The organism is Cohnella sp. SGD-V74 (genome assembly GCF_003001675.1).
In the GTDB taxonomy this organism is placed as follows: domain Bacteria; phylum Bacillota; class Bacilli; order Paenibacillales; family Paenibacillaceae; genus Cohnella.
On sequence record NZ_PVYW01000005.1, the window covers coordinates 227,905 to 285,575 of the forward strand.

At 58.0% G+C, this 57,671-nt stretch carries 54 protein-coding genes (2 of these 54 only partly in view); 41 read left to right on the top strand and 13 right to left on the bottom strand.

Features of this window, described 5'->3' with window-relative positions:
* On the top strand, positions 1–471 hold the 3' end of the coding sequence (locus B0G52_RS10190; protein WP_094043777.1) for a DUF445 domain-containing protein. It extends 783 nt beyond the left edge of the window; only the last 471 of its 1,254 coding nucleotides appear in the window; its start codon lies beyond the left edge, outside the window; its stop codon occupies positions 469–471.
* On the opposite strand, the gene B0G52_RS10195 is transcribed toward B0G52_RS10190, so the two are convergent.
* Positions 431–1,333, bottom strand: a complete 903-nt coding sequence (locus B0G52_RS10195; protein ID WP_094043779.1) for an alpha/beta hydrolase — start codon at positions 1,331–1,333, stop codon at positions 431–433. The two genes, B0G52_RS10190 and B0G52_RS10195, sit on opposite strands and share 41 nt — an antisense overlap.
* A gap of 175 nt (positions 1,334–1,508) precedes the next feature.
* Between B0G52_RS10195 and B0G52_RS10200 the strand changes: the two genes are divergently transcribed.
* The 11 genes from B0G52_RS10200 (at position 1,509) to B0G52_RS35565 (ending at position 11,620) form a co-directional block, all read left to right on the top strand.
* Entirely contained in the window at positions 1,509–2,462 is a 954-nt protein-coding gene (locus B0G52_RS10200) for a helix-turn-helix transcriptional regulator (RefSeq protein WP_094043781.1), read from the top strand.
* Between the two features lie 123 nt (positions 2,463–2,585).
* Positions 2,586–3,794 (top strand): MFS transporter, encoded by a 1,209-nt coding sequence (locus B0G52_RS10205; protein WP_094044054.1) that lies wholly within the window; start codon positions 2,586–2,588, stop codon positions 3,792–3,794.
* A gap of 65 nt (positions 3,795–3,859) precedes the next feature.
* Positions 3,860–4,888, top strand: coding sequence for an ABC transporter ATP-binding protein (locus tag B0G52_RS10210; RefSeq protein WP_094043783.1), 1,029 nt, complete (start codon positions 3,860–3,862; stop codon positions 4,886–4,888).
* A 1-nt stretch (position 4,889) separates the two neighbouring features.
* On the top strand, positions 4,890–5,780 hold the full coding sequence (locus tag B0G52_RS10215) for a carbohydrate ABC transporter permease (RefSeq protein ID WP_094043785.1): 891 nt from the start codon (positions 4,890–4,892) through the stop codon (positions 5,778–5,780).
* Positions 5,777–6,649, top strand: a complete 873-nt coding sequence (locus B0G52_RS10220) for a carbohydrate ABC transporter permease (RefSeq protein ID WP_094043787.1) — start codon at positions 5,777–5,779, stop codon at positions 6,647–6,649. Before B0G52_RS10215 ends, B0G52_RS10220 begins: the two co-directional genes overlap by 4 nt.
* 20 nt (positions 6,650–6,669) lie before the next feature.
* Positions 6,670–7,983 carry an ABC transporter substrate-binding protein gene (locus B0G52_RS10225; RefSeq protein WP_094043789.1) on the top strand — a complete coding sequence of 438 codons (1,314 nt, stop codon included), beginning with the start codon at positions 6,670–6,672 and terminating at the stop codon, positions 7,981–7,983.
* Positions 7,984–7,996: 13 nt separating this feature from the next.
* On the top strand, positions 7,997–8,971 hold the full coding sequence (locus tag B0G52_RS10230) for a helix-turn-helix transcriptional regulator (protein WP_094043791.1): 975 nt from the start codon (positions 7,997–7,999) through the stop codon (positions 8,969–8,971).
* 279 nt (positions 8,972–9,250) lie between these two features.
* Positions 9,251–9,451, top strand: a complete 201-nt coding sequence (locus tag B0G52_RS10235; RefSeq protein ID WP_094043793.1) for a hypothetical protein — start codon at positions 9,251–9,253, stop codon at positions 9,449–9,451.
* Between the two features lie 94 nt (positions 9,452–9,545).
* Complete coding sequence (locus B0G52_RS10240) at positions 9,546–9,971, top strand: type II toxin-antitoxin system PemK/MazF family toxin (protein WP_143762549.1); 426 nt, start codon at positions 9,546–9,548, stop codon at positions 9,969–9,971.
* A gap of 248 nt (positions 9,972–10,219) precedes the next feature.
* A complete protein-coding gene (locus tag B0G52_RS10245; protein ID WP_094043797.1) occupies positions 10,220–11,428 on the top strand; it encodes a hypothetical protein in 1,209 nt (402 codons plus the stop codon).
* Between the two features lie 21 nt (positions 11,429–11,449).
* The gene (locus B0G52_RS35565) at positions 11,450–11,620 is read left to right on the top strand and encodes a hypothetical protein (RefSeq protein WP_158223655.1); all 171 of its coding nucleotides are present in this window, start codon (positions 11,450–11,452) and stop codon (positions 11,618–11,620) included.
* 34 nt (positions 11,621–11,654) lie between these two features.
* Here B0G52_RS35565 and B0G52_RS10250 read toward each other — a convergent pair whose 3' ends face one another.
* Complete coding sequence (locus tag B0G52_RS10250) at positions 11,655–12,512, bottom strand: AraC family transcriptional regulator (RefSeq protein ID WP_094043799.1); 858 nt, start codon at positions 12,510–12,512, stop codon at positions 11,655–11,657.
* A 176-nt stretch (positions 12,513–12,688) separates the two neighbouring features.
* On the opposite strand from B0G52_RS10250, the gene B0G52_RS10255 reads away from it, so the two are divergent.
* From B0G52_RS10255 to B0G52_RS10280, 6 genes are all read left to right on the top strand, one after another.
* Positions 12,689–13,519, top strand: a complete 831-nt coding sequence (locus B0G52_RS10255; RefSeq protein ID WP_094043801.1) for an amidohydrolase family protein — start codon at positions 12,689–12,691, stop codon at positions 13,517–13,519.
* Positions 13,516–15,048 (top strand): tagaturonate reductase, encoded by a 1,533-nt coding sequence (locus B0G52_RS10260; RefSeq protein WP_094043803.1) that lies wholly within the window; start codon positions 13,516–13,518, stop codon positions 15,046–15,048. The genes B0G52_RS10255 and B0G52_RS10260 overlap by 4 nt, the downstream gene beginning before the upstream one ends.
* Positions 15,045–16,538 (top strand): UxaA family hydrolase, encoded by a 1,494-nt coding sequence (locus tag B0G52_RS10265; protein ID WP_094043805.1) that lies wholly within the window; start codon positions 15,045–15,047, stop codon positions 16,536–16,538. Before B0G52_RS10260 ends, B0G52_RS10265 begins: the two co-directional genes overlap by 4 nt.
* Entirely contained in the window at positions 16,538–17,482 is a 945-nt protein-coding gene (locus B0G52_RS10270) for an aldo/keto reductase (protein ID WP_094043807.1), read from the top strand. Before B0G52_RS10265 ends, B0G52_RS10270 begins: the two co-directional genes overlap by 1 nt.
* A gap of 14 nt (positions 17,483–17,496) precedes the next feature.
* Positions 17,497–18,510, top strand: coding sequence for a zinc-binding alcohol dehydrogenase family protein (locus tag B0G52_RS10275; RefSeq protein ID WP_094043809.1), 1,014 nt, complete (start codon positions 17,497–17,499; stop codon positions 18,508–18,510).
* 174 nt (positions 18,511–18,684) lie between these two features.
* Positions 18,685–19,842, top strand: a complete 1,158-nt coding sequence (locus tag B0G52_RS10280; RefSeq protein ID WP_094043811.1) for a cation:proton antiporter — start codon at positions 18,685–18,687, stop codon at positions 19,840–19,842.
* A gap of 59 nt (positions 19,843–19,901) precedes the next feature.
* On the opposite strand, the gene B0G52_RS10285 is transcribed toward B0G52_RS10280, so the two are convergent.
* Positions 19,902–20,819: a DMT family transporter gene (locus B0G52_RS10285; protein WP_094043813.1), complete on the bottom strand. Its 918-nt coding sequence runs from the start codon at positions 20,817–20,819 to the stop codon at positions 19,902–19,904.
* 170 nt (positions 20,820–20,989) lie between these two features.
* On the opposite strand from B0G52_RS10285, the gene B0G52_RS10290 reads away from it, so the two are divergent.
* Positions 20,990–22,213 (top strand): MFS transporter, encoded by a 1,224-nt coding sequence (locus tag B0G52_RS10290; protein WP_094043815.1) that lies wholly within the window; start codon positions 20,990–20,992, stop codon positions 22,211–22,213.
* Here the strand turns inward: B0G52_RS10290 and B0G52_RS10295 are convergent.
* On the bottom strand, positions 22,192–22,797 hold the full coding sequence (locus tag B0G52_RS10295) for a hypothetical protein (RefSeq protein WP_094043817.1): 606 nt from the start codon (positions 22,795–22,797) through the stop codon (positions 22,192–22,194). The genes B0G52_RS10290 and B0G52_RS10295 overlap by 22 nt on opposite strands.
* A 135-nt stretch (positions 22,798–22,932) precedes the next feature.
* On the bottom strand, positions 22,933–23,658 hold the full coding sequence (locus B0G52_RS10300; protein ID WP_369827035.1) for a C40 family peptidase: 726 nt from the start codon (positions 23,656–23,658) through the stop codon (positions 22,933–22,935).
* Between the two features lie 332 nt (positions 23,659–23,990).
* On the opposite strand from B0G52_RS10300, the gene B0G52_RS10305 reads away from it, so the two are divergent.
* The 7 genes from B0G52_RS10305 to B0G52_RS10335 all read left to right on the top strand — a co-directional run bounded on the left by B0G52_RS10305 (position 23,991) and on the right by B0G52_RS10335 (position 30,890).
* Entirely contained in the window at positions 23,991–25,937 is a 1,947-nt protein-coding gene (locus B0G52_RS10305; protein WP_094043819.1) for an ATP-dependent DNA helicase, read from the top strand.
* Between the two features lie 100 nt (positions 25,938–26,037).
* Positions 26,038–26,580, top strand: a complete 543-nt coding sequence (locus B0G52_RS10310) for an NADPH-dependent FMN reductase (protein WP_094044058.1) — start codon at positions 26,038–26,040, stop codon at positions 26,578–26,580.
* Between the two features lie 260 nt (positions 26,581–26,840).
* Positions 26,841–27,302 carry a MarR family winged helix-turn-helix transcriptional regulator gene (locus B0G52_RS10315; protein WP_094043821.1) on the top strand — a complete coding sequence of 154 codons (462 nt, stop codon included), beginning with the start codon at positions 26,841–26,843 and terminating at the stop codon, positions 27,300–27,302.
* The gene (locus B0G52_RS10320) at positions 27,289–28,767 is read left to right on the top strand and encodes a DHA2 family efflux MFS transporter permease subunit (protein WP_094043823.1); all 1,479 of its coding nucleotides are present in this window, start codon (positions 27,289–27,291) and stop codon (positions 28,765–28,767) included. Before B0G52_RS10315 ends, B0G52_RS10320 begins: the two co-directional genes overlap by 14 nt.
* A 125-nt stretch (positions 28,768–28,892) precedes the next feature.
* Positions 28,893–29,810 (top strand): glycerophosphodiester phosphodiesterase, encoded by a 918-nt coding sequence (locus B0G52_RS10325; protein ID WP_233162538.1) that lies wholly within the window; start codon positions 28,893–28,895, stop codon positions 29,808–29,810.
* 23 nt (positions 29,811–29,833) lie between these two features.
* Positions 29,834–30,580 (top strand): SDR family NAD(P)-dependent oxidoreductase, encoded by a 747-nt coding sequence (locus B0G52_RS10330; protein WP_369827043.1) that lies wholly within the window; start codon positions 29,834–29,836, stop codon positions 30,578–30,580.
* A 22-nt stretch (positions 30,581–30,602) separates the two neighbouring features.
* Complete coding sequence (locus B0G52_RS10335; RefSeq protein ID WP_094043827.1) at positions 30,603–30,890, top strand: YqkE family protein; 288 nt, start codon at positions 30,603–30,605, stop codon at positions 30,888–30,890.
* 10 nt (positions 30,891–30,900) lie between these two features.
* Here the strand turns inward: B0G52_RS10335 and B0G52_RS10340 are convergent, their stop codons facing one another.
* Complete coding sequence (locus B0G52_RS10340) at positions 30,901–31,095, bottom strand: uracil-DNA glycosylase (RefSeq protein ID WP_094043829.1); 195 nt, start codon at positions 31,093–31,095, stop codon at positions 30,901–30,903.
* Between the two features lie 77 nt (positions 31,096–31,172).
* On the opposite strand from B0G52_RS10340, the gene B0G52_RS10345 reads away from it, so the two are divergent.
* The 4 genes from B0G52_RS10345 (at position 31,173) to B0G52_RS10360 (ending at position 37,812) form a co-directional block, all read left to right on the top strand.
* Positions 31,173–32,075: a M15 family metallopeptidase gene (locus B0G52_RS10345; RefSeq protein ID WP_198960620.1), complete on the top strand. Its 903-nt coding sequence runs from the start codon at positions 31,173–31,175 to the stop codon at positions 32,073–32,075.
* A gap of 72 nt (positions 32,076–32,147) precedes the next feature.
* Positions 32,148–32,666, top strand: a complete 519-nt coding sequence (locus tag B0G52_RS10350; RefSeq protein ID WP_094043831.1) for a GNAT family N-acetyltransferase — start codon at positions 32,148–32,150, stop codon at positions 32,664–32,666.
* Between the two features lie 69 nt (positions 32,667–32,735).
* Positions 32,736–37,364, top strand: a complete 4,629-nt coding sequence (locus B0G52_RS10355; RefSeq protein ID WP_233162540.1) for a DEAD/DEAH box helicase — start codon at positions 32,736–32,738, stop codon at positions 37,362–37,364.
* 19 nt (positions 37,365–37,383) lie between these two features.
* Positions 37,384–37,812: a PH domain-containing protein gene (locus B0G52_RS10360; RefSeq protein WP_094043833.1), complete on the top strand. Its 429-nt coding sequence runs from the start codon at positions 37,384–37,386 to the stop codon at positions 37,810–37,812.
* 658 nt (positions 37,813–38,470) lie between these two features.
* Here the strand turns inward: B0G52_RS10360 and B0G52_RS10365 are convergent.
* The 4 genes from B0G52_RS10365 to B0G52_RS10380 all read right to left on the bottom strand — a co-directional run bounded on the left by B0G52_RS10365 (position 38,471) and on the right by B0G52_RS10380 (position 43,258).
* Complete coding sequence (locus B0G52_RS10365) at positions 38,471–39,112, bottom strand: metal-dependent hydrolase (protein ID WP_094043835.1); 642 nt, start codon at positions 39,110–39,112, stop codon at positions 38,471–38,473.
* Positions 39,113–39,543: 431 nt separating this feature from the next.
* The gene (locus tag B0G52_RS10370) at positions 39,544–40,692 is read right to left on the bottom strand and encodes a Ger(x)C family spore germination protein (RefSeq protein ID WP_094043837.1); all 1,149 of its coding nucleotides are present in this window, start codon (positions 40,690–40,692) and stop codon (positions 39,544–39,546) included.
* Positions 40,689–42,167 (bottom strand): spore germination protein, encoded by a 1,479-nt coding sequence (locus tag B0G52_RS10375; protein WP_094043839.1) that lies wholly within the window; start codon positions 42,165–42,167, stop codon positions 40,689–40,691. The genes B0G52_RS10370 and B0G52_RS10375 overlap by 4 nt, the downstream gene beginning before the upstream one ends.
* Positions 42,164–43,258, bottom strand: a complete 1,095-nt coding sequence (locus B0G52_RS10380; protein WP_233162542.1) for an endospore germination permease — start codon at positions 43,256–43,258, stop codon at positions 42,164–42,166. The genes B0G52_RS10375 and B0G52_RS10380 overlap by 4 nt, the downstream gene beginning before the upstream one ends.
* Positions 43,259–43,512: 254 nt before the next feature.
* On the opposite strand from B0G52_RS10380, the gene B0G52_RS10385 reads away from it, so the two are divergent.
* A complete protein-coding gene (locus B0G52_RS10385) occupies positions 43,513–44,691 on the top strand; it encodes a glucosaminidase domain-containing protein (protein ID WP_094043841.1) in 1,179 nt (392 codons plus the stop codon).
* Here the strand turns inward: B0G52_RS10385 and B0G52_RS10390 are convergent.
* The 3 genes from B0G52_RS10390 to desA form a co-directional block, all read right to left on the bottom strand.
* A complete protein-coding gene (locus B0G52_RS10390; RefSeq protein WP_094043843.1) occupies positions 44,684–45,289 on the bottom strand; it encodes a response regulator transcription factor in 606 nt (201 codons plus the stop codon). The genes B0G52_RS10385 and B0G52_RS10390 overlap by 8 nt on opposite strands.
* Positions 45,286–46,431 (bottom strand): sensor histidine kinase, encoded by a 1,146-nt coding sequence (locus B0G52_RS10395; protein ID WP_094043845.1) that lies wholly within the window; start codon positions 46,429–46,431, stop codon positions 45,286–45,288. Before B0G52_RS10395 ends, B0G52_RS10390 begins: the two co-directional genes overlap by 4 nt.
* Before the next feature lie 71 nt (positions 46,432–46,502).
* Positions 46,503–47,567, bottom strand: coding sequence for a Delta(5) desaturase DesA (gene desA / locus B0G52_RS10400; RefSeq protein ID WP_094043847.1), 1,065 nt, complete (start codon positions 47,565–47,567; stop codon positions 46,503–46,505).
* A 184-nt stretch (positions 47,568–47,751) separates the two neighbouring features.
* On the opposite strand from desA, the gene B0G52_RS10405 reads away from it, so the two are divergent.
* The 10 genes from B0G52_RS10405 to B0G52_RS10450 all read left to right on the top strand — a co-directional run.
* Positions 47,752–50,031, top strand: coding sequence for an ATP-binding protein (locus B0G52_RS10405; RefSeq protein WP_233162544.1), 2,280 nt, complete (start codon positions 47,752–47,754; stop codon positions 50,029–50,031).
* A gap of 78 nt (positions 50,032–50,109) precedes the next feature.
* Positions 50,110–51,291, top strand: a complete 1,182-nt coding sequence (locus tag B0G52_RS10410; protein WP_094043849.1) for an MFS transporter — start codon at positions 50,110–50,112, stop codon at positions 51,289–51,291.
* A 25-nt stretch (positions 51,292–51,316) separates the two neighbouring features.
* Positions 51,317–52,855, top strand: coding sequence for an AraC family transcriptional regulator (locus B0G52_RS10415; RefSeq protein ID WP_094043851.1), 1,539 nt, complete (start codon positions 51,317–51,319; stop codon positions 52,853–52,855).
* 106 nt (positions 52,856–52,961) lie between these two features.
* The gene (locus B0G52_RS10420; RefSeq protein ID WP_094043853.1) at positions 52,962–53,912 is read left to right on the top strand and encodes an ABC transporter permease; all 951 of its coding nucleotides are present in this window, start codon (positions 52,962–52,964) and stop codon (positions 53,910–53,912) included.
* Complete coding sequence (locus B0G52_RS10425; RefSeq protein WP_094043855.1) at positions 53,905–54,855, top strand: iron chelate uptake ABC transporter family permease subunit; 951 nt, start codon at positions 53,905–53,907, stop codon at positions 54,853–54,855. The genes B0G52_RS10420 and B0G52_RS10425 overlap by 8 nt, the downstream gene beginning before the upstream one ends.
* Positions 54,852–55,610 (top strand): iron ABC transporter ATP-binding protein, encoded by a 759-nt coding sequence (locus B0G52_RS10430; RefSeq protein ID WP_094043857.1) that lies wholly within the window; start codon positions 54,852–54,854, stop codon positions 55,608–55,610. The genes B0G52_RS10425 and B0G52_RS10430 overlap by 4 nt, the downstream gene beginning before the upstream one ends.
* Before the next feature lie 67 nt (positions 55,611–55,677).
* The gene (locus tag B0G52_RS10435) at positions 55,678–56,694 is read left to right on the top strand and encodes a siderophore ABC transporter substrate-binding protein (protein ID WP_233162547.1); all 1,017 of its coding nucleotides are present in this window, start codon (positions 55,678–55,680) and stop codon (positions 56,692–56,694) included.
* Positions 56,695–56,719: 25 nt separating this feature from the next.
* Positions 56,720–57,046: an antibiotic biosynthesis monooxygenase gene (locus B0G52_RS10440; RefSeq protein ID WP_094043859.1), complete on the top strand. Its 327-nt coding sequence runs from the start codon at positions 56,720–56,722 to the stop codon at positions 57,044–57,046.
* A gap of 157 nt (positions 57,047–57,203) precedes the next feature.
* Entirely contained in the window at positions 57,204–57,560 is a 357-nt protein-coding gene (locus tag B0G52_RS10445) for a hypothetical protein (RefSeq protein ID WP_198960621.1), read from the top strand.
* Positions 57,561–57,562: 2 nt separating this feature from the next.
* Positions 57,563–57,671: the beginning of an ABC transporter ATP-binding protein gene (locus B0G52_RS10450; protein ID WP_094043861.1), read on the top strand. Its footprint extends 1,610 nt past the window's final position; the window shows 109 of its 1,719 coding nt (coding positions 1–109); its start codon is at positions 57,563–57,565; the stop codon falls past the right edge of the window.

Consider the following 57,671-nt stretch of genomic DNA (forward strand, 5'->3'; position numbering starts at 1 on the left):
GCGGAGATCCGGCGCCAGTTGAGCTTGGCCGCGGAGAACGAGGAACTGCTGGAGCGGGGCAAAAGCTGGGTCGTGGACAAAATCGAGCATCCGGACAGCGGCCGCTTTCTGCTTGAGCGCATGGAGTCGCTGCGGCAGTCGGTTCTCTCGGCGCTGGAGCGGGAGATGGAGCGTGGCGGACGCCAGGTCGTCTCCGTTCTCCGCTACGTCGTGCGCAGACTTCAAGCCGAGCCCGAGACGATCGAAGGCGTGGAGCGCAGAGTGCTCAACTTCGTCGCGGACACGGTGGAAGCGAATCATTATCGCATCGGGCTGCTGATCAAGGACAACATCGACAAGATGAACGACAAGGAGCTTGTCAACATGCTGGAGGAGAAAATCGGCGGAGATCTCCAATGGATACGCGTCAACGGGGCTTTATGCGGCTTCCTTATCGGCCTTGTGCTGTCCGGAATTCAGCTTCTCGGTTGACCGAGAGCATCCCCATAATCTCCCCGACGATGATGTCGGGTTCGGTAAATATGACCAGGTGAGCGGATTTCGCGGCTTCGACCCAACGGGCGCGCTTTAACGAGGCGACCGTTTTTTTGTGGGCTTGGATGACGCCGAGGCGGATTTTACGATCTTGCCTGCTGACTTTCGTTCCGGAGATGAGGCTCACTTCCAGCTCTCCCAGTTCCGGTGAACGGTTGCGCAGCTCCGCCATGTCGTTCAGGAACGTATTCATCTCGGCTACTACCGTGCGCGCGGCTCTTGGGGTGAAATCTTCTGCGAGATGATCTTTGTAGACGTCGGGCGGCTGACCCTTGCCGAACTTACCTCCGAACATGCGGTACAGACCCAATCGCGCCAGAGGCGGATACAGCCAACGCGACATGGCAAACTGCTTGGCCGTGCCGGGCGTGAAATAATGCTCGAAGTTCTCGTCGCTCGGATCGACCAGCACGATGCCGCGGATTCGCGAAGGGTCGGCAGCCGCCGCCGCGCGAACGATCGGGCCTCCCCAGCTGTGTCCGACCAGAATGAATGGACCCGGACCGAGTTCGTCCAACAGCAACAGCAGATCGTCCACGATTCGCTTCAGCGTTCTCGGGCTTGCGTCGTCGTCGCTGCGTCCGGTGCCTGCGCGATCGTATACGACCGCTCTTGCGTGCTTGGCGATCAGGGGCTGCACGAGTCCCCAAGTCGAACGGGAGAACCCCAGGCCAGATTCGAAGACGACGGTCGGTTCTCCCGTACCGTTCGTCATATAGTGCAGTTTGCGACCATCCGGTAAGGTCAAGTAGTGCGACTCCCCGAAGGAATGGGGCGAGGCGGCGTTCGTAAGCGTCATGTGCTGCAGCTCCTGCTCTATAAATTTGAGAAAAATACTAGGAATTCTCAGTTAAGATTATGAACAAGTAAAGAGAAATTGGCAATAAAGGATTGAAATTTCCATAGTGGATAAAGAGAGGGGAATGAGATACACTCTATTGAGAATAATTCTCATATGATGCGGGGGAATAGCGATGAACGCCTCCTTGGATTCCATTTATCAGCTTTATTTCGACACCGCCCTGTTTTCCCGAATCGGTCCGACGACGTATGCCATCGCGCCGTCCGTGGGAGAGGGGACGATCCATCGTTTGAGCACATACAGCGGAATTGAGATCGTCTATTCCGAGTATCGGCTGCATTCGCGGCAGATGAATCGCTTCGCGACGCGCGAGCGGATGGTTGAGCTGCAATTCGCCTTGTCCGGCTGCCGTTCCGCTTGCGTATCGGGCCGGGAATTCACGCTGAAGAGGGGCCAAGGGGCGCTGCTCCTGATGCAGGACTTCGACGTCCGGTTCGACATTGGCTGCGAGGAGCCGATCCGTTCGTTTGCGCTTGGCATTCCGGTCGAATTGTTCGAGTACGCTCTTCCGGGGCCGGATCGTTCCGGCGGCAGGCATTTCGAACGGCTGACGAAGGGCTGTGCGTTCAGACAGCTTGACTTCGTGCCGGACGAGCGGGGGATGAAGCTGGCGAACCGGCTTATCGAAGAGCTGGAAGGAAGGGCTATGTCTCCCCTCCTGATGGAAGCGGCCGCCTACGAGCTGCTTAATCTGTATTTGACGCAGCTATTCGATCCCGTTCCCGTCTGCGAGGGGCTGTCGCGGGAAGATATGCGCCGGGTGCGGCGGGCGGCGGAAATTCTCCAGGCGGAGATGCGGCAGCCGCCATCGCTGCTCTCGCTGGCCAAGCGGGTCGGAATCAACGATTACAAGCTTAAGAAAGGATTCAAGGCGATATATCGTTCGACCGCGTTCGATTATTTGCGCCAAATTCGGATGGAGCACGCCATGCAGCTGCTGCGCGGCGGGCACTGCAATGTGACGGAAGCGGCGGTCGAGACGGGCTACAGCAATATGAGCGCTTTTTCCGAGCAATTCGGCAAAACGTTCGGCATCAAGCCTTCGGAGGTCAAGCGGTTCTATTAAAGACGGAGCCGGCGCTTGAATAATCCGCGCAGCGGCAAGAAAATCCGTACGGAGGCGGCGAACGTCACCTCCCCTCCTGTATCGTTTGGTTTCGAGACCAGAGAAGGAGAGGAGAAGCTCAATATGCTCAGAATCAAAGCAAGCATCTTTTTCAGCGTATTCGTGGCCATGCTCAGCTTGATGCTGATCTCGCCGATCATGCCGCCGCTTATCCGGGAGCTTGGCCTGACCGAGAGTCATTCCGGCTGGATCATTTCGCTGGGCTCCGTCTCGATGGCGATCATGGCCCCGGTCTGGGGCCGGTGGAGCGACACCAGAGGTCGGAAGCCGATCATTTTAGCGGGCTTCATCGGTATGGGGGCGAGCTGTCTGCTGTTCGCTCTGACGCTGTATTCCGGGTTAAGCGGCTGGATCGGCGGAGGGCTGCTGGTCGCGCTGCTCATCGTGACGCGCAGCATGATCGGACTGTTCATCCCGGCAGTGCTTTCTTCGGCGCAGGCTTATATAGGTGACGTCACCGAAGGACGGGAACGTACGGCCGGCATGGCCCTCATCAGCGCGGCGAACGGAATGGGACTCGTGTTCGGGCCGGCGATCGCAGGGGCGTTCACCGGCATCGGGCTGCTGTGGCCGCTTTATTTCGGCACGGCATTGTCCTTCGCGGCATTCGCCGCGGCGCTGCTGCTCATTCCCCCGGCCAAGCCGATCGTGCGGGAGAAGCCGCCCAAGGTCAATCCGTTCCGGTCCGGGCTGCGCGTTTATTTGCTGGCGGGCTTCGCGACGATGACCGCGATTATCGGCATCCAGGTGGTGGGCGGATTTTATTTTCAGGACATGCTGCATCTGAGCGGACAGGAGACGGCGCGTATGTTGTCCGTCGGGCTGATGCTGGCGGGAATCGCGATGCTGCTCGTACAGGTCGCCCAGGTGAATTGGATGAAGCTTCAGCCCAAGGCGATGATGCTGGCGGGTTCGTTGTTCATTCTGCTCGGCATGCTGGTCTTTCTCTATTCGGGGAGCACGGCTTTCTATTATTTCGCGTTCTTCCTGTTCGGAATCGGCGCGGGCCTGTCGATGCCGGGCTTTATGGCGGCGGCTTCGCTCTCCGTATCGAAGGAGCAGCAGGGCGGCGTGGCCGGCCTGGTCGCCTCCGTGCAGGGCGTGACCGCTATCGTGACGCCGATCGTCGCGACAACACTCTACCAAGCGGGCAGGAGCCTGCCGTTCTGGCTCATTATCGCGCTGACCGCAGCCGTTGCTCCGGTGCTGCTGTCCGTTAAGGGCAAAGCTTCGGCGAAGTCTGCCGCGGAGGAGCGGCTCTCTCGTTCCTAAATCTACCTCTCTATGATATGATCGATATCGTATGAAATAAATCGGCAGCTTAGAGGTGGTCGGCTTTGGAGGTCAGCTTGAACGGGCTGTCCGTCGCCTACGGAGAGAAGACGGCCGTCGCCGATTTGACGGCGACGATCGCAAGCGGCGAGCTGGTCGCTCTGCTCGGGCCAAGCGGCTGCGGGAAGAGCACGACGCTGCTGGCGGTGGCGGGGCTGCTGAACTCTTCGGCCGGCAGCGTCCGGTTCGACGGCCGGATCATGAACGAGATTCCGACTGAACAGCGGGACGTCGGCATGGTTTTTCAACAGTATTCCTTGTATCCTCACATGACGGTGTACGACAATATCGCATTTCCTTTGACGATGAAGAAATGGCCCAAATCCGATATCCGGCGACGAGTCGACGAGTTGGCCGAGCTGCTCCGTATCGGGGAGTTGCTGGCCCGCAGGCCCGATCGACTGTCTGGAGGCCAACAGCAGAGAGCGGCGATCGCTCGGGCGTTGGCCAAGCGTCCCAAGCTGCTGCTGATGGACGAACCGTTCTCCCACCTGGATTCCTCCCTGCGCCTCGAGCTGCGGGAGGAGTTTCGCTTTCTTCAGCAGCGGTTCGGCATCACGACGCTGTTCGTGACCCACGATCAGGAAGAAGCGCTGTCCCTGTCTGATCGGATCATGGTGATGGCGGACGGGAGAATGCTGCAATACGATACGCCGGAGCAGGTGTACCATCGCCCGTCGAGCCGGAGGGCCGCCGAGATCGCGGGGCATCCTCCGATGAATTTTCTCGAAGCGGAAGGGCAGCCTTGGACGCTCGGAGCGCGAGCAGAGGACTGGCTGATGGCGGACGGGGACACAGCGCTCGTTCGGGGCCGAATCGCGGTGATTGAGAAGACGGGCAAGGACACGCTGTTGAAGGTGCGGGCTCCATCCGCGTTGCTGCGCGTCTACGCTTCTGCGGAGTGGCCGGTCGCGGTCGGACAGGAGATCGGGCTTCAGATTCGTCCCGGCCGCGCGCATTGGTTCGATTCCCGAACGGGCAGCCGCCTCGAGGCCGGACCGGAACTATCCGAGCTGAGATGGACGGGGGCATAGGGTGAACGACAAGAAGAGTTGGCGCGGCACGCATCAGGCGTGGCCATATCTCATGCCCGCCATGATGATCGTGGCGGTATTCGGGTTGTATCCGGTCATTCAAGCGTTCGATCTCAGCTTGCACGTCCGCTACGACTACTACCGGAACCTCGTTTTTGAGCGCGGTTGGGACAATTTCTCCTTCGTCTTTCAAGATCCGGAATTCCGTCTGGCGCTACGAAACACGCTGCTGCTGATCGTCTCCGTCGTCCCGGCATCGATGGTCGCCTCCCTGGCCATCGCCTATTTCTTGCATACGAGACGGTTGCTGAGCCGCTGGTTGCAGCCGGCCTTTTTCCTGCCGCTCGTCGCTTCCGTTCTGGCGGCGGCTTTGGCATGGCGCTGGCTGTTCCACACGGAATACGGATTGGCGAACGCGACGTTCGCCGGGCTCGGTCTGCCTGCGGTCGGCTGGCTGACCTCGCCGGAGTGGGCGATGCCGTCTCTCGTTTTGTTCTCCGTCTGGCACAGCTTGGGCTACAACGTTCTTCTTTTTCTGGTCGGATTGCAGGCCATTCCGCCCCAGTACGATAGAGCGGCCAGAATCGACGGCGCGTCGCGGTGGCCGCGATTCAGGCGAATCACGCTGCCGATGCTCCGCCGCGTCCTTTATTACGTGTCCATCGTATCCGTCGTTCACGCATTCATGACGTTCGACGAGGTGTTCGCTCTGTTCGGCGGAGAACGGGCGGGTCCGATGGATCGGGCGCTGACGGTCGTCTACTACGTCTTTCGCAAGTTTTATTCTGAATCGGAGTACGGCATCGCGTCCGCGGCGGCGTATGCGGGATTTCTGCTTGTTTTTGCGCTTACGCTCGTCCAGCTGAAAATGAGCGACAGGCGCGGCGGATGAGAGGAACGAACGAGAATATGTGGATTAAGGGCTTTTCCAAACCAACCGGCCGCTGGGCGGGACTGCTGCTGGACATTTTCGTATGCGCGCTGGGCGCCGCCATGCTGTTTCCGTTTTTGTGGATGGCGGCGATCTCTCTTCGGCCCGGGGACCAAACGATGTCTCCGCAGTTGCTCTCATCCTTTCCCCTCGAATGGAGCAATTACCGCACCGTATGGGAGACGCTGCCGCTGCTGCGTTACTTCGAGAACAGCTTGCTGGTTATGGCGACGAGCGTATTGTTCGGGACGATTGTGACGATCTGCGCGGCGTTCGCGTTTACGCATTTTTCTTTTTACGGACGGAAAATACTGCTCGCCGCGCTGCTCGGGACGCTCATGATTCCCGAACAACTGCTGCTGATTCCGAATTACATGACCGTCGCCGGGCTGGGCTGGACGGATCGGTACGCGGCGCTCGCCGTTCCTTGGATGACGAACGCTTTCGCCGTGTTTTATCTCGTGCAGGTTTTCTCGGCCGTTCCCCGCGAGTATCGGTTCGCCGCGCGCGCAGACGGGGCGAAGCCCTCGGCTTTCTTATGGAAAGTGGTCGTGCCGCTGTGCAAGCCCTCGATCCTGACGCTCGCCCTGCTGAAATCGATCGCCAACTGGAACGCCTACCTGTGGCCTCTCATCGTGACGAACAGCAAGGAGATGCGGACGCTTCCGGTTGGGCTGCTGGCGTTCAGTACCGAGGCGGGCACGTCCTACGAGCTGCTGATGGCCATGTCGGTCATTCTCGTCGTTCCGATGGTTTTTCTTTATTTTATTGTGCAGAAACATCTTGTTCAGGCCGTCCCTTCGGCCGAAAACTTGAAAAACGAATCGTGAAAACAGCAGGAGGACTTCGAGTGAAAGCAAGATGGGCTGCGGTCTTGACGGCGCTGCTCTGCCTGGCGACGGCTTGTTCCGGCAAATCGGACGGTGCGGGAACGGAGAAAGGCGGGGCGGCGGAATTCGAATTTTGGCATGCTATGGGCGGCAGTCTGGAGCAGGCGCTGGAGCGCGTCGCCGCGGATTTTAACGAGCGATTCCCGAGGGTTCGCGTCAAGCTCGTCAACCAAGGCAACTATACTTCCCTTCATGACAAATTGGTCGCCGCAGCGAAAGCGGGACAATCTCCGGTGTTGGCCCAGACGTATTCCGACTGGAATGATGAATTCATTCGGGCGGGACTGATCCGCAAGCTGACTCCCTATCTGTCGGATCCCGAGATCGGATGGGAGAACGATGGGTTGACGGACATTTTCCCCGTATTCCTGGAAGAGAACGAGCGGGACGGAGACTACTATAGCCTGCCTTTCAACAAGAGCGTCCAAGTGTTGTTCTACAACAAGACGCTGCTTGACCGGTACGGAGTCGGCGTGCCGACGACTTGGGAGGAATGGAAGGAGGCTTCAGCCAAGCTGACGATGGCGAAGCCGGAAGGCAAAGGAACGATCGTCGGAACCGGTTTCGAGAACGCCGTGTATCGCGAGGCTTACTATTACGCCTTGCAGGCGGGAGGACGTTTCTTCGACCCAGAGAGCGGGAGAAGCACGTTCAACACGCCGGAAACGAGAGACGGAATCTCCTTCGTTCAGGGAATGCTCCGGGATGGAATCGCGAGATTGGCCGGAGAGGACCAATACATGTCCGTTCCTTTCGGCCGGGGTGACGTGGCGATGTACGTCGGATCTTCGGCCGGAATCGCCTTCGTCAGAGAGGCGGTCGGCGGCAAATTCGAGTGGTCGACGGCCGTCGTTCCGAAGGGCAATCGACAGGTCGCGTTCATTCAGGGCACGAACGTGTCGATGTTCGATACGGGAACGGAGGAGCAGAGGCAAGGGGCTTGGCAGTTCATGACCTATTTGCTCGAAGCGGAGAATAGCGCTTACTGGGCGGAGCAGACGGGATATTTGCCGATTCGGGCCAGCGCGCTCGCGTCTGATCGTTATCGGGATTACGCCAAGTCGCATCCGGAAGTCGAAGCGGCGTCGCTGCAACTGCAGGCGGATGCGCGGCTGTCGACCGTGCCGCTGGCCGACGTGATGGACCCCGTGCTGATCAAGGAGATGGAGGCCATGCTGCTCGGCTTCAAATCGGTCGAAGCCGGGCTGGCGGACGCCGATAAAGCGATTAACGCCAAGCTGGCCGCCTTGGCTGCGCAGGAAAATAAACGATAGGCGGAGAGATCGGATGGACGCTCTAAATTCGTTAAGTCGCGTCGTGCAAATCATGCTTCGGCTGCTGGACGGGGAAGAATTGTCGGTTCAAGAGCTGGTATCGACGTACGGCAAACATGCGGAAACGATTAAAAAGGATATTGCCACGATCCGAGGCGAACTGCTTCACAAGCCGGTGGAGATTCGGTACAGCCGGAGCGAGCGGAGCTACAGACTGGTCGGACTCGGCGAGGGCAGCGCGGACAATAAGTTCGCCAGCGCGCTTGTTCTGCTGATGACGATGTATGGCTGCCGCGGACTGAGCGAGGAAGAGGTCAAGCAGGCGGAGGGTTTCATCGTCGTCGGCTTCTCGCCCCAGGTGCAGCAACGATTAAAGAAATTCGCGGGCAGCTTTCGTTATCATTACAAGCCGATTTTGAAGAAGCCGATTTTCGGATTGGTCGAGACGATTTTCGAATGCATCGTCCGCCAGCAAACGCTTCGCATCCGGTACGTCAACATTTTGAAGGAGACGCAGAGCTTTGACGTGCACCCGTTTACGTTGATTTTTAACGAAGGGTATTATTACATGATTGCGGAGCCGAAGGACGCCCGGCGGGTGGAAGGCAACATTTTCCGGATCGATCAGATCGAACGTTACGAGGCGTTAAGTGAGCCGTTCACCGTCGTCCAGAGCGGCAGCGATTTCTTCAAGCCGGGAGAATTCGCCAACAACAGCTTCTACATGCATTACGGAGAAACGCTGACCGTCATTCGGCTTAGGATGAGACCGTACATCGAATCCTACTTTTTGGCGAAGTTTCCGGTCCATGAATGGATAGCGGGCGACGAGGAGTGGCTGACGTACGAATGCACCGTCGCTCACGCCGAGAGCGCCTTGTTCTGGATCTTCTCCGAGCGCCAGTGGGTGGAGGTGCTGTCTCCGCTCTGGCTCAGGGACAAGGTGAGGGACACGCTGACGGAGATGATCGAGATGTACCGGGATTGAGGCGTACTTTGTTTCTTTCATGTAGTATTTCTCGGTCCTCGAGGTATACTCTGAGGATATACAATTGGAATTATATATGGCATAATATGAACATACGTAATATTAAATTGATACTAGGAAATCCATTTCAAAAATTGCTTTTCTGATATATGATCTATCATTTCAGATCGTGCATGTATTCATTCAATTGATGGGATAGGTAATAATTTTTTTTCATGGGGAATACTGTTAGCTAATTCCCCCCATATTTTATTTACCTCGCCTAAAAGGAGTGGTTTTATGGGCAAAGTATTAAGAATGACTGGTGTAATGCATCGCACAGTTGCAAATGCTCATAAAAAAACTTCACTTTTAAGTGAAGCTTTAAATGAACTAAAAGATGAAACCGGAATTGACTTTTATAAAGTCATTACCGGCGATGAAAAAGAGAATAAACGACTCAAATTCAAGCACTATCAAGAGAAACTTCTAGAAGGCTAATAAATAATTATATGGGGAGAAGATTTTTCTTGAGCAGACCTGCACCCTCTGATTGGAATGATGATAGGGAGTTTGTCCGGGGACAAGTTTTTTTGTGGATTTTCGAAATGAAACCCCAATGACGGGAAGACCATCAAGACTTATTAGAGGGCCGCATAGAGCTGTCGTTTTATTTGAAAGTACTCATCCCCGTAATACTGTTGTGGTTGTTCCCATTTCATCACTATATGATGAAAGTGGAGAAAGAAAGGAAACGATTTCTTCAGATGTTGAACTAAAATCTGCTGAATATCCAGATGCTTTTATAACTGAAGACAGTTTTATTATGACAAATCAAATTACTTCCGTTACTAGAAGTAGATTGGAAAGAAAAGTTGGCGAAATAAAGCCAAAAGACATGATTAAACTTGATATCCAACTGATTTCTACTCTTAGACTCAATGAAACAATTCAAGGCATGATCGAAATGGAAGTCAGCAGGAGACTTGAAAATATAGGTATAGTTCAGGAAGAAGCTTAATAGAAATTTATAAAGTCACTTCATCTCAGAAGTGACTTTTTGATATTTAAAGGGAAAGGTGGGGGGAAAGATACTTGGAACCAGGGGGTCTATTCCAAATGTTCATTCTAAGGGGTGTACTTCAGGCTGCCACTCTATCTATAGAGTGGTTTTTTCTTTTTAAAACAGTGTATTGCACTGCGCTCCGTTGTTAAAATCATAACGTTTATTCGATAGTAATCGACACGAAAGGGGAAAAGGAAACTAACATGTTCAGGCGGCTAGGCAGCATCGTATTAGCGGCGGCGATCATCCTATCGACCGCGGCGTGCGGACAAGACTCGAATTCGAACGGCAGCAATGCCGATCCTGACGAGGAATCGTACCAATACTACATGGACAATGGGCAGGAGCGTTACGACAACAGCTTTTTTGACGATGCCTACTTTTTCTTCGATCTGGCATTGAGCTACAAACCGAACGACAAGGAGGCGGAGCGGTGGCGCGATCGGGCCGCTTCTATGAAAGATTCGGCTTCCAACAAAAACAAAGCGGCAGAGGCCCAAAGCTTGGATACGCCCTCCGCATCGCCGTCGGCGGAAGTGTCCGACTTCCCCGCTGTTGAAGAACAAGCGATATTGGCGGCATTCGGGGAGAAGATGAACGATAATCTCCTGGATACCGACAGCGAATTCCGGGTTCAACAATGGACGCCGTACGGCGATACGGTTCCCTCCGGCTATTTCTCCAAATCCGGTCCTCATTCCGTCGATGTGCATGTCGGAGGGGGAGAGGTAGATTTCATCTCCGTTACAGAGTTGAACGATGCTGCCGTAACGAGCGAATTTGTCGGAATCGCGATGGCGGTCATTGCCGCCGCAGCTCCTTCGCTGAACCCGAAATACGTGTTCGACGAAATTATAGGCCGCTGGGAAGCGGCTGAGAAAGTCAACAATGTGTATGCCGCTCAGTTTACCGTGGAAGGGTGGACGGTTGCGCTAAGCATGATCGACTATAGGGAGATGAAGGTCGGGCCCGATATGAAAAACTTCTCCTACATCTTCGCTTTCGGACGGGGGACGGAGAATATGGAGGAGGTGTCCGGGAAGGGGAGTTCGGCCGGGGACGGAAACGGCGGCGCTGCTGCGAGCGGGGCCGAGAATCCGATCGCGCTGCGCATCGATTACCCCGTCAGCGACGTTGAAGGCGTGGCCGGGCGCTCCGATGCGGCTTCGATAACCGAGCTTAGAATCTATAACGACGTGGAATTCGATGCTACGGGAATTGCCCGGCTAGAGAATATCGAGAGGTTGTATTTCAAGGATATCAACGTCGTCAGTCATATCCCGGAACTGTTCAAGCTGAAGCGTCTGGCCGAGATCGCCGTCGGCAATGCCGACACGGACGTTTTCGTCGAGTATTTCATGCGTCAGGAAGGCGCTTATGGCGGAAGGTTTGTCTACGACGCCGATGAATAATATCGAAGAGGAGAGATTTCAATGGCAACATGCCCAAGCTGCAACCAGAATCCGAACAACGAAAATCCGTTAATGGTGAACGAGTGCACCGATTGCGGCAAGAAGTGGTGCTTCCACTGCGACGGATACGGAACGAACAAGTGCCCGAGGTGCGGGCACGGCGCATCGACTCCCGTCTTTATTCAAGATTAAAGCTCGTATGGGACGATGAGAAAGACGAATTGGACTAGCCCCGCCGATAGCTCGCCGGAGTCGTGCCGGTCAATTTCTTGAACACGCGATGAAAATGGGGCAGGCTCTCGAAGCCGCAGCGTTCGGCGATCAGGCTGACGTTGTCGTCGCTGCCGAGCAACTGCTCTTTGGCGAGTACGATGCGTTTGGCGTTGACGTAGTCGGTGACGTTCATCCCGGTAATCTGCTTGAACACCCGCGAGAAGTGCGCGCCGGTGACGGAAGCGTGCTTCGCCAGCGCGGCGAGGCTGAGATCGGCGCCGGGATGCGCCGCGATATAATGAAGGACGTCTTTCATCCACTGCGGGCCGATGCCGGATTCGTCCGCGTCGTCGGCCGTCGCGCTGTTCACGTGGCGGTTGATCAGCAGCAGCCATTGCTGGAGCAGCAAGCCGACGGCATGGCGGTAGCCGATCGCTTTATTTTCCAACTCCTCGCGCATACGCTCGAGCGCATCTTCCGTAGCTGCTCGAAGCGGCTCGTCGAGCTCCAGCCGGTAGCGCTTGCGCTTGCGGGCGAGGTCGAAGCAGCGCAGGCTGCTGTACGGCTCGCCGATGCCGTCGGCGGAGACGAAGCCCGGGGCGAAGAACACGGCCGTCGACGTTACCGGTTCCTGCGGGTCCTGGAATGAGCGGTGGATCGAATTGCCCGGCACGAGCAGCAGGTCGCCCGCTTTGATGTCGTACAGCTTCTGGTCGATGAAGAACGTCGCCTTGCCCGAGTACACATAGAAAAACTCATACTGATCGTGCAGATGGTCCGGCAGCTCCCGCTCCGGGCTTTTTTGGTCTCTATAGACGAATTCGAACGGGAACAACGGCTCGCTCGAGAACGGTTTGCGGTAGATTTTCATCGGATGCGTCTCCCTCGGATGCAGCATACTTATAAAATATCAAAATAGAGTATAATTTCGCAAGGATTAAGCCTTTTTACAACGATTGCAGCTGATAAAATAAAAGCAATAGGACGACGCCAAGCAGTCCCGGAATCGGGGGACCGCTTTTGCGCGCAAGGGAGAGACGGCACGAGATGAGAATCGACGCGCATCAGCATTTTTGGAAAATAGATCGGGGCGATTACGGCTGGATTACGCCGGAGCTGCCCGCGTTATATCGCGACTTTCTTCCCGAGCATCTGAAGCCCTCGCTCGACAAGCACCGCTTAGACGGCACGATTGCCGTTCAGGCGGCGCCTACGTTGGCGGAGACGGATTATTTGCTGAGTCTTGCCGATGCGGACGATTCGATCGTTGGCGTGGTCGGATGGCTCGACTTGCACGATCCGAATCATCGGGACCATTACCGGACAAGGGCGTCCCATCCGAAATTCGTCGGCTTCCGGATCATGATCCAGGAAATGCCGGACGCTTCGCGCATCCTGGAGCCGGCTTTCGTGGAAGCGCTCCGCTCGTACGCCGACGAGGACGTTCCGGTCGATTTGCTTCTTCGCTCGGATCAGTTGGAACCGCTGACACGCCTATTGGAGCTCGTGCCGAATTTGCGCGGAGTGGTGGACCATCTCGCCAAGCCCGCTATCGCCGCCGGCAGTCTGGAGCCATGGCTTTCTCAGATGAGAGAGATCGCTGGACATCCCGGCATCACCTGCAAGCTGTCGGGCATGATGACGGAAGCCGATCACGCGGCATGGAAGTACGATCAGTTCCAGCCGTACGTTCGCCATGCGAGCGAGCTGTTCGGTTCCGACCGCGTCCTCTTCGGAAGCGATTGGCCGGTCTGCCTGCTGGCGGCGAGCTACGATCAAGTCGTCGAAGCGATCGAGCGCAATCTGCCCGAAGGCTGGGGAGAAGCGGAACGTGCTCGTCTATACGGACTTAATGCGAAGGAGTTCTATAAACTATGAACAAGCTGAATCGACAACAATTGCAAATTGCGGGAGCGGCTTCAGGCCAAAGCCCGTATAAGCATGACGCGGACGCCGCAAACGACCCGAACCAGAACGACGCGCCGGTAACGGTGCTGCAGATCGGGGAAGGCAACTTTCTGCGCGGATTTTTCGACTGGATGGTGCACGAGAGCCGCAAGCAGGGGCTGTTTCGCGGCGGAGTGGCGGTAACGCAGCCTAGGCCGTCCGGCAAGCCGAAGATCGATGCCCTGAACGGGCAGGATCGGCTGTATACGCTAGTTATTCGGGGCCTCGACAACGGGGAGCCGGTGGAGCGCAGAGAGATCGTCTCCGTATTCGCGGAAGCGTTCGATCCGTACGGGGAGTGGGAGAGAATGATCGGGCTTGCGGTCAGCCCGGACCTGAGGTTCGTTGTCTCGAATACGACGGAAGCCGGCATCGTCTATCGTCCGGAGGCGCTGACGGAAGGCGAGCCGATCGTTTCCTTCCCGGGCAAAATCGCCTATCTGCTGTACCGCAGATATTTGGCGTTCGACGGGGCCGCCGATCGCGGTCTGCTGTTCCTTCCGTGCGAGCTGCTGGAGCGCAACGGCGACGCGCTGCAAGAGAGCGTACTGAAATACGCGGCGGATTGGGGACTTCCGGAAGCGTTCCGGGAATGGGTGACGACGGCCAATCGTTTCCTCAATTCGCTCGTGGACCGAATCGTCGCCGGCTATCCGGATCAGGAGCAGGCCGAGGCGTGGTTCACCGAATGGGGCTACCGAGACGATCTGTTATGCGTGGCGGAGCCATACCATCTATGGGCGATCGAGGGAGAACCGGAGCTTGACGAGCTGCTGCCCTTCGCAAGCGCTGGCCTGAACGTCGTCTGGACGGACAGTCTGGAGCCTTATCGGGAGCGCAAGGTGCGCATCCTGAACGGAGCGCACACGTTGATGACGCCGCTCGGCATTTTAAGCGGGGTTGAGCATGTGCGCGAACTGATGGAGCACGAGACGCTCGGAGCGTTCGTCAAGTCGACCGTACGCGATGAGATCATACCATCGCTGCCTTATCCGCAGGAAGAAATGGAGGCGTATGCGAACGAGGTGTTCGACCGGTATTTGAACCCGTTCGTCCGCCATCGGCTGTACGATATCGCGATGAACAGCGTCAGCAAGTTCAAGGTTCGGCTGCTTCCTTCGCTAGAGCATTACGCGCGGAAGGGCGAGCGGATACCGGACGGCTTGGCGAAGGGATTGGCGGCTCTGCTTCGTTACTATCGAGTCAAAAAAGAAGGAACGGAATATAGAGGAACGGCGTTCGACGGACGATCTTATGCGGTTCGCGACGATGCGGAGGCGCTGGAGACGCTTGCCGCCGCATGGGGCGAAGCCGAGCGGACCGGAGAATCGCCGGAGGAGACGGCGCGGAGGTTGTTGGCCAGCGAGAAGCTGTGGGGCCAGGATCTGTCGCAATGGCCGGGACTGGCGGCGCAGGTGGCGCAAGCCTGGGCAGAATGGACGGAGGAGGAACGAACATGAGAGAATGGCTTCGCGTCTCGGAGCGGGACCAGGTGGTAATCGCTTTGAGAGCTTTTACGGCGGGAGAGACGATCGTTCTGGAAGACGGAACGCAGCTTGCGTTAACCGAAGACGTGCCCGCAGGGCACAAAATATTGACGAGACCGGTCGCGGAAGGGGACGACGTGCTCAAGTTCGGCTATTCCATCGGCAAGGCGAAAGCCGCCTTGCAGCCGGGAGTCTGGATTCATACGCACAATTTGCGGACGGGGTTGAAAGGGCTGCTCGACTACCGGTACGAGCCCGTCCAGCAGACGGCAAGCGCCAAGACGCCGCGGAGGCAGACGTTCCAAGGCTATGTCCGGCCCAGCGGCGAAGTCGGCATCCGCAACGAGATTTGGGTCATCAACACGGTCGGCTGCATTAACAAGACGTGCGAGATCATCGCCAATCGGGCGAACGCGATGTATCGCGGCCGCATAGACGGCGTCTATCATTTCTCGCATCCGTTCGGCTGCTCGCAGCTTGGCGACGATCTGCGGTTTACGCAGAAGCTGCTGGCGTCGCTCGCCAATCATCCGAACGCCGCCGGCGTGCTCGTCATCGGGCTCGGCTGCGAGAACAATCAGATCGAGCAGTTCAAGGAAGCGATCGGAGAGGCGGACTCGCGCAGAATCAAGTTCATGAAGTCCCAGGAAGCCGAGGACGAATTGGAGGAAGGGCTGGCGCTCGTCGAACAGCTGGTCGAGTACGCGGAGACGTTCGAACGGGAGACGGTGCCGGTATCGAAGCTGAAGATCGGCCTGAAGTGCGGCGGCTCGGACGGCTTCTCGGGTCTCACGGCCAACCCGCTCGTCGGCTCGCTGTCGGATCGGTTGATCGGACTCGGAGGCACGGCGATCTTGACCGAGGTGCCGGAAATGTTCGGCGCGGAGACGATTCTGATGAACCGCGCCGCCGACGAAGCGGTATTCGGGCAAATCGTGTCGCTTATCAACGATTTCAAACAGTATTTTATCCGTCATAATCAGGAAATCTACGAGAACCCTTCTCCGGGCAACAAGGCCGGCGGCATTACGACGCTGGAGGAGAAGTCGCTCGGCTGCACGCAGAAGGGCGGACATTCCACCGTGACCGACGTCGTGCCTTACGGAGAACGGGTGCGCGGCACGGGCCTGAATCTGCTGGAAGCGCCCGGCAACGATCTCGTGTCCGTCACCGCGCTGACCGCGGGAGGCGCGCACATCGTGTTCTTCACGACTGGCAGGGGAACGCCGTTCGGCGGCCCGGCGCCTACCGTGAAGCTGTCGACGAACAGCGAGCTGGCCCGGCGCAAGAAAAACTGGATCGACTTCGACGCGGGCCGCCTGCTGCAGGACAAGAGCATGGACGAGTTGACCGACGAGCTGTGGGATCGGATGCTGGACATCGCTTCCGGCGAAGCGCGTACCCACAACGAAGAGAACGGCTTCCGCGAGATCGCGATTTTCAAAGACGGGGTGATCCTTTAATGAAGAAGCGCAAGCTGGGCAGAACGGGATTGGATGTGTCGGTGCTGAGCTTCGGGGCTTCCTCGCTCGGCTCCGTGTTCCGCGAGACGGACGACGCCGAAGCGATTCGCGCGGTGCACGCCGCGCTCGACAGCGGCATCAATTATATCGACGTATCGCCGTATTATGGGCTGACGAAAGCCGAGACGGTGCTCGGCCAAGCGCTCAAGGACGTCCCGCGCGACCGTTATCTTCTATCGACCAAGGCGGGCAGATACGGTGCGGACCAGTTCGACTTCAGCGGACGCCGCATTCGGGAGAGTCTTGAAGAGAGCTTCGGCAGGCTGCATACCGACTACGCGGACATTTTGTTTCTGCACGATATCGAATTCGTTCCTGCGGACATCATTCTCGAGGAAGCCGTGCCGACGCTGCGGGAGCTGAAGCGGGAGGGCAAAATCCGCAACTATGGCATATGCGGCCTTCCGCTCCCGTTGTTCGAGAAGCTGCTGCCGCAGATCGACGCGGACGCGATCATTTCTTATTGCCACTATTCGCTTAACGATACGTCGTTGCTCGGCCTGCTGCCGCTGCTGGAGAGCAAGGACGTCGGATTGGTGAACGCCTCTCCGCTGTCGATGGGATTGCTCAGCCTGCGGGGAACGCCGGATTGGCACCCCGCGAGTCAAGAGTTGAAAGCCGTGTGCCGCAAAGCCGCAGAGCATTGCGCAAGCCAAGGGGAGAACATCGCCAAGCTCGCCGTGCAGTTCTCGACGGCCAACGAGCGCGTTCCGACGACGCTCGTCAGCACGGCCAGCCCGGACAATATCCGCGACAACGCGAAATGGGCGGAAGAGCCGATGGACGCGGCGCTGCTGAAGGAAGTTCTGGACATTCTGGAGCCGGTGCGCGACTGGACGTGGACAAGCGGCAGGCCGGAATACAACGAAGGCATTAAAGTATAAGGGGAGCGGAGACTATGCTGGGAATTGTGTGCGCGGAAGTCGGCCGCTTCGAGCGAATCGAGCTTCCGGAACCCGTGCTCGGGGAAGGCGAAGCGATCGTCAGCGTCAAAAGGGTCGGCATCTGCGGTACGGATTTGCATGCGTTCATGGGCAACCAGCCCTTCTTCACCTATCCGCGGGTGCTCGGGCACGAGCTTTCGGGAATCGTCGAGCAAGTCGGAGACAATGAAGCGGGCTTGGCCGTCGGAGACCGGGTCGGCGTCATCCCGTATATGCACTGCGGGCAATGCGTCGCCTGCCGCCGAGGCAAAACGAATTGCTGCGTCTCCATGAAGGTGCTCGGCGTCCATATCGACGGTGGCATGAGGGAGCGCATCGCCGTTCCGGTATCCCATCTGGTTCGCGCGAACGATCTGACGCTCGACCAAGCCGCCGTGCTGGAGCCGCTCAGCATCGGAGCGCACGCGGTTAGAAGAACCGGATTGCGGGCAGGGGAGACGGCCCTTGTCATCGGAGGCGGTCCGATCGGCCTCGGCGTCATGGCGTTTGCCCGGCATGCCGGAGCGAAGGTGATCGCGATGGACGTGAACGAAGACCGGCTGACGTTCTGCCGGTCGTGGGCGCGAGTCGATGCGACGGTAAACGCGCTCGGCGACGCGCCGGCCGAACTGGCGAAGCTGACCGGCGGCGATCTGCCGACGGTCGTGTTCGATGCGACGGGCAACGCGAAGTCGATGGCCGCCGCGTTCGAATTGACCGCGCACGGAGGCACGCTCGTCTACGTCGGTCTCGTCAAGACGGACATCGCCTTCCACGATCCGCTCTTCCACAGCCGCGAGCTGACGCTGATGGGCAGCCGCAACGCGACGAGAGAAGATTTCGAACTCGTGTATTCGGCGGTGAAGAGCGGCGGCGTCGATATCGAGCGGTACGTGACGCACCGGGCGGCGTTCGGGGACATGATCGACTCGTTCGGAAGCTGGCTTAACCCGGCATCCGGGGTCATCAAGGCGATGGTGGAGCTGTAAACGACCTGCGTCGGACGCTTCTACAATCGGCTCGGTATTGAGTAATGGGCGGATACCGGGTATAATATTCGTTATTCGTCAACAAAATAAAGCGTTGCCTGGAGGAGTCTGTCATCGGCAGGCTTCTTTTTGTCTTTTTTGGCGGTACGGTAACGAGACATCGGAGGGAATGGCGTGCAATTTATTTTCGAACTTATGTTGATCATTCTGTTTACGAAGCTTGCGGGGGATCTGTCCGTACGGCTGGGACAGCCGGCCGTTCTGGGCAAGCTGATCGCCGGAATCGCGCTCGGACCGGCCGTGCTCGGTTGGGTCGCCCAAGGCGGCTTCATCGAAGATGCGGCGGAAATCGGCGTGCTGCTGCTTATGTTCATCGCCGGGCTCGAGACCGATCTGGACCAGATGAAGCGCAACTGGCAGTCGGCTTTCGCGGTGGCTGTCGCCGGCATTATTCTTCCTTTTGCCGGAGGGTACGGCACGGGCATCGCGTTCGGATTAAGCGACAGTTTCTCGCTGTTCCTGGGGGTGGTGCTGTCGGCGACGTCGGTCAGCATCTCGGTGCAGGTGCTCAAGGATATGAACAAGCTGAACTCGCGCGAAGGGACGACGATTCTCGGTGCGGCCGTGCTCGACGACGTGCTCGTCGTTATTTTGCTGGCGGTCATGATGAGCGCGCTCGGCACCGGAGCGGACGTCTCGATCGGCGCGCTGATCGGGAAGAAGGCGCTGTTTTTCGCCGTGACGATCGTCGCAGGCTGGTTCGTCGTTCCGAAGGTCATGAAATGGCTGGCGCCGCTGAGGGTAACGGAGGCGGTCGTCAGCGCCGCCCTGGTCATCTGCTTGGCATTCGCCTATTTCGCAGAGTCGCTCCAGATGGCCGGCATTATCGGAGCCTTCGCCGCGGGAATCGCCATCGCGCAGACCGGGTTCAAGCAGACGGTTGAGGAGAAAATCGAGCCGATCGCCTACTCGCTGTTCGTTCCGGTCTTTTTCGTCAGCATCGGCCTGAACGTTTCTTTTGTCGGATTGAGCGAGCAATGGCTGTTCATGATCGCGATCACGGTCGTCGCCTGCGTGACGAAGCTGGTCGGCGGATGGCTCGGCGCCCGTGCGACGGGGTTCAACGGCCGTTCCTCGCTCGCGATCGGGGCGGGCATGATCTCCCGGGGAGAAGTCGCGCTGATCATCGCCGCAGCGGGACTGCAGGGCGGGCTGCTCATGCCGGATTATTTTACTTCGATCGTCATCGCGGTCATCGTCACCACGCTCGTCACTCCGCCGCTCCTGAAGCTGTTCGTGAAGGACGAGCCGTCGCGGCAAATCAACCTATAGCGGAAACAAAAAACAAAAGGAGCCTTTCCGGATTCGGAGAGGCTCCTTTTGCCGCGAATTCAGGCCGCTTCGACTTTCTCGGCGGAGACGGACGAACCGGACGATTCCGTACGCATGTAGAGCAGCAAGCCGGCGATGATGAACGCGCCTCCGATCAGCTGGGAGGTTGTCAGCATTTCGCCGAACAGCATCAGCCCCAGCAAGCTGGCGCCCACGGGTTCGGCCAGCACGGACATGGAGATCGTCGTCGGGCTGACGTACTGCAGCAGCCAGTTAAAGATCATATGTCCAAGCACCGTAGGGACGATGGCGAGCAGGACGAAAATGAGCCATTCCCGCGGCACGTAGTCCACGACATTAATTCCGAGCGCGGCATTATAGATCGCGAAGCAGACGAAAGCGATGGCGAACACGATCAGACTGTACAAATAAGACGACACGCGCCGGAGGATGACTTTGGCCAGCAGCATGTTCACGACGACGGCCAGCATGCCAAGGAAGCTCAGCATATCTCCCTTAAACGCTTCTCCCGAGATGCGGAAGTCCCCTGAACCGACGACGAAGGCGCCGGCAAGGGCGAGAGTGAGCCCAAGCAGCGGGAGCTTGCCGATCCTGTCGCGGAAGACGAAATAAGCGCCGATCATGACGAAGACGGGCTCCAGCGTCAGAATGATCGTGGAGCTGGCGATGGACGTGTAGGTGAGCGAAGCCATCCAGAGCAGGAAGTGCAGCGCCAGGAAAAATCCGGCCAGCCCGAGCAAGCCCCAGTCTTTGCGGGAGATCGAGGCTGTCGCCCGCAGCTGCCGCATGCCGAAAGGCAGCATCAGCAGCACCGTGAACAGCATGCGGTACATGCCCTGCACGGACACCGGCGCATCCGAATACCGGACGAGAATCGGCGCGAAGGAGATGGCTATCATCCCCACGACGAGCGGAATGAGAGTAGGAATAGGCGATGATGGCGGTTTGTGATTCATAGTTGACGTGATCCCTTCCTCGTTCATGCAATCTTATCATTGTAAGGCCGAATCGACGAAAGATCAATCGCCATCTATCTCTCTATATTTTTATAGACATTTAAATAATTTGTTTGTATATTAATAAACGTAATTAAATTTTGTCCATGATAAAAGAAAGGGAAATCATCATGTGGAACAATCGTCACGTCCGCGTCATTTTATCGTCAAGAATCTTGCTGAATATGGGCGTGTGGATCCGAAACTTCGCCGTTTTGCTGTACGTAAGCGAAATGACCGACAACGATTCCTATTACGTCTCGTTAATCTCCGTAGCCGAATTTGCGCCGATCTTTATTTTCTCCATCATCGGGGGAACGTTCGCGGACCGTTGGAAGCCGCGCCGCACGATGATAGGGAGCGATCTGCTGACTTCGGCATCCGTATTCGCCGTGCTGTTGGCGTTAGTGTACGGGAGTTGGCACGCGCTGTTTTTCGCCGCGTTCGTCTCTTCGGTGCTGTCGCAATTTTCGCAGCCGTCGGCGATGAAGCTGTTCAAACGGCACGTCCCCGAAGACCGGCTGCAAGGCGTCATGGCGCTTCACCAGTCGATCTCGTCGCTGTTTATGATCATCGGTCCGATGGCCGGCGCTTTCGTCTACGCCAAGTTCGGGATCGAGACTTCTTTGGCCGCGATGGGGGTATTGATTCTCGGCTCGGGACTTCTCCTGCTGAGACTTCCCAAGGATGACGAAGAACCCGGCCAGACCCGGGCTCAATCGCGATTTTGGCTTGAGCTGAAGGCCGGCTTGCGTTACGTCGTCGCGAACCGGACGCTCCGCTCGCTCGGCGGCACGTTCATGGCGGCCGGGCTTGCCGCCGGTCTGATTCAACCGCTGCTGCTGTTCGTCGCCATAGAGAACTTGGGGCGGGATCGCGATTTCGTCCAGTGGCTGCTTGCGACTAACGGAGCCGCGACGCTGGTTGGCGGCGCGTTCGTCATGACCGCCGCCAAGAAAGTCAAGCCGCAGCGGCTGCTCGCTTTCGGATTGCTCGTCAGCGCGGCCGGAACGGTCGGGATAGGCTGGGCTCACAGCTTGGCTGCCGTTCTGCTGCTGCAGATCGCCACGGGGCTGTGTTACCCGCTGATTATGATCGGGATTCAAACGATGATCATGCGAAATACGGAGGGAGCTTACATCGGAAGAGTGGGAGGAGTCATGACTCCTCTGTTCATGGGGATGATGGTTGTCGGCATGTCGCTGGCCGGCGGGCTGAAAATGACGCTGTCGCTTCAGATCGTCTACTCGATCTCCGGAATTCTGTTTCTGACGGGAGCGGCCGCGCTCTTTCCGCTGCTCGGCGGAAGAAAGAGTCGTGCGGTCGAGGAGGGCTACAGCCCGAACAGTCGGTAGACGAGGAAGGTGACGGCCGCGGCCATGGAGGCTCCCGCCAGCGCCTGCCATGGCGTGTGGGCGCCGACGCGCCATCTCGCCCAGCCGACAAGGACGATGAGCGGGGCGCACCAATAGAAGATCGGAGAGACGAGCAGCGCGAGCGTCAGCACCGTGCCGGTAATGCCGATCAGATGCAGGCTGATCTTCCACCGGGCGAGCTGCGTGACGAGCAGCGCGGCGGCAACGGCGCAGACCATGCCGGCGAACGTGGCCAACAGCTCGATCGGCGCTTCCAGCAGGAGCAGGAAGGCGAACACGCAGACCATGCACGCGATCGTATACAGGAATGGGACGAGGCGCTGTTCGCGGCGGCTGATGTCGTGATCGCTCCAGCGCCCGCGCGCGACGCCGCGGCGAATGAACGCGAACGGAGCGCCGGCCGCTCCGAGGCTTACGACGATGCCGCACAGCACGCCTTCGTAGACGTGCGGCGCGAAGCGGATCGAGACGATCATAAATAACGGAACGATAAGCACGAAAGGGTGGAGCAGGAAAGATACGAGGTATGCGAGCCGATAAGCGGCAGATTGGTCGGAGGTCATCCGTTCAGCCTCTTTTCCACAGAGTTCCATCGATTATAGCACACGGCCCGGCTGTCCCGCATGCCGAACAATCCGCTTCCGGAGTTGCTCCGGAAGCGGATTGCAATTTGAGCGGGTATATGGCTTTGGGGACTCTTAGTCGTCGTCTCGATCGGACAGGTCGTGCGAAGGGCGTTTGTCCGGGAAGCGCTCGCCGCTCTTGTCGGAACCGTCGTTGCCGTTCGCGGCTCCGCCGTTCCCGCTATCCCCCGCCGCCGTATCGTTGCCGTCCGTCGCCTCATTACCCGTCTGGGATTGGCCGTTATCCGTCGTCGCATCCGCCGGAATGACGCGGCGCGCCGTCACGTACGTTTTATCCCAAGTGCTGCCTTCGAACTCGGAGATCGTGACGCCGATGCCGACTCTGTACGTGTGAAGAATTTTGCCGTCTCCGATATAGAGGCTGACGTGGTTGATGACGCCGTCCCGGTTCGTGTCGGAGAAGATCAGGTCGCCCGCCTGCAGCTGGCTCTTCGGAACGTATTCGCCGACTTGCGCTTGTTGTCGCGAAGAACGGGGAATACTGATTCCGTTCTGTTTGAAGATGTACTGGGTAAACGAAGAGCAATCGAACGCATCGGTGCGATTGGATTCGGCCCCGTACACATAGCGGATGCCCATGAACTTCTCTCCTGCGGCGATGACGTCGTCCGCGATCGAATGCGCCGCGCCGTTGGCGGCTGTCGTCTGAGCGGCGGCCGTCGCGGCATGGGCGGTATGGCCCTCCGCGAACATCGTTCCTGCGGAGAAAGCGATCGTCAGACCGAGCGTCGCGCCCAGCACAGCTTTGTTGAACTTATATTTAGCAATCGGATATTTCATGTTGAAATGCCCCCTTATGCGAAATAGATTGAATTTGGATCGGCGTTAACGCGTCCGATCTCGTCTGCAACCCACTTTACCACATCGTTTCGGCCCATCATTTTCTAGTAACAGGCGGAAAAAGCGGCTTTCAAGGGATTGGCGGCCTTTCTTATAAAACGATGAGAGTTTTCACATCCGGAAGCGCTTGACAACTGGCGGCGGATGGAGGTGGGCCACGGGTCGAGCAAGCGGACCGCACAACCGCGTCTCCCAGCCTCAATTCAACCTTTGCAATTGCCGGCCGAAAGTGTGATAATGTCTCGATAATAGTATGGTGGAGGCTTTATTCATTGAATCGTTATCCTTTTACAGTAGAGCCGGGCAGGCCGTATGTGCAGCAGGTTGGGGAGTGGGTCGCCGACGTCTTCTACGACGCGCTGCCGGAGGCCGGTTTTGAAGTTCGCGACGAACAGATTTACATGGCATTTCAATTGGAAAAAGCGTTCGCGGAGAAGCGGACGATATTTGCGGAAGCGGGCGTCGGAACCGGAAAGACGCTCGCTTATTTGCTGTACGCGGTCAGCTATGCCCGCTATCACCGGAAGCCGGCGGTCATCGCGTGCGCGGACGAGTCCCTGATCGAGCAGCTCGTCAAGCCGGAAGGGGATATCGCCAAGCTGACGAAGCATCTGGGCTTGTCGATCGACGCCCGATTGGCCAAGTCTCAGGATCGCTATCTGTGCCTGAACAAGCTCGACCAAGCAAGGACCGAGTACGAGGAGCCGGAGCTGTACCGCGAGCTGTACGAAGCGCTTCCGGCTTTCGTGCACAAGAGCGAAGGGCTGCAGGCGTTCCATGCGTACGGGGATCGCAAAATGTACCCCTATCTGAACGACCGCCAGTGGGACAAGATCAATTGGGACCCGTTCCAGGACTGCTTCGTCTGCGAGAAGCGGCACCGCTGCGGACAGACGCTGTCCCGCGAGCATTACCGCAAGTCGGCCGATCTGATCATTTGTTCTCACGATTTCTACATGGAGCACGTCTGGACTTACGAAGGCAGGAAGAGAGAAGGGCAGCTTCCGCTGCTCCCCGACCATTGCGCCGTCGTGTTCGACGAAGGCCACCTGCTGGAATCGGCGGCGCAGAAAGCGCTGACGTACCGGATCAAGCACGAGAACTTCGAGCAGCTCGTGACGCGGCTGCTGAAGAACGAGATCCGCGAGTCGCTGGCCGTGCGGATCGACGAAGCGATCGACGGAAGCGAAGAGCTGTTCCGGCTGCTGGATCGTTACAGCCGCGCCGTTCCCGGCTCAGACCGGCGCGAAGTCCGGCTCAACGGCGAGCTGTACGGGGCGGTCGCAAGGCTTCGAGCGACACTGGATGCCATAGAAGAAGACCTCGTGTTCGAGAGCGAGCTGTACAATCTCGACGGGTATCAGCTGCGGATCGTCGAGGAGCATCTGGAGATGATGCAGAAGGCGCTCGGACTGTTCCAGAGCTCTGGCTCGCTCATCTGCTGGGCGACCGACAGCCCGACCGGGCTGACGCTTGTCGTCATGCCTAAGGCGGTCAAGGAAGTGCTGCGCGAAGGCGTCTTCTCCCGCGCGATGCCGATCGTCTTCTCCTCCGCGACGCTGTCGGTGAACGGCAGCTTCGACTACTTGGCCGACGCGCTCGGAATCGACCGCTACTTGTCGTTCAGCGTGGCTTCTCCATACGAATACGAGGACAAGATGGAGGCGCTCTGTCCGCTCCAAGGCGGCGAATCGGGCTTCTCCGGCAAGATGGAGGCGGCTGTTCGCATGCTGCTCCGTACCGGGGGGAGGGCGCTTATGCTGTTCCCGTCCCGGGAGGAGCTGGCCGAATTTCAAGCCGCCGTTCCCGGCTGCGAGGCGATCTCGCACCTCGAATTCGCTTTCGAAGGGGAGGGCGAGATCAGCCGGCTCATCGCGGAATTCGAGGCGAACGAGACCAAGGTGCTGTGCGCCGTAACGCTGTGGGAAGGGCTGGACGTTCCGGGTCCGTCGCTGTCCAACGTCATCGTCTGGTCTCTGCCTTTTCCCCCGAACGATCCGGTATTCGCCGCCAAGCGTCTTGACGCCGAGTCCCCGTACGACGAAGTGGATTTGCCTTACATGCTGCTGCGTCTCAAGCAGGGAATCGGCCGGCTGATCCGTTCGCGGGACGATTCGGGCGTGGTGGCGATCGTCGCGGAGGAGCTGCGCATGGACTCCCGGCTCGCTGAGCTCGTGAACGATCTGCTGCCCGACGGGGTCGAGCTGCGGTTCGCTTAATCGACGCTCGGCGAAAATAAGGATTGTCTTTCGTGCCGGTGGTGCTAATATAAGGAAAGAAGGAACAAAAATCCTAATTAAAGGGGGTTGCGATCGAATGTTGAAAATCGCCGTACTAATCGGAAGTCTGAGACAGGGTTCCTACAACATGCAGTTGGCGCTCACGATGAAGGAACGCTACATTAACAAGATGGATCTGGAAATCGCGGACATTCGATCTCTTCCGTTCTTCGATCAAGACATCGAGCTGAATCCTCCCTATGAGGTCCAGACGCTGCTGCGCAAAATCGCGGCCGCGGACGGCGTGCTCATCGTCACGCCGGAATACAACTGGTCCGTCCCCGGCGTGCTCAAGAACGCGATTGATTGGCTGTCGCGCGTCGACAAAGTGCTGATCGGCAAGCCGGTTATGACGGCGGGCGTATCGCCCGGAATGATGGGAACGATTCGCGCCCAGCTTCATCTCAGGGAAATATTGGCAAGCCCCGGCATTCAGGCCAATCTGCTGCCGCCGGCGGGCAACGAGATCATCATCAGCTCGGCCGCCCTGAAGTTCGACGAAACGACGAATCGGCTCGTCGACGAATCGACGCTGCGCCATATCGACCGCGTCGTGGACAAGTTTATCGAGTTTGCCCGGTGACGGTTAACGGATAGCCGGACATTCAAGGAGTCTCTTTCGCTTTAGCGGGAGAGGCTCCTTTTTGCTATCCCGCCAGAATGCCTTGTAGAAGAAGGTTGAGCCGGAGCTGGAGCCGGCGTTGGCATCTTTATGATCATTTTTACATATGTAAACATTGACATACGAACAAAAAGGGCGTATTTTATTTCGTATGCGAAATATTCCTTTGCGAACTTTGCGACCTTATCCAAGAAAGGAGTAACCAGAAAGGAGAGTTCCCGTTGCATGAAACCGAGGGAATACAAACTATTTTCCAGTCGTTCCGCGAAGTCAACCAAGCGTTCCACCAGTCGATGACGGCGACGACGCAGCGGCTCGGCATTACCTCCATTCAGTATTTTGTCATGAAAATCGTCTCCGAGAACCCGGGGATCGGGCTGAATGAGCTCGCCGAGAAAATTTATTCCGTCACGAGCACGGCCAGCGGTATCGTGGAGAGAATGGTGCGGGCCGGCTGGCTGTCCCGCGAGCGGCCGCCGACGAACAGACGGTCGATTCGGCTCACGCTTACGCCCAAGGGAGAAGAGCTGTGGAGCAAAGTCAGCAAGCTGCGGCATTCGCAGCTGACGTCGGCATTTTCACAGATTTCCCCGGAAGACGTCCTGCATCTGCAGCGCATACACAAACAGATTGTGAACATCATACAGAGACAGAGAGAGGAAGAGAACCATGAGTACAAGTAATTTAAGGAGAGGTCCGATCGTCGCCGCGCTTATTATCGCCGCGTTCGTCGCGATCTTGTCGCAGACGCTGCTGAACGTGGCTTTGCCGGTCATGATGGAGGACCTGGGAATTAACGCCAACACGGTGCAATGGCTGTCCACGGGCTACCTGCTCGTGAATGGGGTGCTCGTGCCCGTCAGCGCCTATTTGATCGACCGGTTTACGACCAGAAAATTGTTTATGGCCGCCGTCGGATTGTTCACGCTAGGTACGATCATATGCGCAGTAGCGCCGAACTTCGAGTTCGTGCTGACCGGCCGTCTGATTCAAGCCGCCGGAGCGGGCATTCTGATGCCGCTCATGACGGTCATTTTCCTGACGATCTTCCCGATCCAGGAGCGCGGCAAAGCGATGGGGATGATGGGACTGGCGATGATCTTCGCCCCGGCGGTCGGTCCGACGCTGTCCGGCTGGATCGTCGAGCATTACGACTGGCGGGTGCTGTTCTACATCGTCCTGCCGATTTCGATCTTTTCGCTGATCTTCGGGGCGTTCTCGATGAAGAACGTCACCAAAAACTCGATGCCCAAGCTCGATATGCTGGGAATCATTTTCTCGACGCTTGGCTTCGGCGGACTTCTGTACGGCTTCAGCGACGCTGGGCAAGACGGATGGGGCAGCGCGCGCGTTATCGCCAGTCTGGTCGTCGGCGCCGTCTCGCTCGCTCTGTTCTTCTGGAGAGAGTGGACGATCGACAAGCCGATTCTCGAGTTCCGCGTGTTCAAGTACAATATGTTTTCCCTGACTACGGTCATTAACGTGATTATCACGATGTCGATGTTCTCCGGCATGATCCTGCTTCCGATTTATTTGCAGACGATTCGCGGCTTCTCGCCGATGGACGCGGGCCTGCTCCTGCTTCCCGGCGCCATCCTGATGGGCATCATGTCCCCGATTACCGGCATTATTTTCGATAAGATCGGAGCTCGTTGGCTGGCCGTCGTCGGCTTGCTCATCACGGTGTTCACGACTTACGAATTCAGCCAGTTGACGGCGGATACGACCTACACGCATCTGATCGTCATGTACTCGCTGCGGATGTTCGGCATGTCGATGCTGATGATGCCGATTCAGACCGCCGGCTTGAACCAACTGCCGCAAAGATTGAACTCGCACGGCTCGGCGATGTCGCAGACGCTGCGGAACGTTGCGGGCGCGCTCGGAACGGCGTTCCTCGTCACGATCATGTCGAATTCGGCCTCCAGCCGCGTTAAGGAGCTGATCGTCCAGAACAACGTCGATCCGACGAACCAGGCGGCCATGCTCGAGGTCACTCAGCAAGGAACGATCTACGGCATCAACTATTCGTTCATCATTGCGACCTGGATGACCGTGGCGGCGCTGGTGCTGGCCTTCTTCATCCGCAAAGTGAAGCCGCACGAGGAGCCGATCGCTTCCGCGCAGCTTCAGAAGCAAGCGAACTAATCGGGCGGCCCGCGAGGCAGCCGCGCAGTCAGGGCCGATTCCCGGGAGGGAATTGGCCCTGCTCTCTTTTAGCCGGCGTCCAAACATGGTAGTATCAAGGAACCGGACATCGCAGGGAGGCATCCATGTTCAAGAAGTTGCGAGAGCCAATGAAAATTTCCAGAGGGTACTTTTACGCGCTGCATCTGATGCTGCTGGCCGCTCTCGCGGGATCGATCTACTTTTTGTTCAGCCTCAGGCTCGACTTTCCGGGCCTCTTTCTGCCGGATGAGAAAATCATGACGATCGCCCATCGCGGCTCCTCCGGCTATGCGCCCGAAAGCACGCTCGCTTCCTATCGGCTGGGCGTCAAGATGAAGGCCGATTACATCGAGATCGACGTTCAGATGACGGCGGATGGGGAATTGATCGCGATGCACGACAAGACGGTCGACCGCACGACGAACGGCACGGGCCGGGTGAAGAGCATGACGCTGGCGCAGATCAAGACGCTCGACGCGGGCTCGTGGTTCAACGAGAAGCATCCGATCTATGCCAGGGACGACTATGCGAATGAGAAGGTTCCGACGCTTCGCGAAATTTTCGAGGCGTTCGGCAAGGACACCCGGTACATGCTGGAGACCAAAGATCCGGAAGATTACCCCGGCATGGAAGAGAAAATGTGGGCGCTCGTCGAGGAGTTCGATTTGCGCAAACATGTGGCGGTCCAATCGTTCAGCGAGATCAGCCTGAAGAAGATCCGAGAGTGGGACAAGGACGTGCCGTTATTCCAGCTGCTCTGGTACAATCGGCCCGCGCGGATCTCCGAACGGACACTGACCGAGATCGGGGCTTACGCGAACGGTATCGGAGCGAATTATTTGAGAATCGACGAGAGTTACGTGGATAAAGTCAAAGAGGCGGGGTTGCTCATCTACCCGTATACGGTCAACTATCAAGTCAATATGGAGAACGCGGTAAAATGGGGAGTCGACGGCGTCCATACGGACTTTCCCGACCGTTTGCTCGAAGTGATCGAAGAGTTGGACGACCCGGAGGCCTGACGAGGAGGGCGGAACGAATGAGCATGCAGGAAGACGGCCGCGCGGCGGTCATAACGGGAGCGGGCTCCGGCATCGGCCGGGCAATCGCGCTCGGTTACGCGCGCATCGGCGTCCGCGCGGCGCTGATCGACCGCAATGAAGCGGCGCTGGGCGAGACGGCGGCGCTTGTCCGCGAAGCCGGCGGTTTCTCCAAGGAGTACGTACTCGATCTGAGCGATGGGGGAGCCATTCCCCCGACGATCGAACGAATCGCCGCCGACTTCGGACGGATCGATATTCTCGTTAACAACGCGGGGCTGGGCATCGGCAAATCGCCGTACGATCTGGAGCTCGATGAGTGGGATTACGTGCTGAACACGAATTTGCGCGGAACGTTCCTCTGCTCGCGCGAATGCGCGAAGAGCATGAGGGCTGGCGGCGGAGGCGCGATCGTGAACATTGCTTCGACCCGCGCCTTCATGTCCGAGCCCCATTCGGAGGCGTATGCGGCTTCCAAGGGAGGCATCTTGTCGCTGACCCACGCGCTGGCCGCTTCGCTAGGCCCGGACAAGATCACGGTTAACGCGATCAGCCCGGGATGGATCGAAACCGGCGATTACGGCAAGCTGACAGAGGCCGACCACGCCCAGCATCTATCCGGAAGGGTCGGCCGGCCGGAGGATATCGTGCGGGCCTGCCTGTATTTGACCGACCTCGGCAACGATTTCGTTACCGGAACGAATATGACGATCGACGGCGGCATGACGAGGAAAATGATTTACGTCGAATGATCGCGGCAAGGAGGAATGGCGGATGGCCAAAGGGAAAAAGCGGCACGCGGGGCACCAGGCTTCAAGAGCCCATGGAGCTCCCCAAGAGCAGGGCGGCGAGAAGCCGGTGACGCTGAAGGACATGCTCGGGGCGGATACGCTGGCCAAGCTGAAGCAGCAGGCGGAGACGCTTAAGCAGGAGGAAGCGAAGCTTAAGGAAGCGAAGCGTCAAGAAGCCGAAGCGGCCAAGGAGGCCGAGCGGAAGAGGCGCGAGCAGGATTTCGAATATTTGCTGAACGAGTCCTCGCTCGATTGGAAGAAATATAAGTAGCATACACGCCCTAGGGGCGGTCCTTGGCTTTCAGGGGCTTCGGCTCGAAGCTCATGCACGGCTTGCCCGAGGAATACAGCACCGTGAGGCTGGGCATCGCAGGAGATTTGAAGCCGAACGACCGGCAGCCTCTCGGGAAGTTCGGATCCCATGTAATATAGTAGTGACGGCATTTCGTACAGTCGACGCGACGGGGTTCGGACAACGGACTCCCTCCGTTTCTCTGGTCTACTACGATTATAACTGCGAGAACGGCCATCGGTCGAGAGAGGAGGAGGAGCTATGCCGATTCGCATACGAAGACGAGCCGGGTGGATGGCGGCGCTTGGTCTGGCGCTGCTTCTGGCCGCCTGCGGGAGCGCGGGCTCCGGCGGGGGAAGCGCTTCGTCGGCTTCGCAAGCATTGGGCGGGCAAGGGGAAACGGCTCCTTCTGCCGGTATCCCGGGCGCTCAGGAGGGGGATGCGGAGTCAGCTCCTTCTGCCGGTATCCCGGGGGCTCAGGGAGAGGATGCGGACGATGGAGCGGGACAAGGTATTCCTTCTTCAGATCCGGTATCCGTTGAGAGACGAGGGGAATTGCCCAAAGGATTCGTCTATCTGGACGAGCTGATTCCGGACGCCCTGTTCGAGATTCGGTACGCATCGGATTACAACTTCGTCGGAGCGGTCATCGACGGCTACAAAGCGCCGCTCGCGATAATGACCGAAGAGGCGGCGCAAGCGCTGAAAAAGGTGAACGAAGAGCTGAAGCAGTCCGGATACGTGCTGCTCGTCTACGACGCCTACCGGCCAACGAAGGCGGTGGACCATTTTAAGCGCTGGGCGCAAGATATGTCGGATACATCGATGAAAGACGCGTTCTATCCGAACGTCGACAAGTCGCAAGTGTTCAAGCTCGGATACGTAGCTTCGAAATCGGGCCATTCCCGGGGTAGCACCGTCGACTTGACGATCGCGGACGCGGCGACCGGAATTCCGGCGGACATGGGCAGTCCTTATGATTTTTTCGGGGATGTGTCCGGCCACGGAACGAAGGAGATCACGCCCGAGCAGACCGCCAATCGCGAGCTTCTGAAGAACGCTATGGTGAAGCACGGCTTTAAACCGTATAATAAAGAGTGGTGGCACTATACGCTGAAGGACGAACCGCACCCCAAGAAGTATTTCGATTTTGACGTCGAATAACATTGTGGGCGGGTTTATCCTTCTGCTGCGCGGGAATTCTAATTCTAGTTCTAGACGATCGGGAGGCGTGATATGTCCATTTTTACAAGCGTTGAACGGGCGGAACCGGAAGACACGACAGAAATTATGCGCTTGCTGGTGAATACGGCGGAGTGGCTGCTGAGAAAAGGCTCCACCCAATGGAACGCCCTGCTGCGGGGAGAGGACTCCCACAATACGCCCGAGGCGGTTAACCGCGGGGAAGTGTACATTTTCAGAAACGACAGCGATATCGCGGGAATGGTCATTCTGATGGAGGAGCCCAATGCGTGGGATCGCCATCTGTGGGGCCAGAAGGCTGGCGACGGGTCGGCTATCTATTTGCACCGTTTGGCCGTCAACCGCAAATACGCGGGACGGGACGTCGGCAGACAGATTATGCTATGGGCCGAGAAGGCCGTTCCGGAACAGTTACATAAGAGGATCATCCGACTGGACTGCCTGGCTGCCATTCCGGCGCTTAACGATTTTTATCGCAATTTGAACTACGAGTTCGTGGGAGAAGGCGTCAACTCCGCGGGAACCTACAGCAAGTACGAGAAAAGAGTATAAGAAACGGACACTCCCGACCGCGGCAGGATTAAATGCGGCCGGGACGTTTTTTTAAGGAGGGCGTGGCGGTTGGCGGGCATTAAGGCGAAAATTCCGTTTCATCCTTTGCTTTCCGGCTGGTTCTCGGATGCGTTCGGAGAGCCGACCGACGTGCAGAAGCATGCATGGCAGGCTATCGTGGAAGGCCGGCACACGCTGATCGCGGCGCCGACCGGCTCGGGCAAGACGCTGGCCGCGCTGCTGCCTTGTCTCGACCGGGTCGTGCGCGACAAGTCGCAATCGTCCCGGAAGGAACCTGCGGCATCAGGCGTCCGTATTTTATATATTACGCCGCTTAAAGCGCTCAACAACGACATCCATCACCATGCGCTCGGATTCGTTGAACAGCTTCAGGCGCGGGCTGAAGCGAGCGGGACGGAGTGGCCCGGCATTCGCAGCGAAGTGCGCACCGGCGATACGAGCGCAAGCAAGCGCGCCGCCATTCTAAGAAGACCGCCGGAATTGCTCGTAACGACGCCCGAATCTCTCTACCTGATGCTGACGTCCGACAAGGGGAGGTCGATTCTGGCGACGGTCGAGCAGGTCATCGTCGACGAGATCCACGACGTCGCGGCGGACAAGCGGGGCGCTCATCTCTCGCTGTCGCTGGAACGGCTGGAACGGCTTCGCGGCCGACCGATACAGCGTATCGGAGTGTCCGCGACCCAGAATCCGCTGGAGCGGGTTGCGAGATTTCTGGGCGGTTGGGAGCAAGCTTTGCCGAATGAAGCTTATGCATCCGATGGGGCAGGCATTCTGAATGGCAACCGAGCCGAGGGTCAAGCACAGGATGGACTAGACGCTGAAACCGGGAGAGGAGCGACTGGCGAAACTGTCAGCCAAATCGGGGGGGAGGCGTCTGGCGGAACTGTCAGCCAGACCGGAATTCAAGCCGCGGGACAAGCTCTTGAAGCCGCTGCGCGAGAAGGGGAGATGAGGCCCCGTCCGGTGGCGATCGTGGAGAGCCGGATGAGCAAGCGAATGAGCGTGTCGATTACGATGCCCGATCAGAGCTTGCCGGCAGCGACCCGGGAGGCGGTCTGGCAGCCGCTGCTCGAACGCATCATGAAAGCGATGGAGGGCAGCCGTTCGGTACTGCTGTTCGTCAACAGCCGAAGGCTGTGCGAGCGGTTGTGCTTGCGGCTTAACGATTTCGTAGGCTTCGAGATGGCCCGTTCCCACCACGGCAGCATATCGCGGGAGCGAAGGCTTGAAGTCGAGTCGATGCTCAAGGAGGGGAGCTTGCGCTGCATCGTGGCGACTTCTTCCCTGGAGCTCGGCATCGACGTCGGCCATATCGATCTGGTCATTCAGATCGATTCTCCGCTGGAGGCTTCCAGCGGCATTCAGCGTATCGGCCGGGCCGGACATGCCGTCGGAGAGGCGAGCCGCGGCCTGCTGCTGGCGAGGCAGAAGTCGGTGCTGCCGGAGCTGGCCGTGCTCGGCAGGCTGATCGCCCGCCGCGAGATTGAAGAGATCCGCATTCCCGAAGCGCCGCTCGACGTGCTCACTCAGCACATCGTCGCGATGGTTGCGGTCGAAGATTGGGAGCTTGGCGACCTGCTCGATGTCATTCGGCGCAGCGACAGCTACAGGGATTATCCGCGGCATCGGCTGGAGAGCGCGCTTCAGGTGCTGTCGGGCTATTATCCGTTCGCGAGGCCGCTGCTCGATTGGGAGCGCGCTTCGAACCGGCTGAGGAAGAGAAGCAATACGGCTATGGCGGCGATTACCGGAGTCGGCACGATTCCGCAGAGCGGCAATTATCCGGTGCACCATCTCGACAGCCGGGCCCATCTCGGAGAACTCGACGAGGAGTTCATCCAGGAGAGCCAGATCGGCGACGTTTTTCAGCTTGGGACGAGCTCCTGGATGATCCGGGAAATTCGCAACGACCGCGTGTATGTCGCCGAAGCCGGCAACCGGTTCAGCGAAATCCCGTTCTGGCGCAACGAAGCGGGCAGCCGTCCCTACGAGCTTGGCTTGAAGGTCGGCGTCTTCATTCGCGAGCTGGCGGATTTGCTGGAGCTGCGGGACGAGGCAGATCTGCAGGATCAGGCGATCGAGGACACAGCCTGCGAATGGCTTCGCGAGCATTACGGGATGGATCGCACCTCAGCCGAGCAGCTCATTGATCTCCTTCGCTCGCAGCATCGCTTCTGCTCGCTGCCGACCGACCGGCAGATCGTGATCGAGCATTACCGCGACGTCATGAACCAGACGCATGTCATCGTGCACAGTCTGTTCGGAAGGACGGTCAACCGCGCTTGGCTGCTGGCGATCAAGAGGCAGTTCGAGCAGCTTCTGCCCTATCGCCTGTACGGCAATGCGAAGGACAACGGCATCGAATTCGTGCTGCCCGAATGGGATTCCTCCTGGCTGCAAGCGATTCGTCAAGTGACCCCGGGCAACGTCGAACTGCTGCTGACAGAAGCCGTAACCGGTTCTCCTTTGCTCGGCAGCGCGTTCCGCAAAATCGCAGAAAACAGTCTGCTGCTATCGCGCAGCTTCACCCGTACGCCGCTGTGGCAGAAACGGCTGCGCAGCGAAGAGCTGCTGAGGAGTTCTCTTCCTTACGCCGAGAGCTTTCCGTACTTGCGCGAGGCGATGTCCGAGTGTCTGAACGAACATCTGCGCATCGATCAGCTGAGGGAGCTGCTGGAGAAGCTTGTATCGGGAGAGATTGGAATCGTCGTGAAGGAGACCGCTTATCCATCTCCGCTCGCGGCCCAGTTCATCGCCGATTACGTATCGATGCAAGTGTACGAAGGGGACGGACTCGACGAGTCGACCCGTCTGCGGCTTCTGAGCATCAGCAAAGAGATGGCGTCGCAAATTTTCGACGAGAGCGTTATCGGTCAAGCGGTCAGCCCCGAGGTCATCGAAGCCGAGAAAAGCAGGCTGAGCGATCCGGATCAGGCGCCGACGGACGCTGCGGGTCTGGCGGCTCTGCTCAAGCTCAGGGGGGACCTGACCTCCAAGGAGATCGTACGGTTGGCGGGAGAAGAAGGCTTGAGCTGGCTGGGTCAATTGCAGGAGCAACGAAAGGTGTCGGCGATCGACCTGTCCGGGGATGGGGAATACCGCTGGATCGCCGCGGACGAGGCAGATACGTACGAGGCTTTTCCGGAGACGCCGGAATCGGTTCTGTTCGTGCTGGGAAGATACGCCGATCATGTCATCTCCTTCACGGAAGCGGAATTGTGCGATCGTTATCCTTCTCTCTCGCTTCCGAAAGCCAGGGAAGCGGTCGAGGCGCTGCTGGGCAATGGATTAATAGAACGAGCGCCCCACGCCGCCAGCGAGGAAGAACGGCTGTGGACGAGCTCGAAGGTCGCCTCCCGGCTCGTCCGGCTCTCGATTCGCAACGCCCGCAGCAAAGCCGAGCCGATCGAGCCGGCGAAATGGTGCGGGCAGATCGCGCTGCGCCAATATGCTTGGCAAGGAACGCAGCTGCAGGGAAGCGAAGGGCTGCTTGCGGTGCTGGGGCGGCTGCAAGGGCTGTTTCTTCCCCTTTCGCATTGGGAGACGATCGTGCTTCCGATTCGCGTAGCCTCTTATCGCAAAGAGTACCTTGATCTGTTATGCGCTTCGGGAGATGTGATCTGGATCGGGCGCAAGGATGAGGGCGACAAGGAAGGGAAGGTGGCGTTTTTCCTCGCCGAGTCGAAGCCTCTCTACTCCGCGTTTCTTGAGGAGGCGGCCGCCAAGCCGTCCAAGCATCCCGAGCTGCTGCGCCGCATCGAACAGGGGGGCGCGAGCTTCCTTACAAGGCTCAGCCGGGAGGAGGGCAAGGCTCCTTCGGAGCTGCTGCCCGATCTGGTCGATTTGGCGTGGGAAGGACGCGTGTCCAACGATCAGTTCGCTCCGCTGCGGCTGCAGATCGGGACGGTCAAGCCGAAGCAATGGGAGAGAGCGGGATCGGGTCAAGGGCGGTGGTACGCGACAAGCTCGTTGATCGGCAATGAAGAGGACCGAACTTCTTCCGCCGTCAGCCCGGAGGTTCAGGGCAAACCCGCCGAACAGGAACAATCGCCCGTGCTCGTATGGGCGCACCATCTCCTGAACGTCTACGGACTGATTAACAAGGAGTTGGTGGCGAAAACGGCTCCATACTCGTGGGACCTGTTTTATCCGACGCTTAAGAGATTGGAGGAATGGGGGGCGCTGACGCGGGGCTCGTTCGTCAAAGGCGCTTCCACGCTGCAGTTCACGACGCGCGAACTGAGCGATTCCATTCGTCAGCCGCTGCCGGACTCCGCCGAGCCCGGGCTGTCGGTATTGTCGTCGGCGGACCCCGCGAATCCGTTCGGTCTGCTCATGGATTGGCCGGGCGAGGGGAACGGAGCGAGCTATTCGCGCAAGCCGGGCAACTTCCTCGTCATGCAGGGGGACCGTTGGCTGTTCTGGATCGAAAACAACGGGAAGAGAGCGTTCGAGGCACCACGTGACGGAGAGTTGCCGGGAGAGATGGATGTCGAGAGGAAGGCGGCTCTGCTGCTGTATGCTTTCCAGGCGGTCATCCGCAGCCGCAAGTTGGTGAAGATCAAAGTAGACAGTTGGGCCGGCCGGCCGATTCTGGAGACGGAGATCGGACAACGCCTTGCCGCTTTAGGGGGAGAGCGGGACATGCGTTCGCTCGTGTTCTGGTCGCAATAGCGTTCAGGCGAGGGAGCGGTTGGGGGAAGCCAAGACGGCTCGCATCGTGTACAATAAAATGGAGCGTTCATCCAAATTCATGGGAGAGATGGCCTTGCTGAACGAAAGCGTGCTATGGGAAGGGAAGCCTTTCAACTTCGGTTTTCCCAGCTTTACGCATTATAAGATCACCGAGCGCAGAATTATCGTGGAGAAGGGGATCTTCACGAAGCGCCGCGAAGAAATCCAACTGTACCGCATCAGGGACATTACCTTAAAGCGCAACCTGCTCGAGAGAATGCTGAAAATCGGGGACATCACCGTCCTTTCCACGGACACGACCGCGCCGAGTTATTTGCTGCGCAACGTACGGGACAGCGTCAGAGTATCCGATCTGTTGGGCCAGGCCGCAGAGAGCGCGCGCTTGAAATACAGGGCTCAAGAGCTCACCGAAATCCAAATCCAGTAAAAATGCAGGCGGCTGCCCATCTCATCGGAAGATGATCGGGGCAGCCGCTGTTTTATGCACACTGGTTTGTCCGTTTCATGCTGCTATCGGCGCAATACGCGCCCGCACGGTACTAAGCCGGTGTTCGGCCCGAGGCAAGTGGGATAAGCACGCCGCACGGTACTAAAGCCGGCGTCCGGCACTGGGCAGGCGAGATAAGCGCGCCGCACGGTACTAAAGCCGGCGTCCGGCCCGGGGCAGGAGTGATAAGCGCGCCGCACGGTACTAAAGCCGGCGTCCGGCCCGGGGCAGGAGTGATAAGCGCGCCGCACGGTACTAAAGCCGGCGTCCGGCCCGAGGCAGGTAGGATAAGCACGCCGCACGGTACTAAAGTCGGCGTCCGGCCCGAGGCAAGTGGGATAAGCACGCCGCACGGTACTAAAGCCGGCGTCCGGCTCGAGGCAGGAGTGATAAGCGCGTCACACGGTACTAAAGCTGGCGTCCGGCCCAGGGCAGACGAGATAAGCGCGCCGCGCGGTACTAAAGCCGGCGTCCGGCCCGGGGCAGACGAGATAAGCGCGCCGCGCGGTACTAAAGCCAGCGTCCGGCTCGGGGCGAATGTGATAAGCGCGCTCCGCGGCACTAGCCGATGCCTCCAACGCCCCGCCTCCCGCAAGTTCTAGTGCAGCTTGATCGATTTCTTGTACAGCGGGTAGAGCCACTTGACGCCGCTTGGGGTCATCGTATCCGCGAGCAGGTGCGAGGCGTAGCCCGCCACCGCGACGGCGGTGACGCCGTCGATGCCCGACTGCTGCTCCAATCCCCAGCCGATCGCTCCCCAGCCGATCAGTGCCCATAGCGTATGGGTCATTCCCCGATGCTTCAGCCACGGAACCCAGACGACAAATGCGCCAAGGCCCACAAGCCACGTGTAGCCTTTTGACGCCCCGTAGTAGAGCAAAACGCCGCCGACCAAGCTGACGAGCGCGTTCCGGATCGCTCCTTGTCTGGCCACGAGGCCGAGGAGGAGGGCCGATACCGCGCAAGCGGCGTATGCAGGATCGAATCGGCCCGGAACGACGAGCTGGTACGCCAGTCCGGCGATGAGCAGCAGCCCGGCGCCGAGCATGGCGTTCCTCAACCATTTGGAGAGCTTGGATATTTTCCGGCTGAGAATGCTTGGGCCGTCAAGATCCGCGCTCAAGGCGGATAGTCCGGCAACGGACATGTACAGAGCGGCGTTGTTCAGACTAAAAGGATAATAAGCGCAGGCCACCGCGCCGATCGCGCAGCCGATGGCCAAATGTGTCGTCCCCTTCATTCGTTCCTCCGCTGATTGATCTTGTTGTAAGCCTATGCCGAATAGCTCGCCATACGCCTGGGCAAACATATGTTTGCCTGCCTATTATACAAGCTTGCCAAGCTCCCCGCAACCCAAGGGACGCGCAACGCAGACAAAGACGACGTTCGATGAGAATCGAACGTCGCCTTAACGAATCCCCGCGGCAGTTTTGCCGCCGTCCTGTACCGCTCAGACTAATCTTCCCCTGCAATTTGGCCGATCCGAACGTCGCGCCCAGAGGAATCTTCCTCTGTATTTGGCCGATCCGAACGTCGCGCCCAGAGGAATCTTCCCCTGCATTTGGCCGATCCGAACGTCGCGCTCAGAGGAATCTTCCCCTGCATTTGGCCGATCCGAACGTCGCGCTCAGAGGAATCTTCCTTTGTATTTGGCCGATCCGAACGTCCCGCTCAGCGGAATCTTCCCTTATACTTGCCCGTGTTGCGAATGTCGATTTTGACGATGATTTTGCGGATGCACTCGTCGGACAGGAGCGGCTGATTGCCTTTGCGCAGCGCGTGCCATTGCTTCGGATGGTCGCGATACAGCGTCTCCTCCAGCTTGAGTACGTCAACCTGCTTGGCCAGTCCGTTGCGGAAGCTCATCATAATCTCGTCGCGCACGACTTCCGCGCCAAGCCGCTCGAGCTCTTCCGTGCTCACGTTCTCGTTCAGTTCGTCCACGGTCGCGTCCAGCTTCAGGCTCAGATCGAACACGGCTCGCCCGTTCTGGACCTCGCTCTGGACGTAGTAGCTCGGATTGATGAGCACGAGGGACGCTTTCGGTTTGCCTTCCGCCGGCACCCGGATCAGCGAACGCTTCAGCTCCTTCTGCGTCCACCTCGTTCCGGCAAGCTCATCCTCCGACAGCCAGGCGGTCGCTTGCTGATCCTTGAAGAAGAAGGCGCCGTCGATCGTCAGCATAGGCCGCGGCTTTTTGTCCTCTTTCCATACTTCCCGATTGATCGCGATCGACGGCAGCATGGCGGCTTCGGCCGGTTCCGTAATGTTGGCGATGACCCGGTTGCTCGTCTTCGGCACGATAAACGAGCGCTGCGCGAATGTTTGCTCCGGCGTGAACATGATCGTGTCGAGCGGAGACAGATTAAAAATCGACTTCTGCGTGAACAGGTCGGGCAGGCTTTCCTTCGTGCCGAATACGAGAATGTTGTAACGGATTTCTCCGAAACGGTTGGCCGCATTGTAAGCTTCCTCGACTCCCCTTCGCAGCATTCTCTCCGAGCACACGATCGTTTTGACATGTCCCCAGAAAATTCGCATTTGCGAGGTGGCGTAGATGGATGACAGCGACTCGCTGAGCGTGGCGCCTTCGCCTTTGCCGATCCATACCGGCAGAGCTTTGCCGATTTGCATCGTTTCGTTCCGGCCGACGTTGCCGAAGTTCAGAAATTGAACGTAAGTGATATATTTGTTGTTTTCGTAGTCGAGTCCGATTGCCGTGGCGTAGTCCATCGTCTGAATGTCCTTCGAGTTCCAGCAGCCGGTCAGCGACAGAAGGAGAAGCGCGGCAGCGGCTGACTTGCCCCATCTGCCGCTCATTTCTCGTCACCGTGGTGGTCGGGATCGATCGGATTAATGGCGCCCGGCCGGGTTCTCATCCGCGTCCAAGGAATGCGCAAGTAAGAGGTAACCAAATCTTTCAGATTAAGCGGCGACAACGGCGACAGATACGGTACCCCGAACGAGTGCAATCTCGACAAGTAGGCGATGAACAGAATCAGACACAGGATCAAGCCGTACATTCCGATGAACGACGAGACGAGAAAAATACCCAGGCGGATGACGCTGACGATGGTGCTGAGCGACTGGTTGACGAGCGTAACGGAAGTGACTGCGGTAATCGCGCCTACGACGACGACGGAAGGGGAGACAAGTCCGGCCCGGATCGAGGCGTCGCCGATAACGAGACCGCCTACGACCGTCAACGTTTGTCCGATTGAGCTGGGAAGCCGCACGCCCGCCTCGCGGAAGATTTCGATCAGCATAAGCAGGATGAACATCTCGATCTGCGCCGACATCGGCAATCCGAGGCGCGCTCCGGCGATCGTCGCCATCATTCGAAAAGGAATCTGGTCCTGATGGAACGCGACCAGCGATACCCATAAGCCCGGCAGCGAGATGGAGAGGAACAGGCTGATATGCCGAACGACGCGGGCGAATGAAATATAGGTGTAATTGAAGTGGACGTCCTCCGGGGACTTCATCAGCAGCGACAAGCCCGCGGGACCGATCAGGACCATCGGAATGCCGTCCACGATCAGGATGAAACGACCGGCGAGCAGGCTGCTGACCACGTAGTCCGGTCTTCCGGTTATCGCGAAAGAAGGGAACACCGAATATTTGGAGTCGGCCATTTTCTCCTCCAACTGGTTAATGCTGTACAGTCCGTCGATATCGATCTTGCTGATCCGCTTATGCACTTCGCGCAAAATTTCCGGAGACAAAATGTCCTTGAAATAAATCAACCCGACCTTCGTCTTCGTCCTTCTGCCAAGCGTGAACGTCTCATAGTTCAAGCTGGGACTCCTTACCCGCTTGCGAATGAGCGCCATGTTCACGACGAGATCTTCCGTGAATCCGTCCTTGGGTCCCTTGATCGAGATTTCCGTATTGGATTCCTCGGGGGTGCGCTGCGGGCGATGGCAGATGTTCATTTTGTACATGCGCCCGCTATCCGTGAACAGCAGCAGCACGTCCCCCTGGAACAAATACTCGGCCAAGGTATCGTCCGATTCGTCGGGTTCCACGCCGATCAGAGGAAGTCCTCCGGAATAGCCCTGCGTCTTTATCGCGAAAGCCCCGCCCTGCGAATAAAACTGTTTCAGCTGAGGGAGGAGGACTTGCCCGAATTGAACCGTATCGCACAAGCCTTCCGCATAAACGAGCAGAACCTCGGAATCCGGCTGCTCCGTCAGCTTACAGGGCATAATCTGCACGTCCGCGGATTTGGCGAACAGCTCCTGCAAGGTCTCTTTATCCCACCTGGACGAGTTTTTCTGCGTTTTCCGCCTCATGCTGCTCCTCCTTTGGTCGGTTTGGCGAACCATGAAATGGACATCCAACAAACGGAAACGGCAAATCCCGTAATCAGCGAGATCGGGAAGTAATAGCGGTACATCCACAAATAGAAGGCGTACTCGTTGATCGGAAATACGGACAGAGCGACGTAGCTGAGCGCGATCAGCATAATGAATCGGTTCCGCAGCTCGTTCCGCTCGATTCGCAGCAGATCAAGCACGAGGAAAATGGACAGGCTGATTCGCACGCACGCGCCGGCCAGCCACTGGTAGATGGAGAAAAAATCGACGTGCTCCACGTAAGAGCCCAGCTTGACCAAGCGCCACTGCTCGTAAGGGGAGACCATCTGCTTCGCGGCTTCGCTGGGGCCGAATTCTGTAATCGCCCCGACCAGCGGCCCGATCATGATGTATACCATCAGCGCGCCGTACAGCATCAATTTCCACGCCTTGACCTTTTTTTTCAGATGCTGCTGCATGGCGATCAGGGCGACAAGCTCGATGAAGCCTCCTCCGGCGTAGATCATGCCCTGCAACACCGGATCGACTCCGAACTCCATATACGGCTTGAGCAGGTTGAAGTCTTTCTGCGGATAATTCGATATGCCCGCGAACGATCCCAGAATGATCACGAGCGGCAGCAGAATGCCGGACATGATCGCGATCACGCGGATGCCCCAGCTTGCATAGAGAGCGCACAATCCGGTTAAGATCACTGCCAGAACCACTTTGGGGGTCCCCGGAAGGTAGTTCGTAATCGTCCAAGTCGCCGAATGAATGACGGTCATCGCGCCGATGAGGTAGAGCTGAATTAAGAGCGGAATCGTCAGCGCCCAGGCGACAACCTGGTTCGTCTTCTCGGCAAGCCACGGCTGCAGCGCCCTCTGCCCGGATTTTCTCATAAACAAAGCAAGCAGCAGGCAATACGGCATGAACAGCAGACCGGCGGCGATGGCGGAGATCCATGAATCCCGTCCGGCCGCATCCAGAAGCATCGGATTGACGATGACGTGATTGGTCAGTCCGTTCGTCAGCATCAGAATCGTGCATGCCTGGAAAAAGTTGATCGTTCCGTTCGAAGCCTTCACTTCAAGACCACCTAAACAGTTGGTAATGTTTGCAACAAAGTTATTATGCGCGGAGGGGGCGCTTTCTATGACAGAGGTTGCCGCGGCTTCCAGACTGAGGCTTGCAGTCCGCCGATTATGAAAATTTTTTAATCGACAAATTAACAATTAATATTCGCATAAAGAATGACAAGCTTTTCATTCGCATATATGTACAATCAAACCAAATAACTGCGGGCAGCCATCACCAATTTTGACGGAAGAGGTGCATTTGGATGCGTAGGAACACCTTTCGCAAGTGGGTCGCGTACATCGTTAGCGCGGCATTGACGATGACTTTGGGAATCAGTTGGTTAACTACGGACGCCAATCATACGAACGCGAATACAAGCTTCACGTTCCATTCCCCGGTTTGGCCGATCGGCCAAAACTCCCCGTTCGTTCTCCCCGCCGCGGAGAAATTGCATGCCGCGGAAGCAGCCGGGAATGCCGACTCCGAACCGGAGACCGCGGCGGCCGGCGAAGCGCAGGCCGACCCCCGAGAGCTTACTTTCGAGTACGAAACGATCGCCTCGCTGGACCGTTTCCAGTCCGCTGCGGTCGCCGCGACAACCGGAGATATCGCCAAAAATCCCGATAAGGAAGTACATATCGCAGTATCCAGAGCGCCGCAAACGCAAATCTACGAGGTTACGGCCTACTTTCTTAACGTCAGGACAAACGCTTATTCGAAATCGAAAATCAAATCCGTGGTGCAAAAAGGAACCCGTCTGGAAATCGTGTCGGAGACGCCGGGCGGTTGGCTGAGAATCAAAGGGGGAGGCTATGTGCACGGGGATTATGCGCAACCCGTAGAGGATGCGGGGGCTGTCGCTGCCGCCGCCATGCTGTGGACGGCGCTGCCGGACACCGAGCCGAACGCCCCGGAAGCGGAGCCGAAGGCGGAAGAGCCCAAAGCGGAAGATGCGAAGACGGAGCAGCCGAAGGCCGAAGAGCCGTCGAAGGCTCCCGTGCAGCCGAGCTCCAAAGTGGAGACCGAATCGGGGCTGACCGAGGAGGATATCGCTCTTATTTTCAAAGGGACGGATCTGGCCGGACACGGGCTGGAGGAAGCGATTCTGGAAGTGGAGGAGACGTACGGGATCAACGCCTTGTTCACGATCGCCGTCATGAAGCTGGAGAGCGGCAACGGCAGCAGCAGATTGGCGAAAAACAAAAACAACCTGTTCGGCTTGAACGCGACAGGCCCGGACCCTCACCGCAAAGCGTTCGCGTTCGAGACGAAAGGGGACAGCGTCAAGAAGTTCGGGCAGCTGCTGGCCGACAAATACGTGGATAAAGGGTATACGACGATCGAGAAGATCGCGACCAAGTATTGTCCCGCGAATTCCAAATGGCCGAGTCTGGTGAAGAACATTATGAAGAAGGACTACAAGAAGCTGAACGTTATTTGAACCAGCCTTTCTCGTTGAATCTTTTGATCGCCTCGACCCGGTTGCTGACGTCGAGCTTGTCGAGGATCACGGAGATATAGTTCCGTATCGTTCCGGTCGTCAGGAACAGCTCGGTCGCGATTTCCTTCGTGTTTTTGCCGTCGGCGATCAGCCCGAGCACTTCCTTCTCCCGATCGGTCAGCGGGTTGCCCTGGTCTCCGCGGTAAGCCTCGTCGACCAGCTCCGGGGCATAGACGCGGCGGCCTGCCAGCACGCTGCGGATCGTGCTCGCGAGCTCCTCGCTGGGGCTGTCCTTAAGCAAGTATCCGCCCACGCCGGCCTTGACGGCGCGCTCGAAATAACCGGTGCGGGCGAACGTCGTCAGGATGATGACTTTGCAGTCCGTTTCCTTTAATTGTTCGGCGGCTTCGAGACCGCTGAGCCCGGGCATCTCGATGTCCATGATGCAGACGTCCGGTCGGAGCTGGCGCACGAGCTCGACCGCGGATGCGCCGTCGGACGCCTTGCCGACGACCTCCATGTCTTCCTCGAGATCGAGCAGGGAACCCAGGGCTCCGAGCAGCATTCGTTGATCTTCGGCGATGACGATTCGAATCATGGCGAATCCTCCTTATTGGGGCGCTGCGCAATGAGCGGGATCGTGGCGACGACGGTCGTGCCTTCGCCGGTCGCGAGTCCCAACGTCCCGTTAACGAATTCGAGCCGCTCCTTCATGCCTTGCAGGCCGTGGCCCTGCCTGAAGTTGAGCCGTTCGGGACGGCTGGCGCCGTTATCGTGAACTTTCATGACGACTTCGGTATCGTTCTGGCTGAAGGAAACCGCGCACTCCGACGCTCCGCTGTGCTTGACTACATTATTGACGGCTTCCTTCAGGCACATGCTGAGCACGTTCTCGGTCAGCAAGGGGACGCCTTGCAGCGCGGGATTGCCCTCCAGTTTGAATTCAATCTGCGCCGCGAGCAGAATCTGCTTGATCCGATCCAACTCGTCCTCCAGGCGCGTGCCTCTCATCTCCGAGACGAGCAAGCGGACTTCTTGCAGCGCGGTTCTGGCCGTGTGCTGAACGTCTTTGATCTCGGCGCGCGCGCGTTCGGGATTGGCGGCGATCAGCTTGTGCGCCAGATCGCTCTTGAGACCGATCAGCGACAGCTTCTGTCCGAGCGTATCGTGAAGATCGCGGGCGATGCGCTGGCGTTCCTCCAGCTTGACGAGCTCGGAGATGCGCTGGTTGGCGTCTTTGAGCTGCTCCTGCAGCTCGCCCTGCTTGTTGCGGTTGTAGCTGCCGAGAGGGAGCAGGATGGCCCCGAGCAGGCTGATCAGAATGAACGGCGTCTGCGTGATGAAAAACTTGTCCTGCATAATGAATCCGACGTTCACGGCGATCAGGCTCGTGGCGATATGGATCGTATACAGCGTAATGAAGCCGGCTTTGTTCTGGACGTTGCCGATGAAGAACGCCAGGAAGAAAGCGAAGTAAGCGTAGCTGAACAGCAGCGTCATCGCGATCGAGATGGCGATCTGCACGCCCATCCCAACGTAAACCGGCCAACCTTTGGCATTCAAGGTCAGCCGGTAGCAGAAGAAGAACAGCACGATCATCAGAATGCCCGCGGCGATCTCTATGTTCGATGAGGAGCGGAAAATAAAATAAAACGGCAAAATGCAGAACATCAGCCAGACGTAAGGACTGATTCCGGTCGTTTTCGGGAAAATCTGAATTCGTCTGAGTCTCTTGTACATCTATAACGCTCCCAATGTCGACAATGGCCTTCTCACGGTTATTTTACCATAAGAAGGCCGATCGGCGACGATTATGCGACTTCGTTGTCAGGCGCGGGTTCCGGTGCCGGTTCCGCGGAGCGGACGTTCGTTTTGGCGCCCCCCAGCAAATGCTTGATTTGTCCGAACGTGACGAAATCCTTTTTCTGTTCATCCCACAGCTTGAACTTCAGCGAGGCGAAGCTGGATTTCAGCGTTACGGTCGTCGCATGCTGAAGCGGAGGGACGGAATTGTGCGCTTCTTCGAGCAAGTAGTTGGGCACTCTCGGGCTCAGATGGTGAACGTGGTGGAAGCCGATGTTGCCGGTCAGCCACTGAAGCGCCTTCGGCAGCTTGTAGTACGAGCTGCCTTCGACGGCGGCTTTCACATAGCTCCATTCCGCATCGTGCTCGTAATAGGTTTCCTCGAATTGATGCTGCACGTAGAACAGCCAGATGCCGGCGGCTCCGGACAGCCAGAAGATCGGAAGCTGAACGAGCAGGAACGATTGCCAGCCGAGCGCCCAGATGAGCAGGCTGTACAGGACGATAATGCCGACGTTCGTGATCCGGGTGTTCCAACGTTCGGCGCGTCGGGCGTCTTTGCGATTAAACCGGTATTCGAGCAAGAATACGGCGAACGGACCGATTCCGAACATGACGAGCGGATTGCGGTAGACGCGGTACCGAATTCTCGTCCACAGGGATGCGGCCACGTATTCGTCTACCGTCAGCAGCCACATGTCGCCTACTCCGCGCTTGTCGAGATTGCTGCTGGTGGAGTGGTGGATAGAGTGGCTGTGTTTCCATTGGTGGTAAGGGAACAACGTCAATATTCCCGTGAGCGTGCCGACGATTTCGTTCGCCTTGCGGCTCTTGAAGAACGATTGGTGGCAGCAGTCGTGAAACACGATGAAGGTGCGGATCAGGAATCCGGATGCCAGCACGATAAACGGCACGGCAAGCCAGTACGATACGGACAGACTCCAATAAGCCGCGGCCCATAGCAGGACGAACGGCGGGATCGTATTTACCAGTTGCATGACGCTGGCTTTCGTGTTCGCTTTTTCATAGGGGGAAACGCTCTTCTTTAATTGCGCGGTGTTCGAAGCGGCCATTAAGATCCTCCTTGCGCAAAAGTGATATTCTCATTGTAGGGGAAGCCGAGGTCCGCCGTTAGTCATAAGTGTCAGCAATCGGACATGACAAATGTCATGTCGAAGGATTTTGCCGCAGGAAAGAGGAAATCCGTCGAACGATGTCTAAATGTAATAGGATCAACCAGATCCGGAGGCAAGGTTCGTGTCCATTAAAGTCAAGCTGTCGCTGCTGATTTCACTGATCGCAACGATTATTTTGTCGCTGAATATATCGATTTACTATTACTCGTCCAAGCATGAGATGGAGAACGGCCTGCGGCAGGAAATGCTGACGATCGCCAAGCAGATCGGCACCAACCTGGACGCCGCGGAGAAGTCGAAGCGGCTGATGGAGGCCATGATCGGGGAGAAGCTGCGGACGGTGGCGATCGCGGCCAAGAACGAGCTCGATCCGCGGCTCGACCGGGTTCGGAACGAACAGCTGGCGGAACTGAGCGGCAAGTTCGGCGTCGAGCATATTTCGCTGTGGAAGCGGACGGAGGACGACATCAAGGTGCTCCGTTCCTCCGATCCGAAGGAACTGAACATGGGCTCGAAGACGATGGATTACTGGTACGCGGCGTTTAACCAGCTGTTGGACGACGGCCAGGTGACGATCGAGCAAGGACAGAAGCTGAACCATTATTGGTCGGGCCCGTACCAGTATGCTTCCTCCGATCCGGACCGGATTCACAAGTGGGGGTACTACTACGACGGAACGACCGATTACATCATTAACCCTTACGTGAACGCGCAAGTGTTTCTTGACTACGAGAACAAGATCGGGACGAACGCGCTTATTCGCAGCGTCATGTCCGGCAACGAGGACATTTTGGCGATTACGGGCTTCGATCCCGAATTTTTCGGCAAGCCTCAGATCGTCAAGATGAAGAAGGGCAAGCCCGTTCGCAATCTCGACGTCCTGGACGTGCCGTTCGGCGAATACGCCTACGCGGACAAGGAGAAGGATGTTGCTTTCGTCAAGCAGGCGGCGGAGACCGGAGAAGTGGCAACGGCCAAGTTCAAGGCCGAAGGCAGGGAAGTGTTCAAGAGCTTCATTCCGCTGCAGGATGAGAAACGCTACGTCGTCAGCGTCATTTTCGACTACGGATCGATCAGGGAGGCGTTGGACCATCAGCTGTTTCTGCTCGCGGCCATCTCCGCCGGACTTCTCATTCTCGTCTGGATAACCAGCTATTTCATCTCGGGAGCGATGATTCGGCCGCTGCGGCATATCGTCGATTACGTCAACGAAATCGCGGTCGGCCGATTCGGAAGCCGAATCGAGGTGCGCAGCCGCGACGAGCTTGGCACGCTGTCTTCGCGGGTGAACGCGATGGCGGACAACTTGCAGACGTATATGGGCAAGCTGAGGGATTCGGCGGAGGAGCTCCGGAGCACGAAGGAATACTTGGAATCGTTCGTCAACCATACTTCGGACGCCATTCACGTCACGGATTTGCACGGAGCGGCGATCCAGGCGAACAAGGCGTTCGAAACGATCTACGGCTGGTGTCCCGAAGACGTGCTCGGTCGGGAGCCGTCGATCGTCCCGGACGATCTGAAGGCGGAGTACGAGGCGATCCGCGCCCGCGTGGCGACCGGCGAATCGGTCACGGACTTCGAGACGGTTCGCCTGACGAAGGCAGGGGAGCGCATCGACGTCAGCATCACGGTATCGCCGATCAGGGACGAACGGGAAGAGGTCGTGGCGATCGCGGAAATCTCACGGAACATCACGGCGAGGAAGCAGGCGGAGGAGGCGATCCGGCGCACCGAGAAGCTGTCGGTCATCGGGCAGCTCGCCGCGGGCGTGGCCCACGAAATCCGCAATCCGCTGACGACGCTGAGCGGCTTCGTCCAGCTGGGCCAGAAGCAGGGGGCGCTGCCTGCCTCGTACTTGGACATCATGCTTCCCGAGCTGGACCGGATCAACTTGATCGTCAGCGAATTTCTCGTGCTGGCCAAGCCGCAGATCATCCAATTCAAGCCGACCGATCTGTCGGAGCTGCTGAACGACCTGATCTCGCTGCTCGAACCGCAGGCAAGTCTCGTGAACGTCCACTTCCGGACGAGCATCGCGGACAACGTTGGCCCGATCGTATGCGACGGGAATCAGTTGAAGCAGGTGTTCATCAACGTGATCAAGAATAGCCTGGAAGCGATGGAGGAGAGCGGTGGAGAAATCGGGATCGAGCTGTTCCGCGAAGAGGAGACCGCGACCGTTCGGGTGACCGATCAGGGCAGGGGCATCGCGGAAGAGCATATGGACAGACTCGGGGAGCCGTTCTTCACCAGCAAATCTTCCGGCAACGGGCTGGGCCTCATGGTCAGCCAGCACATCATCGCCAATCACAAAGGCACGATGAGCTTCCGCAGCAAGCCCGGGGTCGGGACGTGCGTGGAGATCCGGCTGCCGGGTTCGGCGCTGCTTCCGGCCTGAGCCGTTGCAGCGTCCGGTACGGCTGGACGCGAGATAAAAGTTAGAGCGGTTTAACTTTAGGGTGGGAGTTAACGATTCTTGAGAGTTGCATCCGATTTTCGGCGATTTATACGAATTCGCTGGGCATGGGCGCTCGTGGCGGCGATGTTCCTGTACGGCATCGGCGTCGGGGTTCTCGCGCCGATGAACGCCATCTATATGAAGGACGGCATCGGCTTGACGAAGGCGCAGATCACCTGGGTGTTCAGCAGCTCGCTGCTGCTGAACATGCTGCTGACCGTGGCTGCGGGATTGTTCAGCGACCGGTTGAGAAGGCGGAAGGCGATTCCGATGGTTGCGGCGGCCTTGTGCGCCTGCGGCCTGCTCGTCTACATGCGGGCGGACGGCTTCGCGCCGGCTCTGATCGGCATGGCGCTTGCGAGCGCGCCGTCCGGCATGATCATGGGCCAGATGTTCGCGATGGCCCGCAACCATTATACCCGTTGGGCGCCGGACATCGTGGAGATCTCGCAGTTGTGGCTGCGGGCGACGTTCAGCGTCGGCTTCTTCTCGGGCCTGCTCGTCGGGGCGAACGTCTATCTGTTCGCGTCTTTCCGCGGCGTGCTGTGGGGCAATCTGCTTGGTTATGTCGCGTTGTTCTCGCTGCTGCTGTTGTACCGCGAGGTCGAGACGGAGCCGGGAGCGAAGCGGGCGGCGGGAGGAGAACCGTATTCCCTGGCCATGCTGATCGCGCTGCTGCTGCTCTCCTGCGCCGACGCGATCCGCGGGCTTTACTTGCCGCTTGTCGTCAGCGGGAAGTTCGGAGATCCCCGTTACGCCTCCTATCTGTGGAGCGCCCAGGCGGTGTTCGAGCTGCTGTTTATGACAATGGCAGGGTATTGGGCGGCGAAATACGGCAGCAAGCGGCTTATCCTGTACGCGGCCATCGGCGCTTTCGTCACCTATATCGTTTATGCGCAGACGGATTCGCTTGCGGTGTATTTTACGATGCAGCCGGTGTATTCCTTCTTCGTATCCGTTCTGCTCGGAGTGGCGATGGGGTACGTGCAGCGCATGTTCATTCATCGCGCAGGCTTCGGAGCCAGCCTGTACGTCTTCATCACCCAGACCGCGTCGCTCGTCGGCTACATGCTGCCGCTTGTCGTCCCGGGCATCTCCGCGGACATCTTCTATATTCCCGCCGGTCTCGTGCTGATCTCCGTTGCGATTCAATGCGTCGTGTTGCTGAGGGAAAGAACTGTCGGATACAATAGGGGATAATCTTGAGCACGGGAGAGATTCAGACATGCATACCGCGGGCTTCGCGCCGCTTCAATACCAAGGCTCCGACGAGCTGCAGCTTGCCGGAGGGGATCGGGTCGGTCTGCCGGCGCATGCGAGCGACCGGTTCGGCATCTGTCTCCATGCCGATCTCAGGGCGGCATTGGACGACCCCAGGGGACGGGCGGTCCGAATCCCGGCCGGAGAAATGTTCCATCTGCCGGCAGGCCGGGCGGCCGCGATCGAGCAGCTCTCGTCGGGACGGGCCTCTCTGCTGCTTGTCTCTTTCAGCGGACTGTCGCGCGAAGAGAAGGAGGGAGGTCGAATGGCTCCCGGGGGCATCCAGCGTTTTCGCGTTCCCCAGATGAAGAATTGGGTGTCCGAATTCACTGGAACGCTGGCCGCGGATTGGAGCCTGCCGGACTACTACCAGGCCCAATCTCGCCTGTACGCGATCGCGTCCGCCTATACGAACGCTCGCCTGCATCCGGCGCGCGACGAGGCGGAGCTGACCGATTGCCTGGAGCAGACGCGCCAGAGAATCCGCGACAACTACGACGCGGCGCTGGATATGGAAGAGCTGGCTAGAAATTCGGGCGTCAGCTCGACCCGTTTCTACAAAATGTTCCGCAAGATGACGGGCTTAAGCCCGCTGAAGTATTTGACCACGAGAAGGCTGTCCGCTTCACTTCGCCTGTTGGCCGATCCGAACGTCAGCGTCACGGAAGCGGCGCACTCGGTCGGGTATCCGGACGAATATTATTTCAGCAGACTGTTCAAGAAGCAGATGGGGCTGACGCCGACGGACTACGCCTCGCGGGCGCAGGTGTCCGTCGCGGCCCTCTGCGCAATTTTCCGGGGCGACTTGGCCGTGCTCGGCATTACGCCTCGCGTTACGCTGACGAGAGACTGGGATCTGGAGACGGACAATCTGGAGCAGTATTTGCAAGAGATCCGGGAGGCCAGGCCGGACCGTATTTTGTCCGGCCCGCTGGCGGACGACTTGATCGCCGAGCTGCGGACGATCGCGCCGCTGACCGTGTATCGTTGGCACGACCATTCCTGGAAGAAGCGGTTGGCGGATTTCGCGGAGCTGCTCGGACTGGAGAGCGTGGCGCGGCGCTGGCTCGCCGACTTCGAGAGCAAGTCGGACAACGCGAGGCAGCACGTCGAGGAGCGGCTGCAGGATACGCCATTTCTGATTGTCGGCGTTCGTCAAGGCAATTTTCGGGTGTACGGCAAGCTCAGGCGCAAGTTCACCGACTTGCTCTACGACGAACTGCATTTTCAGGCGCCTCCGGCGGCGGACGAGATCGGATTTCTGGACAAGCCGGACGTGCGCGAGGTGATGGAGCTGAACAGCGAGCACGTGCTGTTCCTGATCGAATTTCCGGCGGACGACGAGTTCTGCGCCGGGCTGGAGAGGCAATGGAAGAGCAAGCCAGGGGAAAGGCGCTGCATGTTCATCCGGCTGGGAGAGCCGTTTCTGTACAATGCCGAGATGCACGAGCGGCTCGTCGATCAGATCGTCGACTACTTGTTTTCCGACGATCGAACCAAATAGAAATGTCCATGGAGAAATCGAAATGTCCATTCCGGTTTCTCTTTTTTTATGTAAAATGGGAAAAGTACATGCAAATGAGAATCATTATCACGAAGAGAGAGTCGCAATGAAAATCGGTTATTTATGGGTCGCGCTTATCGTACTTTCGTTTACTTCCTTGTTCGTCGGCGTATCCAGCCTGACCCCGCTCGATCTGTTCCGAATGACGGATTATCAGTGGGAGATTATGTGGATCAGCCGCATTCCGAGACTGGTCAGCATTCTGATCGCCGGAGTGGGGATGAGCGTCATCGGCCTGATCATGCAGCAGCTCGCGCGGAACAAATTCGTCTCGCCGACGACGGCGGGAACGACGGATTCCGCAAGCCTGGGCGTGCTGATCGCGATTTTGCTGTTCCCGGGAGCTTCGCCGCTGTTTAAGATCGTCGTTGCGTTCGCGTTCGCGCTCGGCGGCACGATGCTGTTCATGCGGATTCTGAACCGGATTCAATTCCGCGATCCGATCCTGATCGCGCTCGTAGGCTTGATGTTCGGCGGCATCGTCGGATCGATCACCACTTTCCTGGCGCTCAAGTACAATCTGCTGCAAAGCGTGAACAGCTGGCTGTTCGGCGACTTCTCTTCCATCCTGAAGGGAAAATACGAAATGCTCTACGTCAGCCTGCCGCTCATCGCGCTGGCCTATCTGTACGCGAACCGATTTACGATCGCGGGGATGGGGGAGGAGTTCGCGGTGAATCTGGGGCTGAAGTATCGCCAGGTCGTCCATCTCGGGCTCGGCATCGTCGCCCTCGTGGCCGCGGTCATCCTGCTGACGGTCGGCTCCCTGCCTTTCCTGGGACTGATCATCCCCAACATCGTTTCTCTGTACAAGGGCGACAACCTGCGAAGCAGTCTTCCGCATACGGCATTGCTGGGAGCGGTATTCGTGCTCGCCTGCGATATTCTCGGCCGGATTATCATCTATCCGTACGAGATTTCGATCGGCCTGATGGTCGGCGTGATCGGCAGCGGCATCTTCCTCTACTTGCTGTTAAGGAGGAAGAACCATGCGTGATTCATGGAAGCTGGCCGCGCTCGCGGCGCTTGCGATCGGCCTGATCGCCCTGTTCATGACGATCGACGGCAGCGGCAACTGGGACTACATACTGCCGCGGCGCGCGAAGAAAATAGCGGCCATTATTCTGACCGGAGCGGCCATCTCGATCTCGACCGTCGTCTTCCAGACGCTGACGAACAACAAAATCCTGACGCCGACGCTCATGGGTCTCGACTCCATGTACTTGCTGCTGCAGACGGCGATCGTGTTCCTCTTCGGCTCCACCGTGCTTACGTCGATGGCGAAAAACGTGCAGTTCGCTCTGGCCGTCGGCTTGATGATGCTGTTCGCGGGGGTGCTCTACAAGCTTCTCTTCAAGAGAGAAGGCAACCATCTCTACTTCCTGCTGCTCGTCGGCATTATTTGCGGGACGTTCTTCTCGAGCATCGCCAGCTTTATGCAGATGCTGCTCGACCCGAACGACTTCATGGTCGTTCAGGATAAAATGTTCGCCAGCTTCAACAACATGAATACCGACGTGCTGATCGTGTCCGTCGTTCTCGTGCTGCTGGTGCTGCTGATCTTCTACCGGGACTTCAAGTATTTGGACGTCATGGCGCTGGGCAAGGAACACTCGGTCAATCTGGGCGTTCCGCACGACCGCATCACGAAGCGGCTGCTCGTCGCGGTCGCGCTGCTCGTCGCGGTGTCGACGGCGCTCGTCGGTCCGGTCACTTTTCTCGGCCTGCTCGTCTCGAACGTCGCGTATCGGCTGCTGAGCACGTTCCGTCACCAAGTCGTGATCGCGGGCACCGTATTGATCAGCATCGTCGCCTTGGTAGGCGGCCAACTGATCGTCGAGAGGGTGTTCACTTTCTCTACGACGCTTAGCGTCATTCTCAATTTCATCGGCGGAATCTACTTCCTATACTTGTTGTTGAAGGAGAGCAAGGCAACGTGATTGAAGCAAAAGGCATTACGAAGCGCTACGGGGACAAGCACGGCATACACGAGGTTACGGCCTCGATCGCGAAAGGCAAAATTACGTCCTTCATCGGACCGAACGGCGCGGGCAAGAGCACGCTGCTGTCCGTCATCAGCAGGCTGCTGGCCCCCGACGCGGGGGAGGTGCGGATCGACGGCTTGGATGTCGGCAAGACGGACAGCGCGGAGCTGGCCCGCAAAATCTCGATCCTGAAGCAGGCGAACACGATCAACGTCCGTCTGACCGTGCTGGACCTCGTCCAGTTCGGCCGCTTTCCTCACAGCAAGGGCAGGCTGAACGCCGAGGATCGTAAGCACGTCGAAGCCTCGATCCGTTACATGGAGCTCGAAGAGCTGCAGGACAAATATTTGGACCAGCTCAGCGGCGGGCAGAAGCAGCGGGCGTTCATCGCGATGGTGCTCGCGCAGGATACCGAATACATTTTGCTCGACGAGCCGCTGAACAACCTGGACATGAAGCATTCCGTCCAGATTATGAAGGTGCTGCGCCGCTTGACCGACGAGCTGGGCAAGACGATCGTGCTCGTCCTTCACGACATCAACTTCGCTTCGGCTTATTCCGACTATATCGTCGCGATGAGAGAAGGAACGATCGTCAGATCGGGACCGACGGACGAGATGATCGATACGGCGGTGCTGAAGGACATTTACGATATGCACATTCCGATCCACGTCGTGGACGGGAAAAAAGTGTGCGTCTATTTCTCTTGAGTTATATTGGTTTGCTCTTGCAAGCCGAATGACTATATAAAAATATATTTCTTAGGAGTGGTCTATTGTGAAGAAAGCATTCTCCCTCATTCTGATGTCCGTCATGGCGATCGCGATTCTCGCCGCATGCGGATCCAAAAACAATAACGAAGGCGCCGCGAGCCCTTCGGCCAGCCCGGCCGCGTCTCCGAGCGCATCCGCGTCTGCGTCCGAATCCGCCAGCCCTTCCGAGTCCGCGGCTCCGGCCGAAGTGACGATTACGCACGCCCTCGGCACGGCCGTCGTCAAGACGAATCCGGAGAAGGTCGTCGTGTTCGACTACGGCACGCTCGATACGCTCGGCAAGCTGGGCATCGAAGTGCTGGCGCTGCCCAAGGCGTCGATCCCGGGCAATCTGTCTCAATACGACGACGCGAAATACGAAGATGCGGGCACCTTGTTCGAGCCGGACTTCGAGAAGCTGAACAAGCTGAAGCCGGACGTCATCTTCATCGGCGGCAGAACCGGCGAAGCCTACGAAGAGCTGAACAAAATCGCTCCGACGATCCAGATGTCGGTCGACTTCTCCAACTATTTGGATTCTTTCAAAAACAACGCCAACATTATCGGACAAATTTTCGGCAAGGAAGCCGAAGTTTCCGCGGCAATCGCGGAGTACGACGCGGCCGTGGCGGATTTGCAAGGCAAGGCGTCCGGCGCGGGCAAAGCCTTGATCGTGCTGACGACGGGCGGCAAAATCAGCGCTTACGGACCGGGCTCGCGCTTCGGCAGCATCCACGATATTTTCGGCTTTGCTCCGGTTGACGCCGATATCAAGGTCGATACGCACGGCAACAGCATCTCCAACGAATACATCGCCGAGAAAAACCCGGACGTCCTGTTTGTCGTCGACCGCGACGCGGTCGTCAGCGGCGACGGCGCTTCTCCGGCCAAAGAAGTGATCGAGAACGACCTCGTGAAGAAAACGAACGCCTACAAAAACGGCAAAATCGTCTATCTTAACCCGAACTTCTGGTATTTGTCCGGCGGCGGCCTGAATACGGAATTGGAGATGGTCAAAGAGGCGGCCCAGGCTGTACAATAAAAAGGATTACAAGGAGGAGTAGCCGATGCTTATTCAGACGAGAACGATCGCGGTGCAGAAGGGGAACGCAGACAAAGTTGTCGAGAGATTCAGCCAGGAAGGCGTTCTCGATGAACGGGAAGGTCTGATCGACATTACCGTTATGACGAACAAGCGGAGCAAGGACATCGACGAAGTCGTCGTCATCATTCGCTGGGAGTCCGAGGAAGCCTGGAAAAACTGGGAGAAGAGCCCCGAGCACATTCAAGGGCACCGCAATAGCAAAGGTCAAACTCCTCCAGACTACGTCATCAGCACGACCGTCAACATGTACGACGTGAACAAAGTCAGGACGGGGAAATTCGGACAATAGTCCCGGACGGACCGGAGAGACGAAGGGCATGCTTATTCCGCGAGCGCAACGGCGGGAAGGGCATGCCCTTTAAAATAAGTTGACGACCGCCTGATTTTCGTATACATTTGTATACATAACGAACTGTATACATTTGTATACGAAGGAGGGACAGCCAATGAGAATGGGACATCGCGAAGAGGGCGGCGGCCGCGGGCACCGAGGGGAGTCTCACGGACACGGACATGGGCATCGCGGTTCGCGGGGCTTTCAGGGCGGACATGAGGCCCGGGGCGCGCAGACGTTCAGGAGGGGCCGCGTTCTGATGTTTCTGGAGCAGTTGAGAGTCAAGCGCGCGACGCTGGCCAGACAGCTCGCGCAGCCGGAGTTCGAGGCCATTCGGCCGGTGCTGTCGGGAGAGCTGAAAGCGTTGGATCAGGTTATCGAAGAGTACGTCCATCTGTTCGATCTTCAAGAGGTCGGAGAGGAGCCGGCGCCGCGAGGTCCGGCTGACGAAGGAGAGGGGAACAATTAACGATGCTTCGCAGGTTTTTCTCGTATTATCGTCCTTATAAAGGTTTATTCATTCTCGATTTTACTTGCGCGGTGATCGCGGGGCTGCTCGAGCTGGGCTTTCCGCTGGCGG

Excerpts from the sequence above, each read along its gene's own strand:
- B0G52_RS10195 (WP_094043779.1), bottom strand. The coding sequence starts at position 1,333 with ATGACGCTTACGAACGCCGCCTCGCCCCATTCCTTCGGGGAGTCGCAC.
- B0G52_RS10200 (WP_094043781.1), top strand. The coding sequence starts at position 1,509 with ATGAACGCCTCCTTGGATTCCATTTATCAGCTTTATTTCGACACCGCC.
- B0G52_RS10205 (WP_094044054.1), top strand. The coding sequence starts at position 2,586 with ATGCTCAGAATCAAAGCAAGCATCTTTTTCAGCGTATTCGTGGCCATG.
- B0G52_RS10220 (WP_094043787.1), top strand. The coding sequence starts at position 5,777 with ATGAGAGGAACGAACGAGAATATGTGGATTAAGGGCTTTTCCAAACCA.
- B0G52_RS10230 (WP_094043791.1), top strand. The coding sequence starts at position 7,997 with ATGGACGCTCTAAATTCGTTAAGTCGCGTCGTGCAAATCATGCTTCGG.
- B0G52_RS10235 (WP_094043793.1), top strand. The coding sequence starts at position 9,251 with ATGGGCAAAGTATTAAGAATGACTGGTGTAATGCATCGCACAGTTGCA.
- B0G52_RS10245 (WP_094043797.1), top strand. The coding sequence starts at position 10,220 with ATGTTCAGGCGGCTAGGCAGCATCGTATTAGCGGCGGCGATCATCCTA.
- B0G52_RS35565 (WP_158223655.1), top strand. The coding sequence starts at position 11,450 with ATGGCAACATGCCCAAGCTGCAACCAGAATCCGAACAACGAAAATCCG.
- B0G52_RS10250 (WP_094043799.1), bottom strand. The coding sequence starts at position 12,512 with ATGAAAATCTACCGCAAACCGTTCTCGAGCGAGCCGTTGTTCCCGTTC.
- B0G52_RS10255 (WP_094043801.1), top strand. The coding sequence starts at position 12,689 with ATGAGAATCGACGCGCATCAGCATTTTTGGAAAATAGATCGGGGCGAT.
- B0G52_RS10260 (WP_094043803.1), top strand. The coding sequence starts at position 13,516 with ATGAACAAGCTGAATCGACAACAATTGCAAATTGCGGGAGCGGCTTCA.
- B0G52_RS10265 (WP_094043805.1), top strand. The coding sequence starts at position 15,045 with ATGAGAGAATGGCTTCGCGTCTCGGAGCGGGACCAGGTGGTAATCGCT.
- B0G52_RS10270 (WP_094043807.1), top strand. The coding sequence starts at position 16,538 with ATGAAGAAGCGCAAGCTGGGCAGAACGGGATTGGATGTGTCGGTGCTG.
- B0G52_RS10275 (WP_094043809.1), top strand. The coding sequence starts at position 17,497 with ATGCTGGGAATTGTGTGCGCGGAAGTCGGCCGCTTCGAGCGAATCGAG.
- B0G52_RS10285 (WP_094043813.1), bottom strand. The coding sequence starts at position 20,819 with ATGAATCACAAACCGCCATCATCGCCTATTCCTACTCTCATTCCGCTC.
- B0G52_RS10290 (WP_094043815.1), top strand. The coding sequence starts at position 20,990 with ATGTGGAACAATCGTCACGTCCGCGTCATTTTATCGTCAAGAATCTTG.
- B0G52_RS10295 (WP_094043817.1), bottom strand. The coding sequence starts at position 22,797 with ATGACCTCCGACCAATCTGCCGCTTATCGGCTCGCATACCTCGTATCT.
- B0G52_RS10300 (WP_369827035.1), bottom strand. The coding sequence starts at position 23,658 with ATGAAATATCCGATTGCTAAATATAAGTTCAACAAAGCTGTGCTGGGC.
- B0G52_RS10320 (WP_094043823.1), top strand. The coding sequence starts at position 27,289 with ATGAGTACAAGTAATTTAAGGAGAGGTCCGATCGTCGCCGCGCTTATT.
- B0G52_RS10325 (WP_233162538.1), top strand. The coding sequence starts at position 28,893 with ATGTTCAAGAAGTTGCGAGAGCCAATGAAAATTTCCAGAGGGTACTTT.
- B0G52_RS10330 (WP_369827043.1), top strand. The coding sequence starts at position 29,834 with ATGCAGGAAGACGGCCGCGCGGCGGTCATAACGGGAGCGGGCTCCGGC.
- B0G52_RS10335 (WP_094043827.1), top strand. The coding sequence starts at position 30,603 with ATGGCCAAAGGGAAAAAGCGGCACGCGGGGCACCAGGCTTCAAGAGCC.
- B0G52_RS10345 (WP_198960620.1), top strand. The coding sequence starts at position 31,173 with ATGCCGATTCGCATACGAAGACGAGCCGGGTGGATGGCGGCGCTTGGT.
- B0G52_RS10350 (WP_094043831.1), top strand. The coding sequence starts at position 32,148 with ATGTCCATTTTTACAAGCGTTGAACGGGCGGAACCGGAAGACACGACA.
- B0G52_RS10365 (WP_094043835.1), bottom strand. The coding sequence starts at position 39,112 with ATGAAGGGGACGACACATTTGGCCATCGGCTGCGCGATCGGCGCGGTG.
- B0G52_RS10370 (WP_094043837.1), bottom strand. The coding sequence starts at position 40,692 with ATGAGCGGCAGATGGGGCAAGTCAGCCGCTGCCGCGCTTCTCCTTCTG.
- B0G52_RS10375 (WP_094043839.1), bottom strand. The coding sequence starts at position 42,167 with ATGAGGCGGAAAACGCAGAAAAACTCGTCCAGGTGGGATAAAGAGACC.
- B0G52_RS10385 (WP_094043841.1), top strand. The coding sequence starts at position 43,513 with ATGCGTAGGAACACCTTTCGCAAGTGGGTCGCGTACATCGTTAGCGCG.
- B0G52_RS10390 (WP_094043843.1), bottom strand. The coding sequence starts at position 45,289 with ATGATTCGAATCGTCATCGCCGAAGATCAACGAATGCTGCTCGGAGCC.
- B0G52_RS10395 (WP_094043845.1), bottom strand. The coding sequence starts at position 46,431 with ATGTACAAGAGACTCAGACGAATTCAGATTTTCCCGAAAACGACCGGA.
- desA (WP_094043847.1), bottom strand. The coding sequence starts at position 47,567 with ATGGCCGCTTCGAACACCGCGCAATTAAAGAAGAGCGTTTCCCCCTAT.
- B0G52_RS10415 (WP_094043851.1), top strand. The coding sequence starts at position 51,317 with ATGCATACCGCGGGCTTCGCGCCGCTTCAATACCAAGGCTCCGACGAG.
- B0G52_RS10420 (WP_094043853.1), top strand. The coding sequence starts at position 52,962 with ATGAAAATCGGTTATTTATGGGTCGCGCTTATCGTACTTTCGTTTACT.
- B0G52_RS10425 (WP_094043855.1), top strand. The coding sequence starts at position 53,905 with ATGCGTGATTCATGGAAGCTGGCCGCGCTCGCGGCGCTTGCGATCGGC.
- B0G52_RS10440 (WP_094043859.1), top strand. The coding sequence starts at position 56,720 with ATGCTTATTCAGACGAGAACGATCGCGGTGCAGAAGGGGAACGCAGAC.
- B0G52_RS10445 (WP_198960621.1), top strand. The coding sequence starts at position 57,204 with ATGAGAATGGGACATCGCGAAGAGGGCGGCGGCCGCGGGCACCGAGGG.